The 57,046-nt window shown below is 58.5% G+C and carries 56 protein-coding genes (2 of these 56 cut by a window edge); 27 read left to right on the forward strand and 29 right to left on the reverse strand.

Annotation, left to right across the window (positions count from 1 at the left end):
• From K3169_RS17845 to moaA, 8 genes are all read left to right on the forward strand, one after another.
• Positions 1–355 carry the final stretch of an FAD/NAD(P)-binding oxidoreductase gene (locus K3169_RS17845; protein ID WP_263267289.1) on the forward strand. The gene continues 1,016 nt to the left of window position 1, outside the view, so the window shows 355 of its 1,371 coding nt (coding positions 1,017–1,371); its start codon lies beyond the left edge, outside the window; the stop codon is at positions 353–355.
• Positions 356–360: 5 nt separating this feature from the next.
• Positions 361–1,494 (forward strand): NAD(P)/FAD-dependent oxidoreductase, encoded by a 1,134-nt coding sequence (locus K3169_RS17850; protein ID WP_241154081.1) that lies wholly within the window; start codon positions 361–363, stop codon positions 1,492–1,494.
• 33 nt (positions 1,495–1,527) lie between these two features.
• On the forward strand, positions 1,528–2,580 hold the full coding sequence (locus K3169_RS17855) for an ABC transporter substrate-binding protein (protein ID WP_099268310.1): 1,053 nt from the start codon (positions 1,528–1,530) through the stop codon (positions 2,578–2,580).
• Between the two features lie 261 nt (positions 2,581–2,841).
• Complete coding sequence (locus K3169_RS17860) at positions 2,842–4,182, forward strand: cation:proton antiporter (RefSeq protein ID WP_263267290.1); 1,341 nt, start codon at positions 2,842–2,844, stop codon at positions 4,180–4,182.
• 176 nt (positions 4,183–4,358) lie between these two features.
• A complete protein-coding gene (locus tag K3169_RS17865) occupies positions 4,359–4,811 on the forward strand; it encodes a response regulator (protein WP_263267291.1) in 453 nt (150 codons plus the stop codon).
• A complete protein-coding gene (locus K3169_RS17870) occupies positions 4,795–5,817 on the forward strand; it encodes a sensor histidine kinase (protein WP_164706154.1) in 1,023 nt (340 codons plus the stop codon). Before K3169_RS17865 ends, K3169_RS17870 begins: the two co-directional genes overlap by 17 nt.
• A gap of 356 nt (positions 5,818–6,173) precedes the next feature.
• Positions 6,174–6,992 (forward strand): formate/nitrite transporter family protein, encoded by an 819-nt coding sequence (locus K3169_RS17875; RefSeq protein WP_122706313.1) that lies wholly within the window; start codon positions 6,174–6,176, stop codon positions 6,990–6,992.
• Positions 6,993–7,050: 58 nt separating this feature from the next.
• Complete coding sequence (moaA, locus tag K3169_RS17880; protein WP_263267292.1) at positions 7,051–8,049, forward strand: GTP 3',8-cyclase MoaA; 999 nt, start codon at positions 7,051–7,053, stop codon at positions 8,047–8,049.
• A gap of 150 nt (positions 8,050–8,199) precedes the next feature.
• Here the strand turns inward: moaA and K3169_RS17885 are convergent, their stop codons facing one another.
• From K3169_RS17885 to phnC, 14 genes are all read right to left on the reverse strand, one after another.
• The gene (locus tag K3169_RS17885) at positions 8,200–8,529 is read right to left on the reverse strand and encodes a thioredoxin family protein (RefSeq protein WP_263267293.1); all 330 of its coding nucleotides are present in this window, start codon (positions 8,527–8,529) and stop codon (positions 8,200–8,202) included.
• A gap of 99 nt (positions 8,530–8,628) precedes the next feature.
• Positions 8,629–9,378 (reverse strand): phosphonate metabolism protein PhnP, encoded by a 750-nt coding sequence (gene phnP, locus K3169_RS17890; protein WP_263267294.1) that lies wholly within the window; start codon positions 9,376–9,378, stop codon positions 8,629–8,631.
• The gene (gene phnN, locus K3169_RS17895) at positions 9,369–9,935 is read right to left on the reverse strand and encodes a phosphonate metabolism protein/1,5-bisphosphokinase (PRPP-forming) PhnN (protein ID WP_027901486.1); all 567 of its coding nucleotides are present in this window, start codon (positions 9,933–9,935) and stop codon (positions 9,369–9,371) included. The genes phnP and phnN overlap by 10 nt, the downstream gene beginning before the upstream one ends.
• Entirely contained in the window at positions 9,935–11,125 is a 1,191-nt protein-coding gene (locus K3169_RS17900) for an alpha-D-ribose 1-methylphosphonate 5-triphosphate diphosphatase (protein WP_263267295.1), read from the reverse strand. The genes phnN and K3169_RS17900 overlap by 1 nt, the downstream gene beginning before the upstream one ends.
• Positions 11,119–11,835, reverse strand: a complete 717-nt coding sequence (phnL, locus tag K3169_RS17905; protein ID WP_263267296.1) for a phosphonate C-P lyase system protein PhnL — start codon at positions 11,833–11,835, stop codon at positions 11,119–11,121. Before phnL ends, K3169_RS17900 begins: the two co-directional genes overlap by 7 nt.
• A gap of 22 nt (positions 11,836–11,857) precedes the next feature.
• Complete coding sequence (phnK, locus tag K3169_RS17910; protein WP_263267297.1) at positions 11,858–12,676, reverse strand: phosphonate C-P lyase system protein PhnK; 819 nt, start codon at positions 12,674–12,676, stop codon at positions 11,858–11,860.
• A complete protein-coding gene (locus tag K3169_RS17915) occupies positions 12,673–13,557 on the reverse strand; it encodes an alpha-D-ribose 1-methylphosphonate 5-phosphate C-P-lyase PhnJ (protein ID WP_263267298.1) in 885 nt (294 codons plus the stop codon). The genes phnK and K3169_RS17915 overlap by 4 nt, the downstream gene beginning before the upstream one ends.
• Positions 13,554–14,630 (reverse strand): carbon-phosphorus lyase complex subunit PhnI, encoded by a 1,077-nt coding sequence (locus K3169_RS17920; RefSeq protein ID WP_263267299.1) that lies wholly within the window; start codon positions 14,628–14,630, stop codon positions 13,554–13,556. The genes K3169_RS17915 and K3169_RS17920 overlap by 4 nt, the downstream gene beginning before the upstream one ends.
• Positions 14,630–15,238: a phosphonate C-P lyase system protein PhnH gene (gene phnH / locus K3169_RS17925; RefSeq protein ID WP_122396463.1), complete on the reverse strand. Its 609-nt coding sequence runs from the start codon at positions 15,236–15,238 to the stop codon at positions 14,630–14,632. The genes K3169_RS17920 and phnH overlap by 1 nt, the downstream gene beginning before the upstream one ends.
• Positions 15,238–15,693: a phosphonate C-P lyase system protein PhnG gene (phnG, locus tag K3169_RS17930; RefSeq protein WP_099268297.1), complete on the reverse strand. Its 456-nt coding sequence runs from the start codon at positions 15,691–15,693 to the stop codon at positions 15,238–15,240. Before phnG ends, phnH begins: the two co-directional genes overlap by 1 nt.
• A gap of 14 nt (positions 15,694–15,707) precedes the next feature.
• Complete coding sequence (phnF, locus tag K3169_RS17935) at positions 15,708–16,415, reverse strand: phosphonate metabolism transcriptional regulator PhnF (protein WP_122706324.1); 708 nt, start codon at positions 16,413–16,415, stop codon at positions 15,708–15,710.
• A 172-nt stretch (positions 16,416–16,587) separates the two neighbouring features.
• Positions 16,588–17,385 (reverse strand): phosphonate ABC transporter, permease protein PhnE, encoded by a 798-nt coding sequence (gene phnE / locus K3169_RS17940; RefSeq protein WP_099268296.1) that lies wholly within the window; start codon positions 17,383–17,385, stop codon positions 16,588–16,590.
• Positions 17,386–17,443: 58 nt separating this feature from the next.
• Positions 17,444–18,448, reverse strand: a complete 1,005-nt coding sequence (gene phnD, locus K3169_RS17945; RefSeq protein WP_027901496.1) for a phosphonate ABC transporter substrate-binding protein — start codon at positions 18,446–18,448, stop codon at positions 17,444–17,446.
• Between the two features lie 69 nt (positions 18,449–18,517).
• The gene (gene phnC, locus K3169_RS17950; RefSeq protein ID WP_231671246.1) at positions 18,518–19,351 is read right to left on the reverse strand and encodes a phosphonate ABC transporter ATP-binding protein; all 834 of its coding nucleotides are present in this window, start codon (positions 19,349–19,351) and stop codon (positions 18,518–18,520) included.
• A gap of 365 nt (positions 19,352–19,716) precedes the next feature.
• Here phnC and K3169_RS17955 point away from each other — a divergent pair, with 365 nt between their 5' ends.
• Positions 19,717–20,118 carry a DUF4124 domain-containing protein gene (locus K3169_RS17955; protein WP_122396467.1) on the forward strand — a complete coding sequence of 134 codons (402 nt, stop codon included), beginning with the start codon at positions 19,717–19,719 and terminating at the stop codon, positions 20,116–20,118.
• 33 nt (positions 20,119–20,151) lie between these two features.
• On the opposite strand, the gene K3169_RS17960 is transcribed toward K3169_RS17955, so the two are convergent.
• From K3169_RS17960 to K3169_RS17975, 4 genes are all read right to left on the reverse strand, one after another.
• Complete coding sequence (locus K3169_RS17960; RefSeq protein ID WP_263267300.1) at positions 20,152–21,156, reverse strand: alpha/beta fold hydrolase; 1,005 nt, start codon at positions 21,154–21,156, stop codon at positions 20,152–20,154.
• Between the two features lie 140 nt (positions 21,157–21,296).
• Positions 21,297–22,628, reverse strand: coding sequence for an OprD family porin (locus tag K3169_RS17965; protein WP_122396469.1), 1,332 nt, complete (start codon positions 22,626–22,628; stop codon positions 21,297–21,299).
• Between the two features lie 62 nt (positions 22,629–22,690).
• Complete coding sequence (locus tag K3169_RS17970; protein ID WP_263267301.1) at positions 22,691–24,226, reverse strand: MFS transporter; 1,536 nt, start codon at positions 24,224–24,226, stop codon at positions 22,691–22,693.
• Between the two features lie 9 nt (positions 24,227–24,235).
• On the reverse strand, positions 24,236–25,444 hold the full coding sequence (locus tag K3169_RS17975) for an aspartate transaminase (protein ID WP_263267302.1): 1,209 nt from the start codon (positions 25,442–25,444) through the stop codon (positions 24,236–24,238).
• Between the two features lie 1,111 nt (positions 25,445–26,555).
• Here K3169_RS17975 and nac point away from each other — a divergent pair.
• From nac to K3169_RS18035, 12 genes are all read left to right on the forward strand, one after another.
• Positions 26,556–27,470: a nitrogen assimilation transcriptional regulator NAC gene (nac, locus tag K3169_RS17980; RefSeq protein ID WP_099268290.1), complete on the forward strand. Its 915-nt coding sequence runs from the start codon at positions 26,556–26,558 to the stop codon at positions 27,468–27,470.
• 105 nt (positions 27,471–27,575) lie between these two features.
• Positions 27,576–28,025, forward strand: a complete 450-nt coding sequence (locus K3169_RS17985) for an acetyl-CoA carboxylase biotin carboxyl carrier protein (RefSeq protein WP_122397000.1) — start codon at positions 27,576–27,578, stop codon at positions 28,023–28,025.
• Positions 28,026–28,051: 26 nt separating this feature from the next.
• On the forward strand, positions 28,052–29,404 hold the full coding sequence (gene accC, locus K3169_RS17990) for an acetyl-CoA carboxylase biotin carboxylase subunit (RefSeq protein ID WP_231667264.1): 1,353 nt from the start codon (positions 28,052–28,054) through the stop codon (positions 29,402–29,404).
• A complete protein-coding gene (pxpB, locus tag K3169_RS17995; protein WP_231667263.1) occupies positions 29,401–30,072 on the forward strand; it encodes a 5-oxoprolinase subunit PxpB in 672 nt (223 codons plus the stop codon). Before accC ends, pxpB begins: the two co-directional genes overlap by 4 nt.
• Entirely contained in the window at positions 30,069–31,040 is a 972-nt protein-coding gene (locus K3169_RS18000) for a biotin-dependent carboxyltransferase family protein (protein ID WP_263267303.1), read from the forward strand. The genes pxpB and K3169_RS18000 overlap by 4 nt, the downstream gene beginning before the upstream one ends.
• Positions 31,041–31,050: 10 nt before the next feature.
• Positions 31,051–31,473, forward strand: coding sequence for an acetyl-CoA carboxylase biotin carboxyl carrier protein (locus K3169_RS18005; protein WP_231677410.1), 423 nt, complete (start codon positions 31,051–31,053; stop codon positions 31,471–31,473).
• Positions 31,470–32,237: a LamB/YcsF family protein gene (locus tag K3169_RS18010; RefSeq protein WP_231677409.1), complete on the forward strand. Its 768-nt coding sequence runs from the start codon at positions 31,470–31,472 to the stop codon at positions 32,235–32,237. Before K3169_RS18005 ends, K3169_RS18010 begins: the two co-directional genes overlap by 4 nt.
• A gap of 320 nt (positions 32,238–32,557) precedes the next feature.
• Positions 32,558–33,310, forward strand: a complete 753-nt coding sequence (locus K3169_RS18015) for an SDR family oxidoreductase (RefSeq protein WP_231677408.1) — start codon at positions 32,558–32,560, stop codon at positions 33,308–33,310.
• Between the two features lie 105 nt (positions 33,311–33,415).
• The gene (locus K3169_RS18020; RefSeq protein WP_049826736.1) at positions 33,416–34,114 is read left to right on the forward strand and encodes an amino acid ABC transporter permease; all 699 of its coding nucleotides are present in this window, start codon (positions 33,416–33,418) and stop codon (positions 34,112–34,114) included.
• A gap of 6 nt (positions 34,115–34,120) precedes the next feature.
• A complete protein-coding gene (locus tag K3169_RS18025; protein WP_099268282.1) occupies positions 34,121–34,864 on the forward strand; it encodes an amino acid ABC transporter permease in 744 nt (247 codons plus the stop codon).
• A gap of 22 nt (positions 34,865–34,886) precedes the next feature.
• Positions 34,887–35,615 carry an amino acid ABC transporter ATP-binding protein gene (locus K3169_RS18030; protein ID WP_027898359.1) on the forward strand — a complete coding sequence of 243 codons (729 nt, stop codon included), beginning with the start codon at positions 34,887–34,889 and terminating at the stop codon, positions 35,613–35,615.
• A gap of 58 nt (positions 35,616–35,673) precedes the next feature.
• A complete protein-coding gene (locus tag K3169_RS18035; RefSeq protein ID WP_027898358.1) occupies positions 35,674–36,507 on the forward strand; it encodes an ABC transporter substrate-binding protein in 834 nt (277 codons plus the stop codon).
• A 205-nt stretch (positions 36,508–36,712) separates the two neighbouring features.
• On the opposite strand, the gene K3169_RS18040 is transcribed toward K3169_RS18035, so the two are convergent.
• On the reverse strand, positions 36,713–38,524 hold the full coding sequence (locus tag K3169_RS18040) for an ABC transporter ATP-binding protein (protein ID WP_263267304.1): 1,812 nt from the start codon (positions 38,522–38,524) through the stop codon (positions 36,713–36,715).
• 229 nt (positions 38,525–38,753) lie between these two features.
• On the opposite strand from K3169_RS18040, the gene K3169_RS18045 reads away from it, so the two are divergent.
• Positions 38,754–39,188 (forward strand): DUF1810 domain-containing protein, encoded by a 435-nt coding sequence (locus K3169_RS18045; protein WP_255877799.1) that lies wholly within the window; start codon positions 38,754–38,756, stop codon positions 39,186–39,188.
• Positions 39,189–39,238: 50 nt separating this feature from the next.
• On the forward strand, positions 39,239–39,469 hold the full coding sequence (locus tag K3169_RS18050; RefSeq protein WP_231677404.1) for a DUF6555 family protein: 231 nt from the start codon (positions 39,239–39,241) through the stop codon (positions 39,467–39,469).
• Here K3169_RS18050 and K3169_RS18055 read toward each other — a convergent pair.
• From K3169_RS18055 to K3169_RS18085, 7 genes are all read right to left on the reverse strand, one after another.
• A complete protein-coding gene (locus tag K3169_RS18055) occupies positions 39,466–40,611 on the reverse strand; it encodes a DUF1615 domain-containing protein (RefSeq protein ID WP_411567006.1) in 1,146 nt (381 codons plus the stop codon). The genes K3169_RS18050 and K3169_RS18055 overlap by 4 nt on opposite strands.
• Before the next feature lie 117 nt (positions 40,612–40,728).
• On the reverse strand, positions 40,729–41,637 hold the full coding sequence (gene glsB, locus K3169_RS18060; protein WP_027899344.1) for a glutaminase B: 909 nt from the start codon (positions 41,635–41,637) through the stop codon (positions 40,729–40,731).
• A 227-nt stretch (positions 41,638–41,864) separates the two neighbouring features.
• A complete protein-coding gene (pnuC, locus tag K3169_RS18065; RefSeq protein WP_231667257.1) occupies positions 41,865–42,458 on the reverse strand; it encodes a nicotinamide riboside transporter PnuC in 594 nt (197 codons plus the stop codon).
• A 58-nt stretch (positions 42,459–42,516) separates the two neighbouring features.
• The gene (locus K3169_RS18070; RefSeq protein ID WP_027899346.1) at positions 42,517–43,353 is read right to left on the reverse strand and encodes a 5'-nucleotidase, lipoprotein e(P4) family; all 837 of its coding nucleotides are present in this window, start codon (positions 43,351–43,353) and stop codon (positions 42,517–42,519) included.
• A gap of 8 nt (positions 43,354–43,361) precedes the next feature.
• Positions 43,362–45,584, reverse strand: coding sequence for a TonB-dependent siderophore receptor (locus tag K3169_RS18075; protein ID WP_263267305.1), 2,223 nt, complete (start codon positions 45,582–45,584; stop codon positions 43,362–43,364).
• A 486-nt stretch (positions 45,585–46,070) separates the two neighbouring features.
• A complete protein-coding gene (locus K3169_RS18080) occupies positions 46,071–47,093 on the reverse strand; it encodes an aldo/keto reductase (protein ID WP_263267306.1) in 1,023 nt (340 codons plus the stop codon).
• Between the two features lie 224 nt (positions 47,094–47,317).
• Positions 47,318–48,262, reverse strand: coding sequence for an AraC family transcriptional regulator (locus K3169_RS18085; protein ID WP_263267307.1), 945 nt, complete (start codon positions 48,260–48,262; stop codon positions 47,318–47,320).
• A 289-nt stretch (positions 48,263–48,551) separates the two neighbouring features.
• Here K3169_RS18085 and K3169_RS18090 point away from each other — a divergent pair, with 289 nt between their 5' ends.
• Positions 48,552–49,871, forward strand: coding sequence for an ABC transporter substrate-binding protein (locus K3169_RS18090; protein WP_263267308.1), 1,320 nt, complete (start codon positions 48,552–48,554; stop codon positions 49,869–49,871).
• Positions 49,872–49,928: 57 nt separating this feature from the next.
• The gene (locus tag K3169_RS18095; RefSeq protein WP_122706360.1) at positions 49,929–50,702 is read left to right on the forward strand and encodes an L-iditol 2-dehydrogenase; all 774 of its coding nucleotides are present in this window, start codon (positions 49,929–49,931) and stop codon (positions 50,700–50,702) included.
• Between the two features lie 54 nt (positions 50,703–50,756).
• On the opposite strand, the gene K3169_RS18100 is transcribed toward K3169_RS18095, so the two are convergent.
• Positions 50,757–51,413 (reverse strand): transferase, encoded by a 657-nt coding sequence (locus tag K3169_RS18100; protein ID WP_263267309.1) that lies wholly within the window; start codon positions 51,411–51,413, stop codon positions 50,757–50,759.
• 318 nt (positions 51,414–51,731) lie between these two features.
• Here K3169_RS18100 and K3169_RS18105 point away from each other — a divergent pair, with 318 nt between their 5' ends.
• Both K3169_RS18105 and K3169_RS18110 read left to right on the forward strand, forming a co-directional pair.
• Positions 51,732–53,855: a TonB-dependent receptor family protein gene (locus K3169_RS18105; protein WP_263267310.1), complete on the forward strand. Its 2,124-nt coding sequence runs from the start codon at positions 51,732–51,734 to the stop codon at positions 53,853–53,855.
• A 90-nt stretch (positions 53,856–53,945) separates the two neighbouring features.
• Entirely contained in the window at positions 53,946–55,127 is a 1,182-nt protein-coding gene (locus K3169_RS18110) for an MFS transporter (RefSeq protein WP_263267311.1), read from the forward strand.
• A 417-nt stretch (positions 55,128–55,544) separates the two neighbouring features.
• Here K3169_RS18110 and K3169_RS18115 read toward each other — a convergent pair whose 3' ends face one another.
• Together K3169_RS18115 and K3169_RS18120 are read right to left on the reverse strand one after the other, a co-directional pair.
• On the reverse strand, positions 55,545–56,414 hold the full coding sequence (locus tag K3169_RS18115) for a helix-turn-helix domain-containing protein (RefSeq protein WP_263267312.1): 870 nt from the start codon (positions 56,412–56,414) through the stop codon (positions 55,545–55,547).
• 451 nt (positions 56,415–56,865) lie between these two features.
• Positions 56,866–57,046 carry the 3' portion of a LysR family transcriptional regulator gene (locus K3169_RS18120; protein ID WP_263267313.1) on the reverse strand. The gene runs 725 nt beyond the window's last position, so 181 of the gene's 906 nt are visible here — the last part of the coding sequence; the start codon falls outside the window, past its right edge; the stop codon is at positions 56,866–56,868.

Genomic DNA, 57,046 nt, shown 5'->3' on the forward strand with positions numbered 1-57,046 from the left:
CGAACAGCTGAAAAGCAGACTGGAGAGCATCCAGCGCTTTCGTCACGGACTGGAAACCGCTTTCCCCTTTCCCGTTGATTGGGCCGCGAAGGTTCCGGACGAAACCATTATCTGCCGCTGCGAGGAAGTCAGCGCCGGTGATATCCGTACCGTCGTCGACGAAGGCCATTGGGAAATCAATCGGGTCAAGGCCATGTGCCGGGTCGGCATGGGACGTTGCCAGGGCCGGATGTGCGGACTGGCAGCCACGGAAATCGTCGCCCACTGCAGCGGTCGTGACCTGCAAGGCATTGGTCGGCTGCGCGGCCAGGCACCGATCAAACCGTTGCCCTTTGGCGTGGAGGCGCAGTCATGAGCGCGGTGATTGAAAGCGATGCGCTGATCATTGGCGGTGGAATCGTCGGCGCCTCAGCCGCCCTGTTTCTGGCTATGAAAGGCAAGCGCGTGACCTTGCTTGAGCGCGACTTCTGCGGCTCTCATTCCAGCGGCGTCAACTACGGCGGCGTGCGCCGTCAGGGTCGGCCGTTGAGCCAACTACCCTTGTCGCAACGCGCCCACGACATTTGGAGCGGTTTGCGCGAACTGATTGGCATTGATGGCGAATATCAGCGCTCCGGGCACCTGAAACTGGCCCGTAGCGAAACAGACATGAACGCCTTGCGCGCTTACGCCGAAGCCAGTCGCGGCTTCGGACTGGAGCTGCAACTGCTGGATCGCGAGCAATTACGGGCGCGGTTTGCCTGGGCAGGCGATGTCGCGGTGGGCGCTTCCCTGTGCGCCGACGATGGCCACGCCAACCCCAGACTGGTGTCCCCGGCGTTCGCCCAGGCAGCCAGGCGGGCTGGCGCGCAGATTTTCGAACAGGCCAAGGTGGTTGAAGTCGGTCACGACGGCCAGGCATTTGTGGTCCACACGGCCAGCGGTCTTAATCTGCGCGCGCCTTGGTTGCTCAACTGCGCGGGAGCCTGGGCCAGCGATCTGGCTGCACAATTTGGCGAACCGGTGCCGATGGTGTCGGGGCATCCGGCCATGTTGGTCACTGAGCCGCTGCCGATGTTCATGGACGTCAGCACCGGCGTCGAGGGGGGTGGCATCTATGCCCGGCAGGTCGCCAGAGGCAACTGCGTGCTGGGCGGCGGACAGGGTTTTGCGCTGGACCCGGCCCGCGCCAGGCCTGGGCAAGCGGCTGTATTGGAGATACTGCGCAACGCGGTCGAGTTGTACCCGCCACTGGCAGGAGCCCAGGCAATTCGCACCTGGAGCGGCACCGAAGGTTATCTGCCGGATCGCGAGCCGGTGCTAGGCCCCAGCATTCTGCAGCCAGGCCTGCTACATGGCTTCGGCTTTGCAGGTTCTGGTTTCCAGATTGGACCCGCTGCAGGTGAGGCTCTCGCCGAATACGTATGCGCTGGCCAGTCAACGATTTCCCTGGACGCTTTTTCCGTCCGCCGTTTTCAACACACTGCCCAACCCTGTAAAACCGTTAGCCATTGATTTCATTACTTTGCACAGAGGAAGGTCGCTGCAATGAAGAACGTAAAACGTATCGCATTTACCGGCTTGTCGAGCCTGCCCTTGGCGGCATTGCTGGCCGCTTCCCCGGCCCACGCCGCAACGACCCTTTATCTGGGCATGAACGGCGGCACCATGGAACGCCTCTATGCCGATCAGGTGTTGCCTGCTTTCGAGAAAGCCAACAACGTCAAAGTGGTGATCGTCCCGGGCACCTCTTCGGACATCCTCGCCAAGGTTCAGGCCAGTAAAGACAACCCGCAGATGCACGTGATGTTCCTTGATGACGGCATCATGTACCGGGCGATCTCCATGGGCCTGTGCGACAAGTTGCAGCCGAGCCCTTCTCTGGCGGACCTGCCGGCAAAGGCGAAGATCAAGGATGAAGGTGCTGCCGTAAGCCTCGGCGTCACCGGGTTGGCCTACAACACGAAAATGTTCAAGGAGAACGGCTGGGCCGCGCCAACCTCGTGGATGGATCTGGCGGACAAGAAGTTCAAGGAAAAAGTGGTATTTCAGTCCATGGCCTCCTCCACATTCGGCCTGCATGGTTTCCTGATGTTCAACCGCATTCAGGGCGGCAGCGAAACTGACGTGGAGCCGGGCTTCAAGGCGTGGCCGAAAACCGTCGGCCCGAATGTCCTGGAGTACATCGCCAGCTCGGCGAAGATTTCCGAGATGGTGCAAACCGGCGAAGCCGCGCTCTTCCCGCTCACACCCACTCAAGTGACTGCACTGAAGATCAAGGGCGTACCCGTCGAATACGCGCCGCCGAAGGAAGGTGGTGTGGTGCTCAACGTCGCCGAGTGCGCTATCGCTAAAAACGACCAGCCGGAACTGGCGCAGAAGCTTGCGGCCTATCTGTTGACGCCAGAAGCTCAGGCACCAGCGCTGGAGTTTGGTGATCAGATCCCGTCAAACCCGAAAACCCCGACGACCGAGAAGACCAAAGCTCAGGTCGAGGCGATGAACAAGTATCTGGAAACGGCAGTGACCATTGATTGGGATCAGGTCAACCAGACGCGTCCAGAGTGGAATGCGCGCTGGAACAGGACAGTGGAGCGGTAGATAAACCTCGGTACCAGCCTTGGACTACCGATAAACCGTGTCATCGTTCTTCGCGGGCAAGCCTCGCTCCAACAGCGTTAAGCGATTTCTGTTGGAGCGAGGCTTGCCCGCGAAGGGGCTGAAAAAAGTCAGACACTTTGTGACTATAGAAGCCCACCCCCTTGATGCTCTGATACAAAATGTTTCAACTATCCCTAACCTGAACAGTCACAACCCTATCGCTCCGTATTGACGGGGCTCAGTTGTGAGAAAACAGGCCGGATGAGTTTCATTCTTTGCATGACCGTACTTGGCGCGTTGCTGATGATGCTCGCGCTGACTTCTTCTTATTTGCGCTGGCTGCCCGTCACGACGTCGGCTGTGTGTCTGGCATTCGGCTTTGCCATTGGCCCTGCCGGGTTGGGCATGCTGGACCTGGACTTCCGCGACGCGTCGAGCTGGCTGGAACGTCTGACCGAAGCCGCCGTGCTGTTCTCGTTGTTCAGCACCGGGATCAAACTGCGTCTGCCGCTGAACAGCAAGGCCTGGCACTCCGCTTACTGGCTGTCCGGGCCGGTGATGCTGGCGACCATTGCTGGAACCGCCCTGGCGGCCCACTACCTGTTCGGCCTGTCCTGGGGCGTTTCGATCTTGCTGGGAGCCATGCTCTCACCCACCGATCCGGTTCTCGCTTCGCTGGTACAGGTCAATAACGCTCAGGACTCCGACCGGCTGCGCTTTGGCTTGTCAGGTGAGGCGGGGCTGAACGACGGCACGGCCTTTCCATTCGTGATCTTCGCCCTGATGTTTCTGACTCACGCCAGCGGTGACACTGACTGGATCCAGCACTGGGCCATAAAAAACCTGCTGTGGGGTGTGCCTGTCGGGCTGTTGATCGGCTACGGCCTGGGTCGTGGGGTCGGGCACTTGATGATTTATCTGCGCATCAAAAACGCTGACAGTGACACCTCGCCTAACGATTTTCTGGCTCTGGCTCTCATCGCAATCGCTTACGTGGTCGCCGACGGTCTGGGCGCGTTTGGCTTTCTGTCAGTGTTCGCTGCAGGGCTTGGCTTGCGTCAGGCAGAAGCGCAGACAACCCGGTCCGAGGTGCCCGCCGAACATCTGGCACAACCGGTGATAGGTCACATGAGCGGCAGCATTGAACGCACTACGGTTGCCGAGAAAGGCGACCTCAGTGAATCGCAACTCGCTGCGGGCGTGATGATGGGCGACATGCTGGCGTTCTCAAGCCTGGTGGAGCGCTCAATGGAAGTGCTTCTGATCACCCTGCTCGGCGCATCGCTGGCGATCTACTGGGATTGGCGCGCTGTGGGCCTGGGCCTGGTGCTGTTCTGCTTCATCAGGCCCATTGCGGTATGGCTTCTGGTCAGCAAGCGATTGCTCAACAAACGTCAGAAAGCCCTGGTTGGCTGGTTTGGCATTCGCGGTATCGGCAGTCTGTTCTACCTGTGCTTTGCCTTGGGCCACGGGCTACCTGAGGATGTCGCCAGTATCAGCATCAGCCTTACGCTTTCAGTAGTGGCACTTAGTATTCTGCTCCACGGTGTCAGCATTCAACCGCTTTTGGAGCGTTATGAGCGGAGCATCCGAGAGGAATAACAGAGACTTACACTCGTTTGAATGTTTTTAAAACCATTTATGAACCATTCAGTCAAGGGGCAGCCCAATCTTGCAACGACGTGCATTTGCATGAGTAGACGCTTTTTGCCTCGCGACGTAACTGGCCACTCCCACGCCAACGTTTGCGTCTCCCGTTTGAAAGGCAGGAATAAAGAATGCGCATCCTTCTAATTGAAGATGATCCGGTCCTGGCGATGATTGCCGCCGCCACGCTAGGTGCAGAGCATGAAGTAATCGGCCCTGCATACGACGTGTCTCACGCGCTGAAACTCGCCCGTGAACAGAGGGCGGACATCGCTTTCGTCGATATCAATCTCGGTGGTCATGACGAGGGCATCGCGCTGGCCCGCAGTCTTATGGACGAGCATGGCGTCAGTTCGATGTTCATCAGCGGGCAAATCCTCACTGCCCGGGCCAACGCCGATGCAGCGTTGGGCTTGTTGCGCAAACCCTATGCGCCGCAAGACCTCAGCCTGTGCGCGAAAGTTGCTCAAGCGTTGCTGGATGGTCGGCCCCTCGCCACGCTCCCTGCTCATAACGCACTGGAGATATTCCAGCCTGCCCGGTCACGATTGCCAACGGTCAGCATCAATGAAATCCGAGCCTGAGGAGACGAGCCACCCGGCAGCACTCGGTGAACGGGAATTCCGGGAGCTGGCTGACCACGCACCGGTGATGATCTGGCGAGCCAGAAGCGACAAACACTGCGACTGGTTCAATAAGCCCTGGACAGACTTTACCGGCAAGAGCCAGCAGCAGCTTTGCGGCTATGGCTGGAAGGATGATATTCATCCCGAAGACCTGGGCGCTTGTGTCGATGCTTATGACAAGGCATTCGACGAGCGAGCACCTTTCAAAACACCCTACCGGGTCAGGCGTCATGACGGGCAATACCGCTGGATGCTGGACAGTGGTGCACCGTTTTACCGCGACGGAGAGTTCGCGGGTTATTTCGGCAGTTGCGTCGATATCACCGAACAACGGGAAATGGCGGAAAATCAGCAGGCGCTGCTTGCCGAGCTCAATCATCGGGTCAAGAACAACCTTCAGTTGATCATCAGCCTGTTGCAACTTTCCAGCCTGCGCGCCAAGGGTGACGAAGCAAAAAACCTGATGCAGTCGGCCATATCACGAGTGGTAGGGATTGGCGCCGTCCAGGAGCAGTTACACCGCAACAGCCAGAATCAGGTCGACCTCGCACAACTGCTGCCTGATCTGGCGCGGGGCGTTATCGACACCCAGTACAGCAGGCCTATCGCACTCAGTCTTCAAACCCGGCCGGTTTACGTTTCCCTGCAAATAGCGTCCAACATGGGTTTGATTCTCAACGAGCTACTGGACAACGCGATCAAGCACAGCAACGGCAGTGGTATCGACCTGCAAATAGAGCCAATGGATACGCAAACAGCGCGGATCTGCATCTGTGATCAAGGCCCCGGATTCAGCGATGAGGTGTTAACTTCCTTCTCCGCGTCAGGCACGCCCTTGGCCTTGAGCCTTGTGGATGCACTGTCCAAACGCTGCGGCGCGACCGTGCAACGCAGCAACAAACAACTCGATAAGGGTCATGGCGCACAGGTTGAGCTCATGTTGAAGCTTACTCCCCTCAACTGAGCCATGCCGCTAACCCCTTGTTGCACGGGGCCTGTAGACCAGTGATTGAGTCTATCGATCACCTCATCGGAACAAGCGATTGGACTGCGGCATTTCGACTCAGTAGCTTGCTTACTAATTCGGTGAACCAGCCCAGCTTGCCCGGACCGCCCGCGAGCGACCGCGTTGTACCGTGCGCCGCCCGCCGCTGAACATGCCGCGAACCACTCTTCTGAATCACAGGACTTCGCCAACGTGCCCAAGCGCATGTTGCGCAACCCGACAGGACGCCAGAACCCCAAATATTGACCGGTGACTGCCAGCAGTCGCGGGCCCCGCGCTCGCACCCTGAAAGTTGCCTTGCTTGAGCCATGATTATGTCCGTGAATACCCCGCAACAGATTGCCGAACTGACCGTCGAAGCAGGCGTGAAGAAAGCCCACCTGCCCATGCTCTCAGTCCTGATTCTGGGCTTTCTGGCCGGGGCATTCATTTCCCTCGGCTTCCTGCTGGATATCCACGTCAGCACCATGATTCCGGCGCAGTGGGCTTCATTCGGTAATTTGCTCGGGGCTGCTGTTTTCCCCATTGGCCTGATCCTGGTGATTCTTGCGGGCGGCGAGTTGCTCACCGGCAACATGATGAGCCTGCCGATGGCAATGTTCGCTGGGCGAATCAAGCTGTCGGCGGTGGCACGCAACTGGTTGCTGGTGACAGTGGCCAACTTGCTGGGAGCCCTGTTTGTCGCGTTTTTCTTTGGTCACCTGCTGGGCTTGACTGAAGGTCCGTTCCTGGCGAAGACCGTCGCCATCGCTACCGGCAAAGTCAACGCAGATTTCACCCAGGCATTCATTTCCGGGATCGGCTGCAACTGGCTGGTTTGTCTGGCTGTGTGGCTGTCCTACGCCAGCAAGGATGTTGCAGGCAAGATCCTCGGCATCTGGTTTCCAGTGATGGCCTTTGTGGCCATCGGTTTCCAGCACGTCGTGGCCAACATGTTTCTGATTCCTGCGGCAATATTCGCCGACGCCCTGAGTTGGACCCAGTTCGTGGACAACTTCGTCGCGGTATTTCTAGGTAACGCGGTGGGTGGCGCAGTATTTGTGGGTCTGGCTTACTATGTGTCCTATAGCGAAACGCTGACATCGGCCGATAACCCTGTAGCGTCACCGGCGGCCAGTTCGCAAAAAATATGAAACTTGCCACGCACAGTGCTGTTATATGGCTGTTGGATAAAGTATTGAGAAGGTGGAAATGTCAGATCGTATCCTGATGGACAGCTTTGCACGCAAGGTCGATTACCTGCGGATGTCAGTGACAGACCGTTGCGACTTCCGTTGCGTGTATTGCATGGCCGAGGAAATGACGTTTCTGCCGCGCCAACAGATTCTGTCGCTCGAAGAGATTTATCAGGTAGCTGAACAGTTTGTCGCCCTTGGCACACGCAAGATTCGACTGACCGGCGGGGAGCCGCTGGTTCGATCCGGAATTGTCGGGCTTTGTCAGCAGATTGCCGCCCTGCCCGGCTTGCGTGAGCTGTGCATGACCACCAATGGCTCGCAACTGGACAAACTTGCTCAGCCGCTGTTCGACGCCGGAGTTTCCCGACTCAACATCAGTCTGGACAGCCTTGACCCGGTGCGCTTCAAGGAAATGACCCGCACGGGTGACCTGAGCAAGGTCATCGCCGGGATCGATGCAGCCAACGCTGCGGGTTTCGTGCACACCAAGCTCAACTGCGTGGTGATGCAAGGTCGCAACGATCATGAGATCAATGATCTGGTGGCCTTCGCCATCGACCGCAAGCTGGATATTTCCTTCATCGAAGAGATGCCGCTGGGCATCATCAGCGATCACAGCCGCGCCGAGTCCTTCTACTCAAGTGATCGGGTACGCGAACGGATTGCCGAGCGCTATACGCTGATCAATTCCGCTGAATCCACTCAAGGTCCTTCACGCTACTGGCGCCTGGCGGAAGCACCGGACATTCGCGTCGGTTTCATCTCGCCCCACAGCCATAACTTCTGCGCGACCTGCAACCGGGTACGGTTGACCGTTGAGGGTCGGCTGCTCCTGTGTCTGGGCAATGAACACTCTGCGGACCTCAAAGCCGTGCTGCGTGCCAATCCGGGCCAACCGGAAAAGCTTGAGAAAGCGATCATCGACGCCATGCAGTTGAAACCGTGGAGCCACAACTTCAGCGTCAACGATGAAGTGCAGGTGGTGCGGTTCATGAATATGACGGGTGGGTAGAGAAGCCTGTTGAGCCGCGAGGTAGAGATTGCCCCTGTAGGAGCTCACGAGCAACGCGAGGCAGCGATAGCGGTTCTTCTGACACTCCGCCATCGCTGGCCTCGTAACCTCGGTGAGCTCCTACAGGTCCTCTATTAGCATTGTGTCCTGTCAGCCCTGGCCCACCATCACTTCAAACGCCTCTTCGATATCACTGACATTACCGGGCCGTACCAGACGACTCAGTTCAACACCATCGCGCATGAAAATCAGTGTTGGCCAAAGCTTGACCCTGAATGAGCGGCCCAGTGGTCGCCCACTGCCGTCTTCGATTTTCAGATGACGTACGTCGGGATAGTCCGCAAGTACCTTATTGACCAGCGGCTCGGCGGCCTTGCAGAAGCCGCACCAATCGGTGCCGAACTGGATCAGGGTCGCCCCCGCAAAGGCATCGACTTCGGCGCGACTCGGGGCCGCTGTAGAGTAAGGCTGAATGCTCATAGGTAAATCTCCGCACACTGCAAATGACCATCATGACGATGACCGCGTGATCAATCTGTCACGTTTGAACGGTCGTGTATGACGAAGTTCGACCGCAGATCAAACCTGCATACCGTCCCTGGCGATGACCACCTGTTCCGGCAACTCATCCTCGTGCTCCATCAACCACGCATCCAGCGTATGGCCGATATGGGTCAGTACGGCCTTGCCCGGTTGCAGTTGCTCGATGATCTCAAGCGCAAGATTCAGATCGTTGTGGTTGCGCGGGGCTTGCGGTTGCGGCGGCATTGAACAATCCAGGACCAGCACATCTAGCGGTTGACGTTGCAGATAATCGCGCGTTGCGTCAGGCAAACCTACTGTGTCGGTGAGATAAGCAACGCCCCTGCCCTCGCCTTGCAGCAGATAGCCCAGGGTGGGTTTGGAGTGCAGCAGCGGCAATGCGGTGACGGTCAGGCTGCCAAACTCACGGGTCTCGAAAGCGTCGAATGGCTGGCTGAAATCAAGAATACCCGGATGTTTGTACAGATCGGACAAGCCTTCCGGATCCTTCGGCCCGTGTATTGGAATGATCAGTCCCTGCCCCCAACGCAAATGCAGCAGGCCTTGGGCGTGATCAGCATGGTAATGGGTCTGCAGGATGCCGCTCAGCGTACGGGGTGGAAAACGCTCGGCAAGATCGGTCAGCCCGCTGTCGATCAGCCAGCGTTGATCGCCACACTCGATCAAGGCGCTGCACGGTAGCCGCCGCAAGCGATGATCGGCCATGGCTGCCAGACACGCCGGGCACTGACAGCCATACACCGGAACCTGACGAGCATCTGCGGTGCCCAGCAAAGTCAGGCGCATGCGTGCTCACGGGCGATGTGTTGCAACAAACGCTCGGTGGTCTGCTCCAGCGCTCCCGAGTTGTCGAGCAGGAATACTGCTGAATCGCTGTCCAGCAATTCCACAGTGAAACGGGAATTGCGTTGCAGCCTCGCTTCGATGTCAGCCACTGATTCCCTGCCTCGGGCCAGCAATCGCTGGCGCAAGGTGTCGTCATTGACCGTCAGCAAGATCGCCAGCAAATCAGGGTAGCGCTGACGGGCCTGAGACAGATGCGCGCGGGAGCCGTTGACCAGAACGTCCAGCCCAGCGGCCAGCCACTCATCGACCTGTTTCGGAATGCCGTAATGCAAGCCGTTGGCCTGCCAGCTCAAAGCGAATTCACCCTGCGCCTGCATGGCCATAAACTGCTCGACGGTCACCGCCTGCGCGGACTCACCGACGGCCTCCGCCGAACGCGTGATGACGCGCTGTACCACTCGGCAACCGCGCCGGGTCAGTTCATCGCGCGCGCTATCCAGCAGGCTGTCCTTGCCCGAACCGGACGGCCCGATGAGATAGATCAACCTGCCTGCCATCAATATACCCTCTTGCCTTGTCGCCAGACCTGCTGGATAACCGGCAGCGTACCTTGATTCCGGACATTATCCGCCCGGCTCTTATCACCACGGCTCTTATCAGCACGGACCTGAACCAGATCGGCTCGCAACCCGACCCGGATTTCCCCGCGATCATCCAGCCCGGCTGAAACGGCCGGAGCCCGACTGACCATCGCGACTGCCTGGGGCAGCGTGCAGTAATCGCCCTGCCCGGCCAGCGTGAACGCGGCCTGCAACAGGCTGGCCGGATAATAGTCGCTGGAGAGAATATCCAGTAGCCCTTCTTTTGCCAGATCGACGGCTGCCACGTTGCCGGAGTGAGATCCACCGCGTACCACATTGGGTGCACCCATCAATACGCTCATGCCCAGACGCCGACAACCCTGCGCAGCCTCCATGGTGGTGGGGAATTCAGCGATGCTCATGCCGTAACCTGCGGACTCCTCGACATGAGCCAGTGTCGCGTCGTCATGGCTGGCCACCGACAGCCCTCGCGCCAGGCAATCCTCGACGATAGCGCGACGAAAACGATCGCTGTACTCACGGGAATTGCCCACTTGCTCAACGATGAACTCGTCCATTTGCGCGGTCGTCAGTTGATATTTGCCCATGTAGTACTCGCGGTACTTGGACTCAAGCGCGAACTGGCGCTGACCCGGCGAGTGATCCATCACTGACACCAGTTGCACCAGTGGCTGCGCTACCAGATCGCGGAACACGCTCAAGGTGTCCGGGTGGCAGACTTCACAACGCAAGTGCAGGCGGTGCTCGGCACGGGTCAGGCCTGCCGCGTTAGCGTGGGCAATCGCTTCCAGCATCGCAGGCAGTTGCTGCATGCGCTTGCCCTTGGGGTTGACGTCACCGATAGACAGCGCGTCGAACACCGTGGTGATGCCCGATGCAATGATCTGCGCATCATGGCTGAGCACGGCCGACGCCGAAGGCCAGTCTACGCCGGGGCGTGGCGACAGGTGTTTTTCAAGGTTGTCGGTGTGCAGCTCGACAAGGCCAGGTAGAAGGAAATCGCCTTGCAGGTCCTGCGCCTGAGGCGCCTGGCTACGCCCGGTTTGCATCTCAGCGATCACGCCATCGCGCAATACCACGGTGCCGTTGAACACCTGATCGGCAGTTACCACTTGAGCATTGGTGAGAATCTGTTCGGTCAGCATTGCTGCAACTCCTTGGCGGTCAGGTCCACCGGGGTCATGTCCAGATAGCGATCGGCAACCGCTTCACGGGCAGTGCGGTCATGGAAGATGCCAATCAACGCGGCACCGGCATGTTTGGCTTCATTCATCAGCTCAAGCACCACCTGGCGATTGCTGTCATCCAGAGATGCGGTGGGCTCGTCCAGCAGAAGCACGGGCCAGGGCACCATGAAGCCGCGGGCAATATTGATGCGTTGTTGTTCACCACCGGAAAAAGTCCCCGGTGCCAGTTGCCACAGGCGTTGTGGAATGTTCAGGCGGGTCAGCAACTGTTCGGCGCGGGCTTTGGCGTCGGCTTTTGACCAGCCCCGTGACAGCGCAGGCTCCATGACCACATCCAGACTGGAAACCCTCGGGATCACCCGCAGAAACTGGCTGACGTAACCCAACGTCTGGCGCCTTACCGCCAGCACTTGTCGGGGCTCTGCGCCGACCAGCTCCAGCCATTCACCGTCATGCTGCACACGAATGCTGCCGCCAGCGGGCAAGTAGTTGGCGTATAGCGTACGCAGCAAGGTGCTTTTACCTGCGCCGGAGTCGCCATGCAGCACCAGGCATTCCCCTGCGCGCACCTTGAAGTTCATGCCGCGCAGCACGTTGAGCACAACACCGTTCTGCTGGTGCAACGTGAAAGTTTTCGAGAGGTCGCGGACCTCGATCAGCGTATTCATGAGACGTCCCCCAAAAGGCGATTCACGGCTGCAGCACCGAAGACACCAGCAACTGCGAATAAGGATGTTGCGGGTCATCGAGGATCTGGTCGGTCAGACCGGTTTCCACCACCCGCGAGCGACGCATCACGATCAAACGGTCGGCCAGCAGTCTGGCGACGGCCAGGTCATGGGTGACGATCACCACTGCCAGGTCCAGCTCACGCACCAAGGCACGCAGCAAATCCAGCAAGCGCGCCTGCACCGAGACGTCGAGGCCGCCGGTAGGCTCATCCATGAACACCAGTCGCGGACTGGAGACCAGATTGCGGGCTATCTGCAAGCGTTGCTGCATGCCGCCGGAGAACGTGCGCGGCAGGTCGTCGATGCGCAGCGGATCGATCTCCACCTGAGTCAGCCAGTCAATGCCGGCTTCCCGCAGCGCCTGATAATTGCGCACGCCCTGAGCCATCAAGCGCTCGCCGATATTGGCTCCGGCGGACACGCCCATGCGCAGACCATCACGCGGGCTTTGCTCGACGAAACCCCATTCGGTGCGCAGCAAGGTGCGGCGTTGGGCTTCGCTGGCGCTGTACAGATCAAGCATCTGCCCGTCCTTGCCGCGATAATCGATGCCACCCCGGTCTGGCGGGCAGCGGCCACTGAGTAGCGAGAGCAAAGTGGATTTGCCGGAACCGGATTCACCGACGATGCCCAGCACCTCCCCCGGATACAGCTCGAAATTGACGCCTTGGCAGCCTTTGTCCGGGCCATACAGTTTGGTCAGGTCACGAACCTTAAGCAGCGGCTGCGCGCTCTCGGGCAGTGACGTAATGTTGTGGCTGGCTTGCGCGCTGATCATTGGCTCGCCTCCTGTTGCTGGCTGACGCGCTGAGCGCAGTAATCCGTGTCGGAACAGACGAAGCTCTGAGTTCCTGAATCATCAAGAATCAGCTCATCGAGATAGGAATCGTCGCTGCCGCAAATGGCGCAGTTGTGTTCCCAGCGCTGGATCTCGAACGGGTGATCCTCGAAGTCCAGGCTCACCACTCGGGTAAACGGCGGCACGGCGTACAGGCGTTTTTCCCGCCCCGCCCCGAACAGCATCAACGCCGGGCTCATGTCGAGTTTTGGGTTGTCGAATTTGGGGATCGGCGACGGGTCCATTACGTAGCGTTCATCGACCATTACCGGGTAGGCGTAGCTGGTCGCGATGTGCCCGAACGTGGCGATGTCTTCGTAAAGTTTGACGTGCATGACCCCGTAGTCATTGAGGGCGTGCATGGTCCGGGTTTCGGTTTCCAGTGGCTCAATGAAGCGCAGCGGTTCGGGAATCGGCACTTGATAGACCAGAATCTGATCCGCACTCAGGGGCGTTTCCGGAATCCGGTGGCGGGTCTGGATGACGGTTGCTTCAGGCGTGCGCTCGGTAGTTTCAACACCGGCGGTGCGGGCAAAGAAGCGCCGGATCGAGACGGCATTGGTGGTATCGTCCGCGCCCTGATCGATGACCTTGAGCACGTCTTCAGCGCCCAGAATCGCTGCCGTCAGTTGCATGCCCCCCGTGCCCCAGCCATACGGCAGCGGCATTTCACGACCACCGAATGGCACCTGATAACCGGGAATGGCCACCGCCTTGAGCAACGCACGGCGGATCATGCGTTTGGTCTGCTCATCCAGATACGCGAAGTTGTAGGCCTCGTCGCGCTGGGGCTGGGGTTTTGCCTGCTGATAAGCATTCATGGCTTGGGCTCCTTCTGTGCAGGCGCACGCAGTTTACGGATCAGCCCCAGTTCGGACTGGAAGTCGACGTAGTGCGGCAATTTCAAGTGCGAAACGAAACCGGCAGCCTCGACGTTGTCGCAGTGGGCCAGAACAAACTCTTCCTGCTGCGCCGGAGACTGGATTTCTTCGTTGAACTCTTCAGCGCGTAAAGAGCGCTCTACCAGCGCCATGGCCATCGCCTTGCGCTCTGCGTGGCCGAACGCCAGACCGTAGCCCCGAGTGAATTGCGCCGGTTCAGTGGCCGAACCGACGAACTGGTTGATCATTTCGCACTCGGTCACTTCGATGGCGCCAATGGCAATCGGGAAACCCAGCTCTTCAGGTTCGATCCAGACATCGACTTCGCCAATCCGGATTTCCCCGGCGAACGGGTGATTGCGGCCATAACCGCGCTGGGTGGAGTAACTCAGGGCCAGCAAAAAACCTTCATCGCCACGGGCCAGAGCCTGCAAGCGCTGAGCACGATTGGCCGGGTACTCCAGCGGCTCGCGGGTGATGTCGGCCACGTCTTCGCGGCCGTCGGCTTCGTCCTTCATCAAGCCTTCTTTGGCCAATAACCCCAAGACACGCGGGCAAGGCTCAAGAACGGCGTTGTCCTGCACCTGCGGCCCCGGGTATTCGCCGTCTGCCAGCAAGGTAAAGTCCAGCAGGCGATGGGTGTAGTCGAACGTCGGGCCAAGCAATTGCCCGCCAGGCAGGTCCTTGAAGGTGGCCGACAAACGACGATTGAGCTGCATGTCCGACGTATTGATCGGCAAGCTGGCGCTGAAACGCGGCAGTGTCGTGCGGTAGGCACGCAGCAGGAAGATCGCTTCGATCATGTCCCCCGCCGCTTGTTTGATGGCCAGAGCAGCCAGTTGCTCGTCGTACAGCGAGCCTTCGGTCATCACGCGAGCCACGGCCAAAGGCAGTTGCTGACGGATCTGCTCGACGCTGAGCTCGGCAATGGATGTATCGCCCCGGCGTTTTTTGGCCAGCAGGCGGTGAGCATTATCGATGGCCTGTTCGCCACCCTTGACGGCGACGTACATCAGGCACGCTCCTGTGCAAGTTGTGTGACCCGGGTGCTGCGCGGCAGGCCGAGCAGATCGCTGTCGGCGACAAAGAACACGTCCAGCCCTCGGGGAAAATCGTTGTGCTGCTCGCGCTGGTTCCAGAACGTTTCGCTCAACGGCAAGGCCACTTTGTTTTCGCTTTCAATGCCCGGTCCCTGCCAGCTCATGGAGCTACCGCCGCCCAGACTGGGCAACTGGATCAACAAAGTGCAGGACTGATCCGGGTAACGGTCGTTACCCAGGTCGAAGCCGGACAGATCCTGTAGCTGGCTCTCGTCGAGCAAGGCGAATCGCGCATGGCGGCGCTCAGTGACAATCGGGCAACCGCAGTGAAAAGCCAGATTGGCGCGAATCGCCGGGGTATCGAAAGCCGGAGCCAGCCACAGAGCGGTGTCGATATCCAGCAAGGCGAGGCACAAGGCATGGGTGGCTGAATCAAGACCGGTAAGTGCGGGCGGTCGCTGGGCCGCCTGCAAGGTGTGGATGACACCGGGGCCTGCCAGCGCTTTGAGGGCCGCGCGAAAACTGCGCTGGGCGTCGAGTACCGGGTCGGCGAATGCCGGTTGCAACAGTGCTGCATTCATCAGTCTTCTCCTCTGACAAGGGTAAAGAATTCCACTTTGCTGGCGGCGGTTTCGGCATCCTTGTCAGCGCGGCGCTTGAGCTGGGCGCGGGCCATCGGCTCGATCAGTTCGCTGAGCCAGTGTTGTTGCTGCGGGCCTTGCAGGTGGGCATCGGCCAGTGCGGCCAATTCGGCGCGGGGTTTGTCGCGCCCGGCCAGATAGCTGTAACCGGTACGGCCATCAGCCAGGCGTACGACGCAACGGGTCACGCTCATTTCACCGACATTGAAGGCCGCGCCGGTGCCACCCATGCGGCCACGCACCAGCGTCATGCCGATTTCCGGGGCGCGAATCAGTTGGTATTCGGCGTCACGCAACGCCGATTCGTGACGGCTCAACTCGTCACCGACGGCGCGAGCGAGTACACCGATCCAGCGTTGACGTGCGGCAATAGCGGGGTCTGTAGCAGGGTTCATATGAGGCATCTCCATCAAACGATGAACTGATACTGGAAGCGGTCAGAGCGACTGGTGGAGCGTGACAACTCCACCGGATGGCCGCTGCCGTCGCGGGAAACAGTGAGAACGGTGAGCACTGGCAGATGACGCGGCATCATCAACAGATCCGCCTCTTCACGACTGGGCAGACGCGCCCCGACCAGACTCAGGGTTCGAGTCAGCGGCAAGTCGCGGTCAGCCAGGAACTGGCGCAGCGAGCCGCGTCGGTAACTGGCCAGCAACTCGCTGCGGGTGGCGCAGAAGCGATGGCGAATCAGGCTCACCGGATGGCCGTCGAGTTTGCGCAAGGTGTGCAGCTCGATCAGCGGCGCGTATTGATCCAGCTGCAAGTGTTCAGCGTCTTCAGCGCTGGCCGGGCACTCCTGACGCTGCAGCAGCGTGGCATCGACGCCAACGCCCTGCGCTGACAACGACTGGGTATAGGCACTGTCAGCCCGCATGGGATAGATCAAGGGACGCTGCAATACCTGCGTGCCTTTACCCTGCCGCCGCAACACACTGCCCTCACGCACCAACTCATCGATGGCACGGCGGATGGTGTGACGGTTGACTTCAAAACGTGCAGCGAGCTGAACTTCAGGAGGCAAGTAATCCCCCGACGTGTAACTGCCGAGCTCGGTGCGCAGAATGTTGGCGAGCTCCAGGTACAGCGGCTCGGCTTGTTGTCTAGACATGTCCATGGTTAAAAAACACCTTATTTCGTAAAACAGCGCGTAACCCTGTAGGACTGGCTTTAGCCGGGAGAGCGCCACCGGGGTCGACACACCTACTTGAAACCACCGACGCCCTCCCGGCTAAAGCCGGTCCTACGAGAGCAACATCCACAGCACAAAATCCGGTCCACCACGACATCTAAATAAACTGCTTGCGCAAACGCTGGGACACGATGTCGATGACACTGACCACCACGATGATCACCAGCAACACGGCGCAGGTCTGGGTGAACTGGAACGCGCGGATGTTTTCCCAGAGGATCACGCCAATCCCGCCCGCGCCGACCATGCCCACGACTGTTGCCGAGCGCACGTTGGACTCGAAGCGATACAGCGCGTAGGAAATCCACAGCGGCATGACCTGCGGGATCACCCCGTAAATCACTTCCTGCAAGGCGCTGGCACCGGTGGCACGCACACCTTCGACTGGACCTGGATCAATCGCTTCCACGGCTTCGGCGAACAACTTGGCCAGTACGCCTGTGGTACTGATCCAAAGCGCCAGAACACCAGCGAACGGACCCAGGCCGACCGCCACCACAAACAACATGGCGAAGACCATTTCATTGATGGAGCGAAAGGAGTCCATGACTCGACGCAGCGGTTGGTGAATCCACCAAGGGGTGATGTTTTCAGCGCAAAGGATGCCCAGCGGGACCGAGCAGACAATCGCCAGTACCGTGCCCCACAGAGCAATCTGCACAGTGACGATCATTTCCTTGAGGTACGAGCGCCACTCGTGGAAGTCAGGCGGGAAGAAATCGGCGGCGAAGGTCGCCATGTTTCCCGAGTCGCGGTACAGCGCCAACGGGTTCATCTCGGCGCCCTGCCAGGCCCAGGCCAGCATGGCCAGAAACAGGCCCCAGCCCAGGTACTGCGGCCAACTGCGTTTGCCGGCTGCCTGGGTGTAAGCCGCATGGGTAGTCGTGCTCGTCATTGTCGGATCTCGTTAAGCAGGAGGTGGGCGTGCCCGACAAGAGCACGCCCCGGATCAATCAACCCGCACTTGCAGTGTTTTTCTTCTCAAGCTCGGTCAGGCGTTCCTGCAACTTGCTCAAGCCCGCATCGATGTCCTTGAGGCGTTTGGCTTTCTCGTCGGCATTGAGGCTGGTGCTGGCGAGGGTTTCGGTGCGCTGCTTGAACAGATCAAGCTGACGGATCGGCAGCAGTTGGTCATCGCTGGACTTGAGGAACTTGCCCAGTTGCATGCCCTTGAGGACGGCTTTCTCTTCGTCGGTGTTGCCGTAATCGGCAAAGAACTCACGAATCTTGTTTTTATTCTCGTCCGACAGCGCTTTGCTCCAGACCATTGGGTCGGCCGGAATCAATGGCGACTTCCAGATCACTTTGAGCTTGGCAGCCATATCCGGCTGGGTGACTTCCAGGCGATCCCAGCTTTCAGTGTTGAAGGTCGCAACATCCAGCTGGCCCTTGGCAACGCTGAGAGCGTTCACTTCGTGGCTGGAATTCAAGGTGCGCTTGAAGGCCGTAGCGGCGTCGACGTTGTTCTTGGCGAACACGTAGTAACCCGGTACCAGATAACCTGAGGTGGAGTTTGGATCACCATTACCGAAGGTCAGGGTTTTGGCATTCTTGAGCATGTCTTCGACGGTGTTGATCGGGCTGTCCTTGCGGGCAATGATCACGCTCCAGTAGCCCGGCGCACCGTTGGCGGCCGAAGTCTGAGCGAAGATTTCACCGTTGGAGCGGTCCACCGCTTCCATGGCAGCCTTGTTGCCCAGCCAGGCCACGTCGACCTTGTTGAAACGCATGCCCTGGATCAAGCCTGCATAGTCCGAGGCGAAGGTGGCGTTGATTTTCAGCCCGGTCTTCTTGCCCATGTCATCCAGAAACGGCTGCCAGATGCTTTTCAGGTTCTGCGAAGACTCGGTAGACATGATGCCGAAGTTGATGACTTTCTCGTCGGCGTGGGCAGTGCCCAGCAGGCAACTGCCCAGCAACGCGGCAGACGCAACGACGCGACCGATACGGTTCAACATGGAAGCACTCCTCAGTTTGGGTTTGGCTGTTTGTTGTGTTCGGTTTTTTTTAAAGTAATGGGAGGCGGCTCAGTTGCGAGCCAGCACCAGACGAGGTGGGGCAACGATGCGTCGACCCTCTTCAGCAATCATCAGGCTGGTGTCCACGTCTGCGCCGTACAGATCATTGAGGAACTGGCTGCTGAGATTTTTCCCATCACCGTCGAAATGAATCCGTCCGCCTTTAAGCGCCACGGCGCGAGGGCAATAGCGCACGGCGTAATCCACCTGATGCAGGGTGACGACTACGGTCTTGCCGTCAGTGCGATTAATGTCGGCGAGGATTTCCATGACCTTGCGAGCGGACTCAGGGTCCAGCGAAGCGATAGGCTCGTCAGCGAGGATCACCTCGGCACGCTGGGTCAGCGCCCGAGCGATGGCGACCCGCTGTTGCTGACCACCCGACAAGGTCGAGGCACGCTGCGCGGCCAGGTCCACAAGACCGACGCGGTCCAGTGACTGCAAAGCGCGTTGTTTTTCTTCGGTATTGAACAACCCCAGATTGCCGCGCCAGCCGGGCATGCGCCCCAGGCAACCCAGCAGCACGTTATCGAGCACGCTGAGACGGTTGACCAGATTGAACTGCTGAAAGATGTAGCCGATATCGGAACGCAGCTTGCGTACCTTGCCGTTGAGGCGGCCAGCGGCCTGCACCTCTCGGCCCAGCACCTGCACGCTCCCGCCATTGCCACGATCACAGCACGCCAGCCCGGCAAGGTGACGCAACAGCGTGGATTTGCCGGAACCCGAAGCACCGATCAGGGCGACCATTTCTCCGGGTTGTATAGACAATGCCAGATCAACCAGCGCGGGCTTGCGCGCAAAAGTCTTGTTCAGACGCTCGACATGGATGGCTGGGTTCATGGGCTTCTCTGTCTGGTTGTTGTGAGTTGCAACTGACAGTAGGCCTGGGGTGTTTCAACGGGGTGAACTGGAAGTGACGGTTGAGTAACCGTTTTGTGAAAGGTTGAGGTGTCGCAAAAAGCTTCCGGCGCAAGCGTCAACAGCCGGAAACAATACTGCGCGGCTCGCGATCATCCGGACGACTAGCCTTCGGTGACCTGATGTCCAGTCGGTGCACTAACCGTTTACTTTATGCGTACGAGACAGGCATAGCGTTCGGAACCTGGTTTGAACCAGCTAAAGCCAGATGCCGTATCGCAAGCGCAAAAATATCTGGGGCTTGCGCAGCACAAATGGTAGCTTTGCGCCACCTAAGGAGATACTTAATGAAAGGATATTCACTGGCGCTAGCCATCGCCGCCCTGCTCGCCAGCGGGACTGCTCGCAGCGAGATATTCAAATGCACTTCGCCCCAGGGCCAGGTGAGCTTTGCTTCAGTCCCTTGCAGTGAAAACAACGCTGCGACGTCCGTACAAAGACAAGGCCCACCCAACATGCTGCGTCAGGGTGAGCCCGTGGATCACGCGCACAAGATCAATCTGAAGGCTACCGAGTTCCTGAGAGTCAGCGGCCGGACCAAGGTCACTGTCTATGAGACGGAGAGCTACAAGCAATATCAAAAAAACCGGCCGCCTCCGCCGACTGCGAAATCGCTGTGCGAAAGTCCGCGGTATGACAGCCAGTGTTTTGATCCTTCGGGCGGGCAGTCAGGGAAGAAAAGTAAATAAGTCCTTAGGACCGTCTGGTCGCGCTGCGACGGCTTACTTCCCACCCAACCCTGAAATCAACGCCTTGTTGAACCCAACCGGATCCTCCATCTGCGGTGCATGCCCCATCCCCGGGAACTCAACCAGTTTGGCGCCGGGGATCATATTCGCGACGTCCTTGCCCAGCACTTTGTAGTTACCCAGCTTAGCCTTGAGCTCCGGCGAAACGATGTCGCTGCCGATGGCGGTGGTGTCCGCATCGCCAATCATCAGCAAAGTCGGAACGGTGAGTTTCGGGAACTCGTAAAACACTGGCTGAGTGAAAATCATGTCGTAGATCAGCGCCGAGTTCCAAGCCACCACTTCCTTGCCCGGACCGTTGCTCAGACCGGCAAGCATGCCCACCCACTTGTCGTATTCAGGCTTCCAGCGGCCGGCGTAATAGGTGCTCTGCTCGTATTTGCGAATGCCTTCGGCGGTAACTTTCAGCTCCCGTGCATACCATTGATCCACGGTGCGATACGGCACACCCAGGGCTTTCCAGTCTTCCAGACCAATCGGATTGACCATGACCAGTTGTTGAGTCTGCTGCGGATACATCAGGGCATAACGGGTGGCGAGCATGCCGCCAGTGGAATGACCAATGATGGTCGCCTTGTCGACGCCCAGTTTGGCGAGTAGCGCATGGGTGTTGGTCGCCAGTTGCTGGAAGGTGTATTGGTACTGCTCGGGTTTGCTGGAAGTACAGAAGCCAATCTGGTCTGGCGCCACCACACGATAGCCCGCGCTGCTCAAGGCCTTAATGCTGTCTTCCCAGGTTGCGCCGCAAAAATTCTTGCCATGCATCAGCACCACGGTTTTACCGTTGGCCTTGCCTTGGGCGGCGACATCCATGTAACCCATTTCGAGCTTTTTACCCTGAGATTCGAATTCGAATTTGCTCAACGGATAAGGGTATTTAAAACCCTCAAGTTGCTTGCCATAGCTGGGTGTGTCGGCCACCGCCCCGACGGGTAATGCCAGAGCCAGCATGAAACCGGCAATATTTGCAGCACGCATGTGCAATCTCTCCTGAGCAAAAATATTCAGCCCAAGGTGATACACCGCGCCTAGTGTTGCGGGCAAGTGATGAAACATGAAGTAAGAGTTAAGTGCGGCTCCCCAGTCGGAGCAGACAGGGAGCCGCACTCAGATTTGAATCAGAGAATATCCAGCGGATAAGTCACGATTACCCGATGCTCATCGCTGTCACGCTGGGTAGTGACCTGAGTACGTAGCGAGGCATGCCGCAACTGGATGCCGAGCTTTTTAAGAGGCCCGGATTGCACCACATAGCCCAGCGTCAGGTTGCGCTCCCACTCCTTGCGATCACCGTCCGGCGTACGGATGTTGGAGCCGCTTTCGTACATGCCCAGGAACGTCAGCCCCGGAACGCCAACCTGAGCGAAGTCATAGCCGTAACGAACCTGCCAGGTACTTTCACCGGCACGCTGGAATTTGCCGATCATTGATTCGGTCATGAAGTACGCGCTGGAACCGTCACCCTGATTGAGCCAGACCGCATCGCTGTCGCCGCTGACTTGCTGGAAACCGGCAGACAGGCTATGACCGGCAATCATATAAGTGAACAGCGCACTGGAAAGACGGCTGTCAACTTTGCCTTTGGTGACGCCATCGCCGTAATAACCGAACGTGTAGAAAGCCGGATCATTGCCATTGGCGCCATCAGAGCTGTTGTCGAAGTAACGCAGGTCCGAACGCAATACGCCTGGCCCTACGGGCATGTCGTATTTCAAGCCGAGAAAGTGTTGTTTGTAAAAGTCTTTCAAGTTGCCGTAGTAATACTGAACGGTCAGGTCTTTAGTCGGTTTGTAATCCACACCGCCGTAATAGAACTTGTTAACGAACTCGCCGCTCACCGCGTTATTCGCGCCAGGTATCGACATCCCCATCTGGTTACTCGACCCACGACCTTTCACGTGTTCAAGTTGGCCGAGGGTAAAGGTGAAGTTATCCAGATCTTTGGATTGAACCTGACCGCCATTGAAAGTCTGTTGCAGCATGCGGTCGGTGGAGATCACCACTGGCAGCATCGGCACCAGTGTGCCGTAGCGGAACTCGGTTTTGGACACCAGCGCCTTGGCGGTCAGGCCAATGCTGCCGAACTCGTCTACCGCCCTGCCATCGCTGTCGGTGGGGAACACGTTACCGTTGAACGCCGTGCTGGTCGGGTTGTAATGGCGGCCTTTACCGGAATCCAGACGAATACCGAGCATGCCCAGCGCGTCTATACCGAAACCTACAGTGCCCGGGGTATAACCGGAACGGAAATCGAAAATGAAACCCTGGCCCCACTCCTGAGTGTAATTAGGATCCGCAGTACCACTGCGGTTGTCCGCGTTACTGAAGAAGTTACGCGCCAGAACACTGGCCTTGCTGTCTTCGACAAAACCGGCACTGAATGCCTGTTGGGCCATGACCATTCCACAAATACCAGCCACCACGCGGGGTGAGCGATAAATAAGCTCCATCGAGATATCCTTAGCTGTAAGTAAGTGTTGTAAGCAGTCAGGAGTGGGCAGTGAGTTTCTTATTATTTCGAAGCAGTAGATTGAGTAGCAGCTAGCAACTTGACGGGCGGCAGGCGAACTAAAACCAGTAATGCGATAACACCCAGCCCGGCACACATCAACAAACCAACACCCACCGAACGCGCCAACGCATCACGCGCCAGTTCCAGTAGTTGATGATTCCCACCAACGGCCGGGGTTGAATTGAGTAAAACCTGCGGGTCGATATAGCGAGCCAGTTCTCCTTCCTGGCCCGCCGCCAGAAACACTCGATTCAAATGGCTCACGTACAGCAGGTTGACCAGCACACCCATGGCAGCGGTGCCCAGCAAACCACCGACCAGTCGCAATGACTGGGTCAAGGCAGTGGCGATGCCGAGAAACTGCCGCTCAGCCAGGGTCTGGGTGAAGACGGTCAGGTTGAGCAAGATGAAACCCAACCCCACACCGGCCAGCAGAATCAACACCAGCAAGGTATTGAAAGAAGCCTGTCGCCCCGCCAGCGACAGCCCGACACAGGCCAGCAGCAAGGCGACGAACCCGGCCAGCGGCAGCAGATTGGGGTTACGCAGCCGGGTCACGATACGGCTGTTGACGATCGCGCCAAGCGTGATACTCAACGCCAGCGGCGTAATCAACAAACCAGCGTCCTTGGGCGAGTATCCGTAGCTGCCCTGCAGCAACAGCGGCAGGTAAAACAGCAAGGTAAACATGATCGCGCCGGCCAGCATCGACAGCAAAAAAAGAATGCGCAGGCTCGGCACTGCAAACATCGCCGGGGGCAGTAATGCGGATTTGCAGCGACGCTCCCAGAACCAGAGCGCTGCGACAGAGAGCAGGCAAATCAAACCCAATGCTGCGCTTAATGCCGTGCTGGAATGCCCCATCCACTCAGCCCCCAGTTGCAGGCTGCCCAATGCCAGGGCGATCAACAAAGCACCCAGCCAGTCCAGCCGAATCCCCGTCACCTGCACCGGCCGGTAATACGGCAGATAACGCCACGCAAAAAACAGTGCCAGGCAACCCAGCGGCAAATTGAGATAAAACACCGAACGCCAGCCATAAGCCTCGGTCAGGAAACCACCCAGCCCGGGACCAATAGCGTTGACCACGCTGAACAGCGCACTGAGCATCATCTGCCAGCGCAGTCGTTGCCGGGTATCCGGGAACAACTCCGGAATACAGGCGAACGCGGTTCCGATGAGCATGCCGCCGCCGACACCCTGCAACGCGCGGCCGATGACCAGCACCAGCATATCGTTGGCCAAGGCGCAGACCAGCGAAGCAAGGGTGAAGACGATGGTCGCGGCGATCACAAACGGCTTGCGACCGTAGTAATCGCCAAGCCTGCCGAACACCGGAATGGTGACAATCGAGGTCAGCAGATAACCCGTGGCGACCCAGGCGTAGAGCTCAAAACCTTGCAGCTCGGCGACAATACTGGGCAAGGCGTTGCCGATCACCGTCTGATCCAGAGCGGAGAGCATCAGCACCAGTGAGATCCCAAGCATCGCCAACAAGGCTTGCCGGAAACTCAGCGCGCTCACTTGGGTTGTCATGCTCGCGCCTCAGCCCAGTGCTGCAACAGCAGTGGCGATTCGCGAACAGCCCTCTTCCAGAGTTTCCAGCCCAGTGGCGATGGACATGCGGAAGAACGGTGCCAAACCGTATGCCGTACCAGCCACGACTGCCACGCCCTGACTTTCCAGCAGGTACATCACCACATCGGTATCGGTTTCCAGAACGTTGCCATCGGGTCTGGTTTTACCGAGCAATGCCCCACAGTTGACGTACAGGTAGAACGCTCCATTGGGTTTAAGGCAGCTCAGGCCGTCGATGGCGTTGATCCATTCCAGACAGCGGTCGCGACGTCGCTGGTAAACCACCACGCTCTCTTTTACAAAAGACTGATCACCGTTCAGCGCAGCCACCGCCGCCGCCTGACTGACAGAACTGGCATTGCTGGTCGACTGCGACTGCAACGTCGCCATGGCATTGATCAGGTCAGCCGGACCGGCCGCGTAGCCGATACGCCACCCCGTCATGGCGTACGTCTTCGAAACGCCATTGATCACCAGCACGCGATCACGCAGCGCCGGTTCAACGGTCAGGATGTGAGCGTTGGGTGCATCGTCGAAACGAATGTGCTCGTAGATGTCATCGGTCATCACCAACACGTCGGGGAAATCCAGCAACACGTCGGCCAAGGCCCGCAGCTCTTCAGCGCTGTAACTGGCGCCGGTCGGGTTACTGGGTGAGTTGATCAGCAGCCAGCGAGTGCGCTCGGTAATTGCGGCACGTAATTGCTCTGCGGTGAGCTTGAAACCGTTTTCTTCCGGGCAGGCCAGCGTCACCGGCTCGCCTTCGCAGGCCAGCACCATGTCCGGGTAAGACACCCAGTAAGGTGCAGGAATCAGCACTTCATCCCCTGCCCCGAGCGTCGCAGCGAACGCATTGAAGATCGCGCTCTTGGCACCACTGGTGACAACCACTTGCGACGCCGGGTAATCCAGGCTGTTTTCACGGGCCAGTTTGGCGGCGATGGCTTGGCGCAGCTCAAGGGTGCCCGCGTTGAGGGTGTAGCGGGTTTCGCCATTTTCGATGGCGGTGCTGGCGGCTTCGCGAATGTGTTTTGGGGTATCGAAGTCGGGCTCGCCGACGACCAGGTTAATGATCGATTTGCCCTGGCGACGCAGTTCGTTGGCACGGTCGGCAGCGGCGCTGCTCGGCGAAGGTTTGATGCGTTGCACGCGGGCGGCGATGCGGGAGGCGTTCAAGGTGGTGATCCTCGGAGGTGACATTCGAGGCTCTACGTTACGAGGCTGCATCCTTTAGCAGATAAGACAGTTTCGTTCTGGGTTAATAGGAAGTGCTTATGACCGGGCATGGATCACCTATGCACCAAAATGGAACAAGCCATACTTTACTGTACGTTGGGCAGGCACAATTGGCCGTGACGCGTCTGGTCATAGCAAAGGCTTATAGTTTTGGGGTAGACCTTTGGGAATAGGTATTCACATAACTTCTGTATTTGTTGTATCGGTGTACATATCCGTTACTTGGGTCACGGCCTCAATCGGTTACGCTTTTACAGCGCCTCACTTTTGATGGAGCGCAAAAGTAAGCAAAACGCTCTTGCCCCACCACTGGGTCCCTCGCTGGCGCTCGGCATACCCGTAATCCGACCTTGCTGCGTGGGGCCGCCGCCACCGGCCATCCATGGCCTGAGGCGGCTAAACCGGCATCCCTGCCGGTTCACCCCACACAGCAAGGTCGAATTCCGGCCGGCGTGGTTTAACGGGGCGCTTAAGATCAAAATCAAAAGCAGATCAAAAGCAAAGCCTGGATACGCGGTTTCATGTGTGCGGTGCTTGCCCGCGATTCAGGCGCCGCGGTACGTCAGATATACCGCGGCGCCTGAATCGCGGGCAAGCCACGCTCCCACAAAGTCAGTGTTGGTCGGAGCTGAGGTAGCAAGTTCACACAACCAGGTCGGCTGTCAGGCCGCCGCGCTTTTGATTTTGATCTCAAGCGCCCCGTTAAATCACGCTGGCCGAACGCAGATCCTGAAGCGTGGGCAACCCGGCAGGACGCCGGGTTAGCCGCATTGGGCCATGGATGGCCCGTTGCGGCGGCCCACGCTTCAGGATCTGCGGGCGGGTACACCGAGCACCAGCGAGGTGCCGAGTGGTGGGGCAAGAGCGTTTTGCTTACTTTTGGGCTCCTTTCAAAAGTGAGGCGCTGTAAAAGCGCAACCAATACCAGCCGCTACCCCAATAACGGATATGTACACAAATACAGAAGTTATGTAGATACCTGTGCCTTCTCCACCGGTGGCCTAGCTTTTGCTAACACCCAACAGATGTCAGCCAACCATGAGCCCTCCTCTTGAATCTCCGTCGCCTGAAGTACTTCGTAAAGATCGTCGACATCGGCAGCCTGACCCAAGCCGCCGACGTCCTGCATATCGCCCAGCCAGCCCTCAGCCAACAGCTCGCCACGCTCGAGGCGGAACTGCATCAACAACTATTAATCCGCACCAAACGCGGTGTGACGCCGACCGAGGCTGGCAAGGTCTTGTACGGCCATGCACAACACATCCTGCGCCAGTGCGAACAGGCGATCAGCGACGTCAACGACACCGGTCACGCACTGTCCGGCCAAGTGTCAGTGGGCCTTGCGCCAGGCACCGCTGCGTCTACTTTATCGCTACCTCTGCTACGACGGGTTCGCGAGCGCTATCCGGGCATTCTCCTGTACCTCAATGAAAACTTCGGCACCACCCTCAGCGAACTGATCATGAATGGCCGCATGGACATGGCCGTGCTGTATGGCGGGCGCGAAGTGCATGGCCTGAGCTTCGTGCCACTGTTACGGGAGAACCTGTATCTGGTCAGTGCTGAAGAGCACCTGGACGGACGTGATGAAATTGGCCTGGCCGAGCTGGCCCCCATGGAAATGCTCCTGCCCCGGCCCTACAACATCATGCGCAAGCTGGTAGACGAGGCATTTGTCAGCATTGGCCAGAGCGCAAACGTGGTCGCCGAAGTGGAATCGTCGGCGACCCTGACCTCGGCGGTGGCTGAACGCTTTGGTTCGACCATCCTTCCCGAATCAGCCGCCAAGGTGCTGGTCGCCGCCACCGGGGCACGCATGTTGCGCATCGTCGAGCCAGATATTCAGGCGCCGCTAGCCTTGTGTCTGTCAGGTCATTTGCCCTTGTCGGTACCGGCTCAGGCGGTCAAGGCGATCCTGCTGGAGCTGGTCGCAGAGATGCGTGCTCAAACCGTCTCAGCGTCATAAGCGTGCCTTATCACCCCACAGCCAAACCGTCTTGGCGGTCCTTCGCAGCCCTCGTTAGATTGAACTTCATTCAATACGGCAAGCTGCAAAGGTAAAGGCAAGGGTATGGATCAAGAACGCATCAAGGCACTGATCGAGTTGCTGGCCGAGTCCGACCTGATCGAACTGAGCCTCACGGAAGGCGATAGCACGTTGCGCCTGTTCAAGGATGCCACCGGTTGCAACACCGTGCAGGGCACACCTGCAAACACAGCGCCCACCCAGGCAGCGCCAAAAGCAGCCGTCCAGGTCACCCGCCCTGCTTCGGAGAAAAACAAAACCGGTGGTGAGGTAAAAGCCAGCCTGTACGGCGTGCTGCACCTGACCCCCGCAGCCGGTGAAGCGCCTTTCGTGAAAGTCGGCGACAACGTCGAAGCAGGGCAAACCCTGGCGATTCTTGAAGCGATGAAGATGTTCCACCCGCTCAAAGCGCCTCACGCCGGCATTGTCGACGAGATCCTGGCCAGCGGCGGCACCGAGGTTGAATCCGGCCAGCCGTTGTTTCGCCTGGTTTGACCCCCCGTATTTTTTAGGTGCCCACAATGTTCAATAAAGTGCTGATCGCCAACCGTGGCGAAATTGCCCTGCGTATCCAGCGCGCCTGTCGGGGCCTGGGTCTGAAAACCGTAGTCGTGTACTCCGAGGCTGACCGCCACGCGCAATATGTCACCCAAGCGGACGAAGCCTTGTGTATTGGTCCCGCTGCACCGACCCACAGTTACCTGAACCAGTCAGCTCTGCTGTTTGCCGCGCAGGTCAGCGGCGCTCAGGCGATACACCCTGGCTACGGTTTTTTGTCCGAGAACCCCGACTTTGCAGAGCGCATTGAAGCAGCAGGTCTGACGTTTATCGGCCCCAGCGCTGAATGCATCCGCACCATGGGTGACAAGGTCGCCGCCAAGCGGGCCATGCGCGAAGCCGGTGTGCCTTGCGTGCCGGGGCCTGATTCGAGCATGTCCAGCGACCCGCAGGCGATTCTCGCCGTGGCCCGTGAAATCGGTTATCCGGTGATCGTCAAAGCCGCTGGCGGCGGCGGTGGCCGTGGTATGCGCGTTGTCCAGCAAGAAGCGGAATTACTCGACGCTATTGCCCTGACCCGGGAAGAAGCCCGTCTGGCCTTCGGCAACCCTGAACTGTACATCGAAAAGTTTCTCGGCCATCCGCGGCACGTGGAAATCCAGGTGCTGTGCGATGCCTACGGCAATGCCGTGTGGCTGGGCAGTCGCGACTGTTCGTTGCAACGTCGCCACCAGAAGGTCCTCGAAGAAGCCCCCGCTCCAGGCATCGATCCACAACTGATCGCACATGTGGGCGAACGCTGTGTGAAGGCCTGTCAGCAGATGGGTTATCGCGGCGTGGGCACCTTTGAGTTTCTCTACGAAGACGGCCAGTTCTTCTTCATTGAAATGAATACACGTTTGCAGGTCGAGCATCCGGTGACCGAGATGACCACTGGAATCGATATCGTTCAGCAGCAAATACGCATGGCCCGTGGGGAACGTCTGGAATTACGTCAGGCGGATATCGTCACCAGCGGTCACTCGCTGGAGTGCCGGATCAACGCCGAGGACCCGCTCAGCTTCATGCCGACGCCGGGGCAGATCACCCGCTGGGAAGTGCCCGGTGGCTTTGGTGTGCGCGTTGACTCCCACGTCACCACGGGCTATCGCGTACCGCCCTACTACGACTCGATGGTCGCCAAGGTCATCAGCCACGGCGCGACCCGTGAAGAAGCGCTGGCACGCATGCGTCTGGCGCTCAGCGAGCTGTACGTCGAAGGCATCTCCACCAACATCCCCTTGCACCGGGAAATCCTCGACGACCCCGCGTTCTGCGCCGGTGGCGTTGACATTCATCATCTTGAGCACTGGTTAAAGCAACGGAGCCCGCAATGAGCATCGCTCTCCCGGACACACGTCCGACCATCAGCTTGCTGGGTACCACTGCCCTGCTCTTCGAAGCGCCCGGCAGTCTTGATCTGGCCCCGCAACAACGGATCTGGGCCATGGCGCGGATGACTGAGCAATGGCCGGAAATCCGTGAATCGGTGCCGGGCATGAACAACCTGATGCTGACTTTCAACGTCCCGCCGCGCCACCTGAGCGCCTTGACCGAGCGTCTTCTGCAGGCTTGGGAAGCCAGCGAGCCGCTACCACTTGAGGGCCGGATCATCGAGTTGCCAGTGGTGTATGGCGGCGAGTTCGGTCCGCACATGGACGACGTAATCGCACACACCGGGCTGGACATTGAAACCATCGCGCACCTGCACAGCGAACCTCTGTACCCGGTGTATGCCCTGGGCAGCCACCCGGGCTACTGCTATCTGGGCGGCATGGATCCGCGAATTGCCACGCCACGGCGCAAAGTGCCGGTGCTGAGCATTGGCGCAGGCGCGGTGTCCATCGGCGGCGTGCAGACCGGAGTTTCTGCCTCCGCTGGCCCGAGCGGCTGGAACACCATTGGCCGCACCGAAATGGTGTTTTTCGACCCCGCTCAATCCCCTCCGGCGCTGTTACAGCCGGGGGATCTGTTGCGTTTTCGCATCGAGAGGATCATTCGATGATCGAGATTTTATCCGCCACGGCCCTGGCCACGGTTCAGGACCTGGGCCGCATTGGCAGTCTGGGCTATGGCGTGGGTACTTCAGGCGCCATGGACACACTGGCGGTAGCGACCGGCAATATTCTGCTGGGCAACGCCGAAGACGCAGCCGCCATCGAGATACCGGTGTTCCCTTTCGAAGTACGCCTGCTTGAAGACTGCGCCTTTGCCGTCACAGGTGCTGCCAGCGCGGCCGATCTGGACGGTGTCGGATTCCCGCCAAACTGGGTAATGCAGGGCTTGAAGGGTCAGACGCTGACGATCAATCAGCCGGTTGCTGGCTGCCGCGCTTACCTCTGTCTGGCCGGTGGCGTTGACGTACCGGTGGTGCTGGGTTCGCGCAGCACTCAGTTGCGTGGCGAATTCGGTGGTTTTCAAGGCCGGGCCTTGCAGCAAGGTGATCGACTGGCTGCCGCTGCGCCGGGACTTCTCGCCCGCGCAGTAGATTTTGGTGTACTGAGCCCGACTCATGCGCTGCCGCTCAGCGTTGACGGAGTTGTCGCCATGCGCGTTCTGCCCGCTGCGGAATATCAGGCATTCAAGGCTGATTCCCGCGCATCGTTCTGGAGCGATGACTGGAAGATCACCTCACAGAGTAACCGTTACGGTTTCCGCCTGGAAGGCACGCCGATCCTGCCCGAGCAGGCCATGGAAGTCCGCTCCCACGGCATCGTGCCTGGCGTGATTCAAGTGCCTCACGGCGGCCAGCCGATCATTCAGATGCGTGATGCCCAGCCCAGCGGCGGTTATCCGAAGTTTGGCACCGTGATTGAGGCGGATCTGTGGCGCCTGGGTCAGGCAGCGATTGGCAGCCGGATTCGCTTCATCGAATGCAGCTACGACCAGGCGCTGGATGCTCTTGAGGAAAATCAGGCTTATCTGGCTGATGTGCGACGTCTTGTGGCCCTGCAGAATCTGGCCCGGCGCTGAGGAGCGATGCATGAACATTGAACAGATTCGCCAGTTGGTCGCTGACCTGACCGCAGCCGGTTTGTCCGGTGCAGAAATCGATAAACCAGGTTTCAAGTTGAGTTTGAAGCGTGGTGTTTCAGCTGAGTACTCCAGTTCGACCGAGGCCTCGGAAAACCAGCCTGAGCCGGACGCGCTGCAGGTCAAGGCCAGCGGCGTAGGCAGGTTACTGCTGGCCCACCCGGACGACAGCATCGTGCTCGCGCCTGTCGGCAGTGACATTCAGCCCGGTCAACTGATTGCAATTCTGGCCGTTGGTACTTTGCTGCTGCCCGTGCGCAGTCAGCATGCCGGGCAGGTTTGCAGCGTACTTGTCGCCAATGACACGACCGTCAGTTACGGCCAGCCGTTAATCAGCCTCTTACCTTTCGACGCCGACGCGGTGCAACCATGAAGATTGATTTGAATGCCGATATGGGCGAAGGCTTCGGTGCCTGGCGCATGGGTGAAGACGAAGCGCTGATGGAGATCATTTCCTCGGCCAACGTTGCCTGTGGCTTCCATGCTGGCGACCCGCTGATCATGAACAACACGGCGCTGCTGGCCAAAGCCAGAGGCATCGATCTGGGGGCCCACGTCGGCTTCCCGGACCTGGCAGGTTTTGGCCGTCGGCAGATGAATATCGAGATCAAAGAGCTGTGCACCTATGTGACGTATCAACTCGGCTCGCTGGCCGCCATTGCCAGAGTCGCCGGGCATCACATGACTCACATGAGCTTTCATGGCGCGCTGGGCAACATGGTCGCTGCCGACGCCGACCTGGCGGCGCAGTTGATTCGCACCGTGGCGGCGTTTGATCCCGAGATCATCGTCAGCTCGTCCAGCAGCCGCGCCATTGAAACGGCTGCAAGCCAGACCAACCTGCGAGTTGCGACGACCTTTCTGGCGGATCGCGCCTATGACGACGACTGCCTCCTGGTGCCGCGCAAAATTGTCAATTCGGTGATCAAGGACCCTGCCGCCGTGTTGCAACGGGTTCGCCAATTACTCGAATACGGCACCGTGACGAGCATCAGCGGCAAGGTGATCAAGGTCAGCGCCTGTTCAATATTGCTGCATGGCGACACCCCTGGCGCAGTCGAACTGGCGAGAACCGTGCGTACTGAAATCGAATCCGCGGGTGGGCAGATCGTGCCGATCAGCCGGTTGATGGCGTAGGTGCGAGGTAAACAGTGCTCCTCCTGTGGGAGCTGGGCTTGCCCGCGATAAGTGCGCCGCAGATATCAGGTCAATCGCGTCCAGCCTTATCGCGGGCAAGCCCAGCTCCCACAAAGGCTGCATTCCAAACACAAGGATTGCATTGCAACTCAAGCCGTTCCAGGCGCACCAGACGTCATAAGAGACGCTTATAGCCACACAGCCATTCCGTCTTGGTCGTCAGGGTTGGTGCTGGATAGAGTCGATACATCAGCAACACCAGACCGTATTTAACGTTCACCGGACAGACCGGTGAACCAATGGATTCAGAGGTACACGCAATGCCATTTTCCGATTACAAAACCGCGCTGGTCACCGGCGCTTCTTCCGGGATCGGTGCCGCCGTGGTCGAGCGCCTGTGTCAGGAAGGCATTGAAGTCCACGCCATTGCCCGCAGCGCCGACAAGCTCGCTGAACTGGCGGCACGCACCGGTTGCATCGCCCACGCGATCGACGTGACCGATCTGCCGGCCCTGACCGCGCTGTTCGAACAACACAGCTTCGACATCCTGGTCAACAACGCAGGTGTGGATCGTCCGGGCTCAATCCTTGCTGCGGACGCTGAAGGCATCGACTTCCTGATCGACGTCAACCTGCGCGCAGTGCTGCATCTGGCCCGTCTGGCGCTGCCCGGCATGGTCGAGCGTGACAGCGGCCATATCATCAACATCAGTTCCATCGCCGCGGCCTACAACTTCGGCGGCAACTCCACGTATCACGCGACCAAAGCAGCCGTGAGCATGCTCTCGCGCCAGCTGCGTATTGACGCATTCGGCAAGCGTGTCCGGGTCACCGAAGTCTGTCCGGGCCGGGTTGCCACTGACATCTTTGCCCACGTGCATGGCGACTCAGAAGAAACCTACAAACGCTTCGTCGAAGGTTTCGAATTGCCGGTGGCCGCGGACATCGCCAATGCCATCGCCTTCGCGATCGCGGCCCCGGTTGCAGTAAACATCGGCCATATGGAAATCACCCCGACGCTGCAAGTCCCCGGCGGTCTGTCCACGGCCCGCCCGCAGGACTATCAGGGTTGAGTTCAGCCCAGGCGACCAGAACGGACTGATCCGTCAATGCGCTCTTTTGGCCAGGCCAGCGCCTGGCATTTTTTCTGCCCCTACCAATGCCGATAGGGATTGACCATGAATGACTTCGATCTAGCCCCGATCCTCACCGGCGAATATGCCGAGCTGATCGTCAAGGGCATCGAAATGACGTTGCAACTGGCGCTGTTCGCCTGGTGCCTGGCAATGCTGCTCGCGCTGGTTCTGGTGACGGTGCGCCTGACCGGCAACAAATACGCCAATGGTCTGGTGGCGGCCTATGTTTCCTACCACCGCAACGTGCCGACGCTGGTGCAATTGATGCTCTGGTATTTCGGTATTCCAACCTTGCTGTCGACCTCCACTCAGATCTGGCTCGCGGGTTACAACACTGAGTATCTGTTTTCGGTCATCGCGCTGGGCCTCTGTCAGGCCGCCTACTTCAGCGAAGACATTCGCAGCGGCCTGCGCGCCATCCCATCCGGACAAACCGAAGCGTCACGGGCGCTGGGCATGGGCTACGTGCGTTCGATGCGTTACGTGATCCTGCCGCAGGGGGTGCGCAACTGCCTGCCTTCATTGATCAACCACACCGTGCTGCTGTTCAAGAACACCAGCCTGGCCATGGCCATTGGCGTGATGGAGTTGACCTACGCCACTCGCGAAGTCGAGAACTACACGTTCCGCACCTTTGAATCCTTTCTGGTCGCCTCGGTGGTGTACCTGGCCTTTTCGCTGCTGCTGATGGGCTTGGGTGCCCTGCTGGCCAAGCGATTCAACAAAGCCCTGGCGAGGTAAGCGAGCATGTTCGATATCTTCACGATCCTTCAACAGAACTGGACGCTGTTCCTTATTGGTCAATACCCGCACGGGCCACTGGGCGGTCTGGCGGCGACGTTGATTCTGGCGATTCTGGCGCTAGTTTTCGCCTTCCCGCTAGGCCTGTTGCTGGCCATGGCGCGGATTTCCCCATGGGCCCCGCTGCGCTGGTTTTCGACCGTCTGGGTCTATGTACTGCGCGGCATCCCTCTGCTGATGGTGATTTTCTGGACCTACTTCCTGGTGCCGCTGCTGATCGGCCACAACATCACCGGTTTCACCACCATGCTGTGCACATTGGTGATCTACCAGAGCGCCTATCTGAGCGAAATCATTCGCGGCAGCATTCAGGCGTTACCAGCCGGCCAATACGAAGCGTCCCGGGCACTGGGCATGGGCTATATGCGCACTACCCTTTGGGTGATCTTGCCTCAGGCACTTTACAACGCCCTGCCCAGCCTGCTCAGCCAGTTCATTTCGATTATCAAGGAAACCTCGCTGGGCTACGTGATCAACGTGCAGGAAATCACCTTTGCCGCCAATCAGGTAAACAACCAGTTGCTGACCAAGCCATTCCAGGTGTTTTTCATCCTTGCTGTCATCTACTACCTGCTGTGTTTCGCCCTGACCCATCTGGCCGACTGGCTGGAGCGGCGCATTGCCCGCAAGCGTCTGGGCACCGTCACCGCTGCCGCCGTCGACAGCCCTTTGCTGACCCCCATTAATTGAAGAGGGCTGACTCATGCGTCCAATGATCATGTTTTCCAACGTCAACAAGTGGTACGGCGAGTACCAGGCGCTGACCAACCTCACCGCACAAGTGAACACCGGTGAAGTGGTCGTGCTGTGCGGGCCTTCGGGCTCGGGCAAATCAACCCTGATCCGTACAGTCAACCGCCTGGAAGACATCCAGAAAGGCCAGATCCTGTTCGACGGCCAGGACGTGAACGGCACCGACGCCAACGTCAATCGCCTGCGCAGCCGGGTGGGCTTCGTGTTTCAGAGCTTTAACCTGTTCCCGCATCTGTCGGTGCTGGACAACATCATCCTGTCGCCGACCAAGACCCTCGGGCTCAAGGGGTCGGCTGCCAGGGAACGCGCCATGCAGTTGCTGGACCGTGTGGGCCTGGCGCATAAGGCTGGCGCTTATCCGGCGCAACTGTCCGGTGGTCAGCAACAGCGAGTGGCGATTGCTCGCGCACTTGCCATGGAACCACCGGTGATGCTCTTCGACGAGCCCACCAGCGCCCTCGACCCGGAAATGGTCGGCGAAGTGCTGAGCGTCATGAAAGGCCTGGCCAAAGACGGCATGACCATGATGTGCGTGACCCACGAGATGAATTTCGCTCGAGAAGTGGCTGACACCATCTGGTTCATGGACGCCGGGCAAATCCTGGAAAAAAGCGACCCTGAGAGCTTTTTCAGCCAACCCCAACACCCTCGCGCCCAGCGTTTCATCGCTGACCTGCGGGCGCACTGATATTTAAAAACTGCCGCTGGACCTGCTCTTAACTCATCCTGAATTTCTGGAGTTTCCCATGCGTATCAAGCATTTGTTCGCCGCTGTAGCTTTGAGTCCCTTGGCAGTCACTGTCGCCCACGCCGACCAACTGAGCGACATCATGGCCAAGCAGTCGTTGAGCTGCGGCGTGTATGCCGATGTCCCGCCATTCTCCGCGCCAGACCCGAAAACCCGTGAACTGGTAGGCATGGACGTGGATCTTTGTACCGCGCTGGCAAAAAAGCTGGGCGTCAAGCTGGAGCTCAAGCCGATGTCGGTTGAAGCACGGATTCCCGAAGTAAAAATGGGCCGCGTTGACGTCCTGTTCGCCAACCTCGCGTACACCAAAACCCGCGCCGACCAGATCCAGTTCAGCGATCCGTACTACATTGCCAAGGAAACCCTGGTGGTTCACGCGGCCAATGCCGACAAGGACAAGGCGTTCTTCAAGGGCAAGCGCATCAGCTCGACCAAGGGCTCGACTTCTGAACAGTCGATCCGCATCGCCGAGGCCATTCCAGTGACCTTCCAGGACACAGGTTCGGCCTACATGGCGTTGCAGCAGAACAAGGTTCTGGGCCTGGTCACCAACACCATGACTGCCATCAAACTGGTCAATCAGGCCAAGGCGTCCGGCATTGAACTGGCCATTGCCAAAGAGCCCATGGCCCTTGAGCCGATCGGTGCCGGTATGCGCAAGGATGAGCCCGCCTTCCTCGCCAAGGTCAATGAATCACTGAAAGCCATGGACGACGCCGGTGAAATCGACGCCATCTGGGAACGCTGGATCGGCCCGAACACCGAATACAAAATGGTCCGCGAAGACAAAGTGCAGAGCCTGAGCGCACTGAAGTTTGATCCGTTGCCGTAGTTGGATGGATCTAACCTGCAGGATTTCGCAGGACCTGTAGGACCTGTAGGACCTGTAGGACCTGTAGGACCGGCTTTAGCCGGGAGGGCATTATTTCCAACGAAGAAAACTCGGTGAATGTCCCGACGCCCTCCCGGCTAAAGCCGGTCCTACGGGATTGCAGGCAGCATGAAATCTCCCACAAGGATAGAAGACTGTCAGTCTCTTACCGATACCCCCGCGCCTGCAAATCAAACAGCTCGGCATAGCGGCCGCCCGCCGCCACCAGGCTGGCGTGATCGCCCCGCTCCAGTACCCTGCCCTGATCCAGCACCACGATATGATCGGCGTTGCGCACACTGGAGAACCGGTGCGAAATCAACAGTGTCATGCGCCCCTTGGCGTAATCGCGGAAATGATCAAATACCGCCGCTTCCGCCCCGGCATCCAGTGCAGCGGTCGGCTCGTCGAGAATCAGAATGTCTGCGTTACGGCGCATGTAAGCCCGGGACAAGGCGATCTTCTGCCACTGTCCCCCTGACAGCTCCTGCCCGCCTGCAAACCACCGACCCAGTTGCGTGGCATAGCCTTTGTCCAGGCGCTCGATGAACTCCGCTGCCATGCCCTGACTGGCTGCATCGCGCCAACGATTCTCTTCGCCAAACGCATCGATATCGCCAACTCCGAGGTTTTCTCCGACCACAAACTGGTAGCGAATGTAATCCTGGAAAATAACCCCGATGCGCCGTCGCAGTGCATCTTCGTTCCAGTCATTAAGATCGCTGCCGTCGAGCAGGATGCGCCCCTGATTGGGCCGATAAAGGCGGGTCAGCAATTTGATCAACGTCGTCTTGCCAGAGCCGTTCTCGCCGACCAGTGCCACGCTGCGACCCGGCGCCAAATGCAGGTCGATGTTCTCCAGCGTTACGTGGCTGGAGCCGGGATAACTGAAGCTCACGCGTTCAAAACGCAGACCATCGCCTGGCAGCACACCCTCGGTGATATGGCCGGTTTCCACCGGCACCGGTTGCCCGAGGTATTCGTACAGATCGGCGAGGTACAAACCGTCCTCGTACAGTCCGCTGATTGCGCTAAGGCTGCTGCTGACGGCGCTTTGTCCCTGCTTGAACAGCACCAGGTACATGGTCATCTGCCCCAGGGTGATCTTCCCGTGCACCGCGTCGATCACGATCCAGGCATAGGCCAGATAAAACGCGCTGGTGCCCAACAGTCCCAGCAGAAAGCCCCAGCCATCGCGGCGCAGGGTGAGCTTACGGTCTTCGGCATACAACCGCTGGAAGGTGTCGCGATAACGCTGCATCAGCAAGGGACCGAAGCCAAACAGCTTGACCTCCTTGATGTAGGTTTCGTGGGAAAGCAGCGTCTCGATGTAATTCTGCTGACGGCTTTCAGGAGCGCGACGAGTGAACAGCCGAAATGCATCGCCCGAAAAATGCGCCTCGGCAAAGAACACCGGCAAGGCACCGACCACCAGAATCAACAGGGCCCACGGCGAAAAATGCACCAGCAAAATGCCGAAGCTGACCAGCGAAATCAGGTTCTGGATCAAGCCCAGGGATTTGGTCACCAGCGCTAAAGGCCGGGTGGAAGCCTCGCGACGGACCCGCACCAGCTTGTCGTAAAACTCGGAGTCTTCGAACTGGATCAGCGACAGGGTCTGGGCTTTCTCAAGAATCAGCGTGTTGACCTTCTGCCCCAGTTGCACCCGCAACAGCGATTGCTGCACGGACAACGCGCGCTGCGTCCCAGCCAGCAACGCCAGCACCCCTGCCTCCATCAACACATAACGCAGCGCCGGCCACAATGGCGCATCGCCCGCCGCGGCATGCAACTGCATGGCAGCCACTACGGCATCGACTATGCGCTGGCCCAGCCAGGCCGCCAGAGCAGGTAGTACACCCGCCATCAAGGTGGCGACGATCAAGCCTAGCGACAAACCTCGGGACGTGGTCCAGACCAGTCCCATGGCACGGCGCGCCTGATCGAGAAAAGCGGTGAAACGACTGACAACGGGCATGCTTGGGGGGACTCTGAATGGCTGGGTTGATAAACGTTTGTGGAAATCCTGTGGGAGCGAATTCATTCGCGAAGGCGGTATTTCAACCACAAATTTTCATTGGTTTTACGACCCCTTCGCGAATGAATTCGCTCCCACGGATATGCGATATACCGTGAAATATGCGAACGCAGCACGACACCTACGCTCCAAGGCTAAGCTCACATCATAAGCCCCGAGGACGTGCACCATGGAAGACACCTACAACCTGCAGCGTTTCGTCGATGCGCAAGACCCGGTATTCGAGCAGGTGCTCAAAGAGCTCAGCGCCGGCCGCAAACAAAGCCACTGGATGTGGTTCGTGTTCCCGCAAATTGCCGGACTGGGTCATAGCGAAATGGCCCGTCGGTATGCCATAACCTGCCTGGATGAAGCCCAGGCCTATCTCGCGCATCCACTCCTCGGAGCACGTCTGGAGCAATGCGCGAAAATCATCGAACCACAATTGCAACGGACGGCACGGCAGATATTCGGCTCCCCCGATGATCTGAAGCTCCACTCAAGCATGACTCTTTTCGCTATCGCTGGACCTCAACGCAAAGTGTTTCAAGGCGTACTCGACACCTTCTTTGATGGCACGCACGATGCCAACACTCAGGGAAAAATCAGCAATCGCAGTGATTGAACTATCAGAACGCCACTAGTGTCATAGCGCTATCACCCATGGAGCGCTTTATGGCAGTTAGCCGACACTTCGAGATCCGCTACAGGATCCACGGGCAAGTAAAACTGTTCGTACAAATTGATTCGCAAATGACTGACTCCGATGCCTGGTATTACGCCTGCCTGCACGCAGGTATCGGCGTACTGCACAATCAGTCTCCGCCCCCCGAAGAGATTATCCTGCTCAGGCATCATGCGGAACGCTCGGGATTGACCGACGTCAGTTGGCAGGAACAAACCTAACGTCCTGCCCGCTGCACGCATCGCTCGCGCCGATCATCAACCCGCTCGGCGAACCACGCGGTGGTCAGGTCGCGGGTGATCTTCGGACTCTGCAGCGTGATACCCGGCAGGATCGCCCTTGGCAACGGTTTGCCTGCGGCCTGCTCGGCGAGTTCGAAGACCCGCTCGTACACTTCAGTCTTCTGGAAATCCAGCGTATCGCCCTGCTTGAGCTGGCTGAAAATCGCCGAATTGCTCATATCCAGACGCTTGCCCAGCGAGCGAATCGCCAACTCGGTGGCGCCGGGTGACGTGGAGTCGTAGCGAATCAAGTCACCGTCCAGCGCCAGCTTGATGCCCGTTGCGCGGCTGACGGCACTCTGGAACGCCGCATTGCGACTGGCGTACCAACCGGCATTGAAATCGGCGAAGCGATAAAGCGACTGCGGATAATCAGCCGGGTAGCCGAGCAAATGGGCGATCCCGAAATACATGCCGCCACGTCGGCTGAATACTTCGCGGCGAATCGTGCCGTCAACCGGGTATGGATAACCCTTGGCCTGTTTCTCGGCGAAGGCGATGCTTACCTGCATAGGCCCGCCCGTATGTACCGGGTTCAGGCTGCCAAACAGCGTCTGCCCCAAAGGCACCATGCCAATAAAATCATCAAAGATCGCGCTGAGGTCCTTCTCGGTGCGTGCAGCCTCCAGTCGCGCGGCATAGGTTTTGCCGTCAGGCGAGCGGATTTTCAACGCACGGTTAATCAGCATCTGCGGAATGTGCAATCGGGCGGCGCGGCGATCTATTTCGCCCCGAGCGATTCTCGCCATCCCCGGTACGGCCGGATCAACTTGATAGGTGGATTCCTGTTCTGTAACTGCCAATACAGAACACAGGTTTTCCGCGCTGGGTTCCAGTTCCTGCGCGGCAAAGGCCGTCTGAATATCCGCAGCCCAGCCTTCCCGGTCCGGCGTTTTGGCGGGCATCAGACGCACAATCTGCGCACGGACTTGACCCGGCGTCAGTTCCGGAGCCTGCTGAGTGCGTTGAGTGCCGCAAGCAGCCAGCAACAACCCGCCGAACGCGATCAGTAAGGGTTTGAGCACAGTAGAAATGTCGAGCGAATACCCGAAAACCGGCAGCGATGATCGATTCAAAAGCATGCATCCCCTGGCACTGCTGAAAATTGGAATCAGCCCCATGGCCGCTGATTCGAATTCAATAGACCTGCGTAACAGCATGAATGCTCGGAGATTTCCTGAACAGCGATAAATCCGCGGTCAGAACACCGACCATTCGATGCGCGAACTGAGCTTTTCCAACGCGGCCATGCCCGCGAGAGAGTTGCCTGCCGCATTGAGCTCGGGGGACCAGACGCACACCGTGAAACGTCCAGGCACTACGGCCACGATGCCTCCACCTACCCCGCTCTTGCCCGGCAAACCCACCCGGTAGGCAAAGTTGCCTGCCTCGTCATAAAGCCCGCTGGTGGCCATGATTGAGTTGAGTTGCTTGGTCTGTCGAGCACTGAGAATTTGCTCACCGCTGTGCACGCAATAGCCTTGATTGGCGAGGAAGCCAAAGGCGCGGGCCAGATCGACGCAGCTCATGCTCAAGGCGCAGTGATGGAAGTAGCTGCGCAGGACCGCTTCAACTTCGCCGTGGAAGTTATCGAAGGACTTCATCAGGTAGGCCGCAGCTGCGTTTCGTGAACGGTGCTGATATTCGGACTCGGCGACTTTGGAGTCGGAAATGATCTCGGGGTTACCGCACAGACGACGCACGAAGTCACGCATCGACAACGCGGGTGCCGCGAAGCGTGACTGGTTGATATCACAGATAACCAACGCCCCGGCGTTGATGAAGGGATTGCGTGGCCGACCGCGTTCGAACTCCAGTTGCACCAGCGAATTGAACGGCTGACCGGAGGGCTCATGGCCCAACCGCTGCCAGATTTCCTCGCCGGAGTGGCCGATGGCCTGAACCAGGCTGAAGACCTTGGAAATACTCTGGATAGAAAAGCGCGTCTCGGCATCGCCCGCACAATACAGCTCACCATCGTTGCCATATACGGCAATGCCCAATTGATTCGCAGGCACGTCGCCCAGCGCCGGAATGTAGTCGGCGACCTTGCCCGTTCCGATCAAGGGACGTACTTCATCGAGTATCTCGTTCAGCAACTTCTGCATGGATGCGCTCATTGTTTTTGGGACCGCATGCTAGACGATCAATCGGCGAAGCGCATCACACAGGTCACCTGTTGACTTGCAGGTTACGAGGCCAGCGATGGCGATCTGTCTGATACACCGCTATCGCGGCCTCGCGGTGCTCGTGCGCTCCTACAGGCTTGGGTCAGCTCAGAAATGCAAATGGCTGGGGGACTACAGGATGCAGTTCAATCCGGGGGATTCCTGGCTCAAGCCCCAGTACTCAATTCCCCACGCAGGGATTCCTGACTCAGTAGATCACGCCGCCAGGCGCGGTAGCCGTAGAACGCAAGTACCACAAACCCCGCATACAATCCGGCAGTCAGATCCAGATCGCGGTGCAGGTACATGCCGACATAGACGCAGTCGAGAACGATCCATAGCCACCAGCTCGCGACGTATTTGCGTGCTGCCCAAACGCTGGCGACTAGGCTGAAAGCTGTCAGCGATGCGTCCAGCCACGGAACGACGGCGTCGGTAAAGTGGGCCATCAGACTGCCGAGAAGCACGGCTGCCATCGCACCGACGATCAGGTTCAACACCGCCGTTTGCAGCGGCAGGCGCGCCACATGCACCTTGCCATTGTCCAGCCCGCCCTGACTCCAGCACCACCAGCCGTAGCCTTGAAGGAAGGCAAAAATCACCTGCAGCAGCATGTCCGAATAAAGCTTTGCGTCGTAGAAAATCCACGCATACAACAACACCGCCACCACACTCACCGGCCAGCACCAACGAATGCGCCGGGCGGTGAGCCACACACCGATGATGTTGATGAGCACCGCGATTATTTCCAGTGTTGACATGGTTTGCCCCTCGGCTTGCTGGCAAAAAGCACCAGCCTGGAAAGCATTAGCGTTGTTGTTATTGCTGGAGATCCAGCGCCTGTTGTTTAAGCTCGCGTTTGCGCGTCATCGGCAGATCTTCCTGATCACCGTAAGGTGCGCTGTACCATTTGCCATAAGTCGGATTAGGCAGCAGGAACCAGCGCTGTCCCAACCAGGCCAGATAAGGCGCGGCAGCCTTGCGTTGTGCAGCCAGGTTATTGCTGTCGGCCTGGATGAAATCACCAAATGAATCCCCTACCAGCATCAATACCCGTGCATGGCTGGCGACCCATTGGCGGCGGCAGGTCTTGCCATAGCCGTCCTTTTCACAGCCACCAGTGGGCGTCGCCGCCGCCAGAACCTGCTGCGCATCGTCCACCGGAAAACCACGCAGGCGCAGGTTCTTCACGGTGGCCGCCACTTGTGAATGCTCCCGATTGGTCAGGTAATACACCTTGACGCCACGCTGAGCGGCGGCCTGCAGGAAACCCACCGCCCCCGGCAAATCCTGAGCTTTGGCCTCGTCCACCCAGACATTCCAGCGATCATAGGAATAAACCTGATCGTTGCGAATATCCCGCGCGTTAAGCGGAATGTTATCCAGCAGGGTTTCGTCGATATCAACGATCACCGCTGGCGGCAACCCGGTCAGGTTACGCGGTGCTTGCGGCAAGGCATCCCAGGTCGGATCGGCCAGTGCGACATCGAGTTGCCGCGTGGCGCTGTCGAACACCTGCCGGTAAATCAACTCGTGCTCGATGGACGTCTGCGTCCACAGCACGGCATCCAGTTGATCATTGGCGGGTGGCCGTTGCTGGCACCCGGCGAGTGCAGCGCACAGTACCAACGCGCCACTGATAAAGAACTTGCCCATGCTTGACCTCAGAAATTCACAGTGGCCGACACTCGCGCAGTACGCGGTGCGCCGGGGAACAGATAGCCGTCGCCCGCAGACTCGCCCACATCACGCCAGTAACGCTTATCGAACAGGTTGTCGACAGTCAGGCGCAGCACCGTGTCATAGCCCTCGACCTTGGTGCTGTAACGGCCGCCCATATCAAACACCGCATAGTCGTCGACCTTCACGCTGCCTTGTCGGTTGGCGTACTTGCTGCCGCTGTACTGCACTCCGCCCAACAAGGCAAGCCCATTAAAACCGGGAATACTGTAATCACCGTGCAGGGCGGCACGCAGTTTGGGTACGTTGAGCGCCTGATGATCGTCGTAGGCGTCGGTGCCGCTGCCAGTGACACGTGCCCGAATCGCGGCGACGCTGGCCGATACTTGCAGATTCGAAGTCACTCGACCATTGGCAGACAGTTCAAGCCCGGTATTTTTTTGCTTGCCTTGCTGCACGTAGGTCAAGGTCCCGTCGTCGTTGGGACGGTTGTACTGGTAGTCCTGAGAGATCTGGAACAGCGCGGCGGTCAGGCTCAAACGCTGCCAGTCGTGCTTGACCCCCAACTCGATCTGCCGGGATGTCGTCGGTGGCAGAATCTCATCGGCGTTGGTGCTGAACCAGGACGCCTCGCCGCCCAACGACAAGCCTTTGCTGTAGCTGATGTACAGCGCAGTGTCCGGACGCGGTTTGTAAATCAGTGCCGCCTGAGGCAGAAACTCCGCCCGTTGGGTATGCCGGGTGGTGGCGCCTGCCTCGTCATAGGTTTTTTCGTCAAGACGAACTTGCCGCCCGCCCAGCACGGTTTGCCACTGCTCGTTGAAGCTGATCCGGTCGGTGGCGAACAGGCCGTACTGACGGCTGTCGAGGTGACGGTAAGTGTGGCCCGCCTCCCCCGAAAATGGCTCGAAAGTATCCGGAGTGGTGCCGATTACCCCGCTGCCAATGAACTCGTTGAGTGCATCACGACGGTCCACCACACGGCGGAATGCTGTAGTTCCGAACGTGAGTTCATGCTTGAGAAATCCGCTGTCGAACTGCCCGCTGATTGCGGCCTGGGCTTCGTCATTGCGACGCGTATCATCAGGGCTGCGGTAGTCCGAGATATCGTACTCACCTTCCGGGCTGAAATAGTTCGCGACGTTCACGCCTGCGCAACTGGCCGAGCCATAACAGCCCCAGGCGAAGGTGCTGTAGTCATCGATCACTACACGACTGCGGGAAGCGCTGAAACTGGCTTTCCATGAATCGTTGAAGCGGTACTCATAAAGCCCGTCAAGGTTCAGCGACTGGATACCCACCGGGTTGGACCAACTCTGGTAGCCCAGCAGATCACGGGGATCAGGTTTATGCGGAACTCTGGTGCCGCCCAGCAACTGGTAACCCGGCACGGAACGCTGTTCGCGGTTCTGGTACTCGGCATTCAGTTGCAAAAGACTGTCTGGGCTGATGTTCCAGTCCACCGCCAGCGAGGCGAAATCACGTTTGCCGTCGGCGTGATCCACGTAAGAACGAATGTCCTCATGCGCCAGGTTGGTACGAATACCGAACTGCCGCTCGCTGCCGAACCAGCCACCCAGATCCGTAGCCAGGTAACGCTCACCCTGCTCATTGGTCGAGACAGTGACGGAACGTACATCTTCCGGACGCTTGCTCACGTAATTGACCACACCACCGGGCTCTGACACACCACTTTGCAAACCCGCAAGGCCCTTGAGCAATTCAACCTGCTGCTTGTTTTCCAGCGCGACGTTCTGCTCGCCGGTGATCGTCCGGCCGTTTATTTTGTAGCTGCTGGCAGAATTAAGGGCAAAACCGCGGACCACGAAATTTTCGTAGTAACCGACTGGCGCATAACTCTCGCCTACCGAAGCGTCGTTACGCAGCACTTCACTGAGCAGCCTGGCCTGCTGATTCTTGAGTCGTTGCTCGGTGATTACGGCAATCGACGCCGGTGTGTCCAGCAAAGGCGCTGGGCCAAAACCGCCCACCGTGGCCTCAATGGCCTGATAGCCAGCGTCTTGCTCGCCGTTGACCGTGATCGCGTCCAGCAGCACGCCGCTATTTGCGGCTGTACCCTCTTCTGCCCACGCCGCCCCCGCCAGCCAACCATTGCCCACGCCACAGGCCATCAACACACCAATTCTCAACAGATTTGGCGAAAACCTCGGCGCGGGTGACTCAGACATTCGATAAGACATAACCATGAAAGCTCCTTTGTGGGCGCTGTATACCGACGCTTTATGCCGGACGCAAGCGCGAGGCCTGCAAACAGTGCGTTACAACTGGATTTTTCAAGGAGAGAAGACGTCAGGCAGGGGGAATGCGATCGGTAGGAGCCTGGCTTCATGCAGGTGACATGTAAACACAATTTCCGTGGGTGCTGCCCCGGTGTCCATGGCGCCGCGCTGTATCGTGGCAAACATAGGACCTGTAGGAGCTGCCGAAGGCTGCGAAGCATTCATCCTGACACACCGCGATCGCAGCCTTCGGCAGCTCCTACAGAAAACGCATTTCAATCCACTAGATTACATGTTGCTTTATTAGAGCGAATTCATTCGCGAAGGGCCGGTACATTCCCAACTTGGGTATTGTCCCGAATGAAAGCGGTCCCCCGGGTCCAACATAAGCCTGAAATCATGACCAACCTGTATGCGGTGCTTGCCCGCAATACAGGCGCTGGAAAGCTATCGTCAAACCCGCGATTGACGCCCAATAAACGGATGACTTGGATCGTTATAGCCCGGGGTCGAAGAATGCCCGGTAACCACCAGTTCATTCACGAAAGCCTCGTCTTCGGCCGTGAACCCGTAGTTCAGCGCGGGCACGTAGTCATTCCACTGTTCTTCGGTACGCGGGCCTGCAATGGCCGACGTCACCAGCTTGTTGTTGAGCACCCAGGCCAACGCGAATTGACCGGACGTAATACCCCGTGCTGCGGCGTGGTCCTTGACTCGCTGAGCCAGATCCAGCGATTCGGCACGCCATTCGGTCTGTTGCAGACGCGGGTCGTTGCGTCCAGCCCGGGTACCTTCGGCCGGTGGCTGGCCCGGATCGTACTTGGCGGTCAATACCCCACGGGCCAGCGGGCTGTAAGACACCACGCCAATTCCGTAGTACTCGGCAGCAGGCAAGTGTTCAACTTCAATCTGACGGTTAGCCAGGTTGTACAGCGGCTGAGTGGCAGCAGGACGCTCGATGCCCATCAGATCTGCAGTACGGCTGAACTCTGCGAGTTTCCAGCCACGGTGGTTCGACAAACCATAAGATCGGATCTTGCCCGCCCGGATCAGATCCGACAGCGCACGCAGGGTTTCTTCCACCGGCACGCTGTCGTCCTCGCGATGCAGATAAAGCAAGTCGATGTAATCGGTGTTCAAACGCTTGAGGCTGGATTCCACAGACTGAATGATGCTGGGCCGCGATGCGCCACGATCATTGGGTGCCCGGCCACCGGGATTAGGGTTACCAAACTTGGTAGCCAGAACCCAGTGCGAACGACGCTCCGCGATCAATCGGCCGACTACTTCCTCGGATACTCCGCCGTTGTAGTTATTGGCGGTGTCGATGAAATTGATGCCCTGTTCAAAGGCCTTGTCGACAATCCGCTTTGCGACCGCATCATCGGTCTGCTCACCAAACATCATGGTGCCCAAGGTAAGTGGCGAGACCCTGACACCATTACGGCCAAGGTTGCGGTATTCGATAGCGCTCATGGGTGCTCCAGAAATGGGTTGATGACTTCGGCGTTGAGTTGGCTCGCCCTGCAAGATACTCCTGAAACAAATGCATGGGGATGCCAATCGCAGCCTTCGGCAGCTCCTACAGATTCAATGTTCGCCGCGAGACAGCGCGGTGTCGGGGGCGCACAGCGAGCTCATACAGAAAATGTATTTCCAGTTCAAAGGGTTAGATTTTGCGAGGAGAACTTCAGTCAACATCAAGCTCTTGCAGCCACTGACGGCTGAGCCTTGTGCAGATTGAACAGCGTCACAGCAGGATCGCGGCGGTATTCACTTGGCGTGAGCTGCATCTCATAACGGAAATGCCGGTTGAAGTTGGACAGGTTGCTGTAACCCACTTCGAAGCAGACATCGGCCACTGACATTGGCGTCTGCACCAGCAATCGGCAGGCCCGTTGAATTCTCAGTTTGCGCATCAGGTCGATGAAGCCATGGCCCGTAACGCGTTTGAAAAAGCGTGAAAAACCCGGCTCGCTCATGTGCAAGCGATCAGCAATGACTGAAACCCGGATATCGCCCGTCAGCTCGGCCTGCAAGTATTCAAAGGCTTTGTGAATACGCTCGGCACTTTTTGCATCAAGGGTAGGCGCATAACACGCGCTGGCCAGAAGTTTCGTGTGAGTCGGCGGCGCATTGAGCAGCACGCCCAGCAACTGCAGAAACAACACCAGGCGCTGTAATCCCTGCTCAGGTCCAATGGCTTCGAGTAACCGGGCGGCTTCGATGGCCGTCCCGCCAGTGAACTCAATGCCCCGTCTGGCCCGCTCGAACAGGGACTGTAAATGGCCAAGTTCGGGCAACAACTGGCGCAGTTTCAACAATGATCCACCGTCGAATTGCAGGACCACATCCCGCCCTTGCAAATATTCGTGCGGTGCCAGGTCCCCCATCCAGTCATGAGGCAAATCCGGACCGATCAGAGCAACGTGCCCGGCACTGAATGCGCCGATATAGTCACCCGCCACCAGTTTGCCGCTGCCACGACGGATGAGATGGATTTCAAACTCAGGATGGTGATTCCAGCGTGCCAGTGAGTAAGGATAATCGTGTTCATACCAGCGAAAGCTCTGCTCAGGCTGCGGCAGAATAATCTCCAGTTCAGCCGGTGAGTGCTCAAAAAGACTCGTGAGACTTTCAGCCATGATCCGCTCCTTTTTATTGTCATTGTGAGCTTGGTGATAACACGCACCATACGCCCGTCACGATCCCCTGCTCCACCTCAAACTGACCGGCGACTGATACTTTTTTAACCCTGAGATGATTCGACTGTCGCGGTTAAAAAAGTATCAACACGCCGTCCCCATTGCGTTTGCCGGGAATTCTGGCAACTGCTGTAATCGGCCCGTAGCCTCCTGCTGATCCGGATGTGATCAGTGAGGGCATAAAACAACAATAAGAATTCCGCGCCACAGGCGTGGAGTGGAGAGCATCATGCAAATGATCCCGAAAGCGCTCCTTCTGTCCGCTGGTCTGGCGTTTATCGCGTCCAGTCAGGCCGCCGAAACCATCACCATCACCATCGCCACCGTCAATAACAGCGACATGATCCGCATGCAGCGGCTGTCGAAAGTCTTTGAGGAGCAGCACCCCGACCTCAAACTCAATTGGGTGGTGCTGGAAGAAAACGTCCTGCGCCAACGGCTGACCACGGACATTGCCACTCAGGGTGGCCAGTTTGATGTATTGACCATCGGCACTTATGAAACGCCGCTTTGGGGCGCCAAAAACTGGCTCGAACCCATGAAGGACTTACCATCTGACTACGATCTGGAAGATATCTTTCCCTCGGTGCGCCAAGGCCTATCAGTTGATAACACGCTTTACGCCCTGCCCTTTTATGGCGAAAGCACAGTGACTTATTACCGCACTGATCTGTTCAGGCAGGCCGGCTTGAGCATGCCGGAACATCCGACCTGGACCCAGCTCGGCGAATTTGCAGCAAAACTTCATCACCCTGATAAAGAACAGTACGGCATGTGCCTGCGCGGTAAATCCGGCTGGGGCGAAAACATGGCACTGCTGACTACCATGGCCAATAGCTTCGGCGCGCGCTGGTTCGATGAGCAATGGCAACCTGAACTGACAGGGCCCGAGTGGACAGCGGCCGCCAACTATTACGTCAATACGCTCAAGAACTACGGACCGCCCGGTGTTTCAAGCAACGGTTTCAATGAAACGCTGGCCTTGTTTAACAGCGGCAAATGCGCGATCTGGGTAGATGCGAGCGTCGCGGGGTCCTTCACAACCGATAAAGAACAAAGTCGGGTGGTAGACAGCGTGGGCTTTGCCCCGGCTCCGGTTGAAGTTACTGACAAGGGTTCTTCGTGGCTGTATGCGTGGTCGCTGGCGATCCCCGCTACCTCCAGACATAAAGACGCGGCCAAAGCCTTTATTACCTGGGCGACCTCCAAAGAATACATTCAACTGGTCGCGCAGAAGGATGGCATCACCAACGTACCGCCAGGTACTCGCGCCTCCACCTACAGTGAGGCTTATCTGCAAGCCGCACCGTTCGCCAAAGTCACGCTGCAAATGATGCAGAACGCTGACCCCGCCCACCCGTCGGCAAAGCCAGTGCCTTACGTGGGCATTCAATACGTGACCATTCCAGAGTTCCAGGCCATTGGCACATCAGTGGGCAAGCTTTTCGCCGCTGCACTCACCGGACAGACCTCCGTTGCACAAGCGCTGGATGCCGCACAAAAAGTCACCATCAGGGAAATGAAACGCGCGGGCTATCCGAAAAAATAACTCACGCTATAGCTCTCGAAATGACCTGAACTTTGTACTTTTGAAGGATGGATTGACATGAAACGACTTGAAGGTAAAAGCGCCCTGATCACGGGGTCTGCAAGAGGCATCGGCCGGGCATTCGCCGAGGCCTATATTCGCGAAGGAGCAACGGTCGCCATCGCCGACATCGACCTTGAACGGGCACGCGCGACTGCTGAAGAATTAGGCAAGCAGGCCTACGCAGTAAAGATCGACGTCACTGCGCAAGCTTCCATTGATAACGCCATTGCCGAAGTGGTCGGAAAAACCGGAAAGCTGGATATCCTGATCAACAATGCGGCACTGTTCGACCTGGCCCCGATCACTGACATAACCCGTGAAAGCTACGACCGCCTGTTCGCCATCAACGTGGCAGGCACGCTGTTCACCTTGCAGGCAGCAGCCCGACAAATGATCAGTCAGGGAACCGGCGGCAAGATCATCAACATGGCGAGCCAGGCAGGACGACGCGGTGAAGCGCTGGTCGGTGTCTATTGCGCGACCAAGGCGGCGGTAATAAGCCTCACACAATCGGCGGGGCTGAACCTCATCAAACACCGAATCAACGTCAACGCCATTGCCCCCGGCGTCGTCGACGGTGAGCATTGGGACGGTGTCGACGCACTGTTCGCCAAACATGAGAATCGCCCGCTGGGAGAAAAGAAAAAACTCGTTGGCCAGGAGGTTCCTTATGGCCGCATGGGCACCGCCGATGACCTGACCGGCATGGCGATATTCCTTGCCTCGCAGGAAAGCGACTACATCGTGGCCCAGACCTATAACGTCGATGGGGGTAACTGGATGAGTTGACTGGCACCTGCCCGTGTGACGGCGCCACGGATGAGCGACGCACGTAGGAAGATATCAACGTGCGTAAACCACCTGATCGCGATCGACGGACTCAGGTGAACCTGGGTGTTGGTCAACCAGCCCCAGCCTCGGCACAATACTGCCTCGCTGCAGCAAGGCCCCCGGCGCCACCACAGCATTGGCACCAATCCTCGTACCATCCCCCACCAGCGCGCCAAATTTTGCGACGCCGGTTTCAATGATCCTATCGCCGTGGAGAATCCGGATATCGGCCCCGGCAAATTCGTTGCGATAGTTGGCGATAACCGCGCCGGCTTCGATGTTCACGTCCTGACCCAATAATGAGTCGCCCACAAAATTGAAGTGGGCCAGCTTGCTGCGGTCGAGCATGAAGCTGCTCTTCAATTCGCAGCTGGGACCGACAATACAATCGCTGCCAAGGAACACGCCGCCACGTAAATAGGCACCTGCGGCGATAAAACAGTCAGGCCCGATCACGATCGCCCCTTTGAGTACGGCGCCGTCTTCGACCTGCGCCGTTTTATGGATAGCGATATCGCCCTGACGCTGATAATCGGGCCCAAGCTTAGCCAGGATGGTGCGTACAAAATTTTCGCACTGCTGCGTGATCTGCCAGGGTGAGCGGGCTTGCGCATCAAGACCTAGCGCCTCCCAGTGCGAGATGAATTCTGAAATCGATATCCCGTGCATTCAGACTTCCTTTGAAAAGTGAGTAGAACGTTGCCGATTGCGGGCAGCAGGTTCACTGAATGGTTGCACATGTTTGATCATCGGGAAGACAGCATTTTTGCCATGTTGGAGCGAGGCTTGCCCGCGAATCGCCCTACTCGGTGAATCAGATACGACGAGTTGGGGTCCTTCGCGGGCAAGCCTCGCTCCAACAGAGTGCTTTGCGTCTGCACCCGCGAAAAGCATTACCCGGCAAAAAAACAAAATTGCCGTGTGCTTCTTTCGTTCTTTCATACGTCGCAAGCTTCATTGCCTGTTTTCTATGTCTGGAGCCCCCCAATGCTTTCGCCGAAATCCCTGCCCACTGCGCTGTTGGGCCTGGCCCTTGTCTGTCCGGCGCTGGCCGAGGCGCAGGAAGTGGAGCTGGGCCAGGTGCTGATCCGTGACCAGGAGCGAGGCAGCGAGGACCAGTCAGTCGAAGACGCGAAGGAACAACTGGCCAAGGTGCCCGGCGGAACCAACGTGATCGACCTGCGTCAGCCGTTACAGGGCCGCGTAGCGAGCAATCAAGATGTACTGGCGTATCAGCCCGGGGTCTATGCCCAGTCTGCGGGCAACGAAGGGGTAAAAATCTCCATACGCGGCTCGGGTATCAACCGCGCGCCGGGTGCCCACGCCTCCGGCCTGTACGCAATGCTCGACGGCCTTCCACTCACTGGCCCTGGCGGCACGCCCTATGAGCTACTTGAGCCGCTGTGGCTCGACCATGTAGAGGTGCTGCGCGGCGCCAATGGTTTTGACCGGGGTGCTCTGGCATTGGGCGGTGCCATCAACTACGTCAGCCACACTGGCTACGATGCGCCGCTGTTGCAGGTGCGCTACGTAACCGGTAGCCACGGATACAAACAGCGGCAGATCAGCTCCGGGCAAGTGCTGGGCGACTTCGACTACTACGTGGCGATGACCGATGCGCGCTCCGATGGCTATCAGGACCACACGTCCAGCGAGAGCCAAGGGGTCATCGCCAACTTCGGGTATCGCTTCAATCCGAATCTGGAAACCCGGTTCTATTTCCGCCATCGCGAGACCGATAACGAGCTTGCCGGGCGGGTCACCAAGAACTCTATCGAACACGACCCACGTGCTGCAAATCCTACTTATGAATCGCGGGACTATAATCGCGACCAGCCGGGCAGCACGTTTATCGGCAACAAAACCACCTGGTACATCGACGACGATTCAAGCATCGAGACCGGCCTCGTCTACCACGATTACCCCATGGACCTGCGCGAGGGGCCGAACCGTCTGCGGGTCGCCTACACGGATGTCAGTGGCACTTTCGACTACAAGCGCCGTGACACCCTGTGGGGTCTGGAAAGCAACAGCACGCTGGGTTTGCGCGTGACCAAGCACTTGCCCAACTCCGGCGCCAGCGAGTTCGTGCGTATCCCGACCGGCAACACCGCCGGGTATGCCCGAGGCACCCGCATTCGTAACTTCACCTATCAAGGCTCGGACACTGTTCTGCACGTCGGCAATGATCTGGAGATTGCCGACGACCTGTGGCTGACCACGGGCCTCGCAGCGATCTACACCCGCCGTGAGAGTGCCGTGACCTACCCTGACGGCGGTGGCAAAACCAGCATGGGCGACTGGGACTACGCGCCACGACTGGGCATGCGCTATCAGTTGACGCCTGACATGCAGGTGTTCGCCAATCTCAGCCGCTCGGTGGAAGGCCCGCATCCGTGGTCACTGATCTACAGCGCTGACCAGCGATTCCCGGCGGGCAGCGGCGTCGCCACCGGTGCGCAGCGCAACCCGGTCAAGCTACGCAACCAGACCGCTACCACCCTGGAGTTGGGCGGACGGGGCGACAGCACTCTCGGCGAATGGAGCCTGGCGTGGTACTACTCGCAAGTCCGTCACGAACTGCTTTCTGTGCTGCCGGACGCCAACGCAACTACACCTTACGAGCTTAACGCCAGCCCTACGGTTCATCAGGGTGTGGAAGCCAGCCTGCAGAGCAAACTGTGGTCCCATGAAGGAGGCGAACTGAGCCTGCGTCAGGCTTATACCTTCAGTGATTTCCACTACCGCGACGATGATCGCTTCGGCGATAAGCGGCTGCCCGGTCTGCCAATGCATTACTACCAGGGCGAGCTGCGCTACGACTGGCCGCAAGGTTTCTTCGCCGCTTTCAACACCCAGCTGGTGTCCAAAGCCGCCGTGGATTATGCCAACAGCTACTACGCCGACCCTTACGCACTGTTCGGCGCAACGGTGGGTTACAACGCCCCGAAGAACGACTGGCAGACCTGGGTCGACATGCGCAACCTGACCAACAAACATTACGCCGCCACTGTCACGCCGGGCTACGACGACCGAGGGCTGGACGCGGCGCGCTCAACGCCCGGCGAAGGTCTGGGGGTTTATGTCGGGGTGTCGTGGAGTTTGCGCTGAAGGCCTGAACGGCTGTCATTGAGCGGTTTGAAGCTGCTAGGATTCGGCCCTGCTGTTGGCGTACTCACCGCTTGACGCTAAGGACTTTGATTGAATACCGCTGCACTGCCCCGCCGCCCCGGCAACGGAAAAATAGCCCTGCTCGGGCTGCTGCAAATACTGTCCTGGGGCGGATCGTTCTACCTGCTCGGCGTATTGGCCGATCCTATCGCTGCCGACACAGGCTGGCCACATCAGTGGGTCCTGGGCGGTGCATCCATCGGTTTGCTGGTCGCCAGTCTGTTGTCGCCATTGTGTGGACGACTGATCTCCCGCATCGGCGGACGCAGAGTGCTGGCCGCCCATGGTCTGATTCTCGCCGCGGGCCTGTGGATGATGGCGCTGGCACCCTCGTTACCGGTCTTTCTGCTGGCCTGGGTCATCATCGGCATCGCCATGGCCAGCGGACTTTACGATGCGCTGTTCACGTCACTGGGTTCCACCTATGGGCTGGAAGCACGACCGATCATTGTCGGCATCACCCTGATTTCAGGGTTCTGCACCACCGTGATCTGGCCGCTGCTGGCGGTGATGGATCACCTCATGGGCTGGCGAATGACCTGCGGGGTGTTCGGCACCGTTGTTTTGTTTGTGCTCTATCCGCTATACCGTTATGCGCTGGACGCCCATGTGCCGGTTGCAGCATCCGGACATGCCAGCCAAGGCAGCGGCACGCCGCTCGCCTCCTCCATCTATTGGTCTATGACAGCGCTGTTCGCGATTGCCGCAGCGTTGATGACCTGTCTTTCCATTGTGATCCTGACCATCCTGCAAGCCCGCGGGCATAGCCTGGCATCCGCCATTGCACTGGCAGCGATGATCGGCCCGGCTCAGGTGCTGTGTCGGGTCATCGACCTGATGTTCAAACGCAAAGCGCCGATGTTCACGGCGTTGTTATCCAGCGGTTTTACGGCTTTGGGATTGCTGCTGGTGGACTTCGCACCGAGCCTGGTGGCCTGGGGACTGGTGTGTTACGGCGCAGGTAACGGCCTGCGCGCCATCGTCAAAAGCACCTTGCCTTTGGTGGTGGTGCATCAAAGCGATTACGCGGTGGTGTCCGGCAAAATGGCACGCCCGGCATTGCTGGCCCAGGCCGTAGCGCCCATCGCCTGCGGTTATGTGATCTCGCAACTGGGCAGCGAAGCGATGATCCATGTGCTGACAGCCATGGCATTGATTGCCTTCGGGTTGTGCCTGTGGCTTGCCCGATTGGTGGCGCGGCGTAAGGCGTGATAGAGCTGATCTACGGAATTGCAGACTATCTCCCTTTTGGGGACTCTATGTTCACCTGCAATCCGTAGGACCGGCTTTAGCCGGGAGAGCGTTATGTCTGCCTAAGAAAATTTAGCGAACAGCCCGACGTCCTCCCGGCTAAAGCCGGTCCTACGGAATGGGGTGGTCTATGTGAGAGGGTTTATGTTGGCCTGCAAGCGTCGATCCCGGTGGGAGCGAATTCATTCGCGAATGCGTCTTGTCAGGCTACAGAAGTGTTGAATCTGCCGGCCCTTTCCCGAATGAATTCGGTCCCACAGGTTTTGCATAAGCTTGAGATGCTACCACCTGTGGGATTTTGAACCTGATAACTGTGGGCTGCTGGACGACAGCCTCCTCTTTATCATGGCCATCGAGTGAGCAGCTCAGGCAAGTTCTTCAACCCAAAACAATCACTGCACCACGCTGAGCTCCTCGCCATGCACTGGGCGTCACTCCCACCAACCGCGTGAACACCCGGGTCAGGTGCGGTTGATCAGAAAAACCGCACGCCTGAGCAATGTTGACCAAGGAAAGTCCGGGCCGGGCCATCAACAACTCTTTAGCCTTCTCGACACGCATCTGCAGCAACCAGGTGTGCGGCGCAACACCCGTGGCCTGTTTGAACGCGCGGGAGAAATGACTGCGACTCAGCGAACACTCCTGAGCAATCCGCTCCACAGAAAGATCGCTGCCCAGATTGCTGGCAATCATCTCCTTGGCCAGACGTTCCTGAAGCGGCGTCAGCGTGGTCGTGAACTTCCCGGAAGTAGAAGCGATACGGCCATATTGAGTGACCGAGTGCGCGCACATCGCTAACAAAATGTGATCAATGAACAACTGATTGGCGGCTGCCGGGTTGCGTAACGCGGGCAGCATCGCCTGCGCCAGGTGATACAGCACTGGGTCCTGAGCGCCCTGTTCGTAGCGAAATCCACTGATGATCCGCCCGCCATTCTCACGCTGGTATTCGTCGAAGGTTTGCCGAGGGATATTGAACCGCAGGTTGTCATAGGAAGCCCGATGCTGGCAGCGCAGCTCATCCCCCATGAATGGCAAGGAAACACTGCCCTGACGATAGCCACCGGCATAACTCAGACGTCGGCCACGCCATAACCGATGCTCGGCAAAATCTTCGAGCTGGACGATGATCGAAAAGGCATCGAAGCAGGGAATATCAATGATCTTCTCAGGATCCGGACGCGCATCCACCACCCGAGTGGCGGAGAACTTTTCAGTATGCAAATGGGCGATGGCAGGGGCGCTCAAGTTGATTCCTTCGGCTCGGGGCGGGAAACACGTTCACCCTACTCTATCGGCAAAACCAGACATCTGCGACCGGGCTCTGATCGGACAATATGTGGCTTACTGAATAAATGTTTTTCTCTGGAGCTCACGAGCACCGCGAAGCAGCGATGGCGGCCTGCCTGATACACCGCCATCGCGACCTCGCGGTGCTCGTGCGCGCTCATCAAACACAAAATAACTATTTGAATTCACCTACTTTTTTGTAGGAGTGAGCTTGCTCGCGATAGCGTTTGGTCAGGCGATAATTTCTCAACATTTCGACCGCCATCGCGAGCAAGCTCACTCCTACAGGATCCAGTGTTTGCCGCGAGACGGCGCGGTGTCACGCACACCGGGCCACTCCTACAGATCAACATCAACCGGTTGCAGGTCGTGAGTTGATCGCGACAGCGCCGAATAATAGCGGGCTCGTTCAGTCGGGCGATACCAATGATGGGCACTGGACCAGATGCTCCTTGAGAAACCCGATCAGCGCCTGCACCGGACGCGAGCCCTGACGGTGTTGCGGGTAGACCGCCGACAACGCCAGTGATGGCGTGCGGAACTCATTGAGAACACGGACCAGACGCCCGTCTTCCAAAGCCGCGCCGACA

It is taken from the genome of Pseudomonas phytophila, assembly GCF_025643095.1.
Classification (GTDB): Bacteria; Pseudomonadota; Gammaproteobacteria; order Pseudomonadales; family Pseudomonadaceae; genus Aquipseudomonas; species Aquipseudomonas quasicaspiana.

What these genes read in the sequence shown, in the direction of transcription:
- K3169_RS18045 (WP_255877799.1), top strand. Translation starts at nt 38,754, where the DNA reads ATGGAAGACACCTACAACCTGCAGCGTTTCGTCGATGCGCAAGACCCG.
- phnN (WP_027901486.1), bottom strand. Translation starts at nt 9,935, where the DNA reads ATGGCAGGCAGGTTGATCTATCTCATCGGGCCGTCCGGTTCGGGCAAG.
- phnH (WP_122396463.1), bottom strand. Translation starts at nt 15,238, where the DNA reads ATGAATGCAGCACTGTTGCAACCGGCATTCGCCGACCCGGTACTCGAC.
- pnuC (WP_231667257.1), bottom strand. Translation starts at nt 42,458, where the DNA reads ATGTCAACACTGGAAATAATCGCGGTGCTCATCAACATCATCGGTGTG.
- K3169_RS18085 (WP_263267307.1), bottom strand. Translation starts at nt 48,262, where the DNA reads ATGGCTGAAAGTCTCACGAGTCTTTTTGAGCACTCACCGGCTGAACTG.
- glsB (WP_027899344.1), bottom strand. Translation starts at nt 41,637, where the DNA reads ATGCAGAAGTTGCTGAACGAGATACTCGATGAAGTACGTCCCTTGATC.
- phnP (WP_263267294.1), bottom strand. Translation starts at nt 9,378, where the DNA reads ATGCGCCTGACTTTGCTGGGCACCGCAGATGCTCGTCAGGTTCCGGTG.
- K3169_RS17960 (WP_263267300.1), bottom strand. Translation starts at nt 21,156, where the DNA reads ATGCGTGCTGCAAATATTGCCGGTTTCATGCTGGCTCTGGCATTACCC.
- phnC (WP_231671246.1), bottom strand. Translation starts at nt 19,351, where the DNA reads ATGAACCCAGCCATCCATGTCGAGCGTCTGAACAAGACTTTTGCGCGC.
- K3169_RS17885 (WP_263267293.1), bottom strand. Translation starts at nt 8,529, where the DNA reads ATGAGCATTCAGCCTTACTCTACAGCGGCCCCGAGTCGCGCCGAAGTC.
- K3169_RS17965 (WP_122396469.1), bottom strand. Translation starts at nt 22,628, where the DNA reads ATGGAGCTTATTTATCGCTCACCCCGCGTGGTGGCTGGTATTTGTGGA.
- K3169_RS18000 (WP_263267303.1), top strand. Translation starts at nt 30,069, where the DNA reads ATGATCGAGATTTTATCCGCCACGGCCCTGGCCACGGTTCAGGACCTG.
- phnE (WP_099268296.1), bottom strand. Translation starts at nt 17,385, where the DNA reads ATGACGAGCACGACTACCCATGCGGCTTACACCCAGGCAGCCGGCAAA.
- phnL (WP_263267296.1), bottom strand. Translation starts at nt 11,835, where the DNA reads ATGAATACGCTGATCGAGGTCCGCGACCTCTCGAAAACTTTCACGTTG.
- K3169_RS18100 (WP_263267309.1), bottom strand. Translation starts at nt 51,413, where the DNA reads ATGCACGGGATATCGATTTCAGAATTCATCTCGCACTGGGAGGCGCTA.
- K3169_RS18020 (WP_049826736.1), top strand. Translation starts at nt 33,416, where the DNA reads ATGAATGACTTCGATCTAGCCCCGATCCTCACCGGCGAATATGCCGAG.
- phnK (WP_263267297.1), bottom strand. Translation starts at nt 12,676, where the DNA reads ATGATCAGCGCGCAAGCCAGCCACAACATTACGTCACTGCCCGAGAGC.
- K3169_RS17855 (WP_099268310.1), top strand. Translation starts at nt 1,528, where the DNA reads ATGAAGAACGTAAAACGTATCGCATTTACCGGCTTGTCGAGCCTGCCC.
- K3169_RS17915 (WP_263267298.1), bottom strand. Translation starts at nt 13,557, where the DNA reads ATGAATGCTTATCAGCAGGCAAAACCCCAGCCCCAGCGCGACGAGGCC.
- K3169_RS17865 (WP_263267291.1), top strand. Translation starts at nt 4,359, where the DNA reads ATGCGCATCCTTCTAATTGAAGATGATCCGGTCCTGGCGATGATTGCC.
- K3169_RS18040 (WP_263267304.1), bottom strand. Translation starts at nt 38,524, where the DNA reads ATGCCCGTTGTCAGTCGTTTCACCGCTTTTCTCGATCAGGCGCGCCGT.
- phnG (WP_099268297.1), bottom strand. Translation starts at nt 15,693, where the DNA reads ATGAACCCTGCTACAGACCCCGCTATTGCCGCACGTCAACGCTGGATC.
- K3169_RS17900 (WP_263267295.1), bottom strand. Translation starts at nt 11,125, where the DNA reads ATGCTGACCGAACAGATTCTCACCAATGCTCAAGTGGTAACTGCCGAT.
- K3169_RS18035 (WP_027898358.1), top strand. Translation starts at nt 35,674, where the DNA reads ATGCGTATCAAGCATTTGTTCGCCGCTGTAGCTTTGAGTCCCTTGGCA.
- K3169_RS18080 (WP_263267306.1), bottom strand. Translation starts at nt 47,093, where the DNA reads ATGAGCGCTATCGAATACCGCAACCTTGGCCGTAATGGTGTCAGGGTC.
- K3169_RS18030 (WP_027898359.1), top strand. Translation starts at nt 34,887, where the DNA reads ATGATCATGTTTTCCAACGTCAACAAGTGGTACGGCGAGTACCAGGCG.
- K3169_RS17920 (WP_263267299.1), bottom strand. Translation starts at nt 14,630, where the DNA reads ATGTACGTCGCCGTCAAGGGTGGCGAACAGGCCATCGATAATGCTCAC.
- K3169_RS17970 (WP_263267301.1), bottom strand. Translation starts at nt 24,226, where the DNA reads ATGACAACCCAAGTGAGCGCGCTGAGTTTCCGGCAAGCCTTGTTGGCG.
- K3169_RS18025 (WP_099268282.1), top strand. Translation starts at nt 34,121, where the DNA reads ATGTTCGATATCTTCACGATCCTTCAACAGAACTGGACGCTGTTCCTT.
- K3169_RS18050 (WP_231677404.1), top strand. Translation starts at nt 39,239, where the DNA reads ATGGCAGTTAGCCGACACTTCGAGATCCGCTACAGGATCCACGGGCAA.
- K3169_RS17955 (WP_122396467.1), top strand. Translation starts at nt 19,717, where the DNA reads ATGAAAGGATATTCACTGGCGCTAGCCATCGCCGCCCTGCTCGCCAGC.
- K3169_RS18070 (WP_027899346.1), bottom strand. Translation starts at nt 43,353, where the DNA reads ATGGGCAAGTTCTTTATCAGTGGCGCGTTGGTACTGTGCGCTGCACTC.
- K3169_RS17860 (WP_263267290.1), top strand. Translation starts at nt 2,842, where the DNA reads ATGAGTTTCATTCTTTGCATGACCGTACTTGGCGCGTTGCTGATGATG.
- K3169_RS17985 (WP_122397000.1), top strand. Translation starts at nt 27,576, where the DNA reads ATGGATCAAGAACGCATCAAGGCACTGATCGAGTTGCTGGCCGAGTCC.
- K3169_RS18010 (WP_231677409.1), top strand. Translation starts at nt 31,470, where the DNA reads ATGAAGATTGATTTGAATGCCGATATGGGCGAAGGCTTCGGTGCCTGG.
- K3169_RS18095 (WP_122706360.1), top strand. Translation starts at nt 49,929, where the DNA reads ATGAAACGACTTGAAGGTAAAAGCGCCCTGATCACGGGGTCTGCAAGA.
- K3169_RS17870 (WP_164706154.1), top strand. Translation starts at nt 4,795, where the DNA reads ATGAAATCCGAGCCTGAGGAGACGAGCCACCCGGCAGCACTCGGTGAA.
- moaA (WP_263267292.1), top strand. Translation starts at nt 7,051, where the DNA reads ATGTCAGATCGTATCCTGATGGACAGCTTTGCACGCAAGGTCGATTAC.
- K3169_RS18005 (WP_231677410.1), top strand. Translation starts at nt 31,051, where the DNA reads ATGAACATTGAACAGATTCGCCAGTTGGTCGCTGACCTGACCGCAGCC.
- K3169_RS18055 (WP_411567006.1), bottom strand. Translation starts at nt 40,611, where the DNA reads ATGCTTTTGAATCGATCATCGCTGCCGGTTTTCGGGTATTCGCTCGAC.
- K3169_RS18090 (WP_263267308.1), top strand. Translation starts at nt 48,552, where the DNA reads ATGCAAATGATCCCGAAAGCGCTCCTTCTGTCCGCTGGTCTGGCGTTT.
- K3169_RS18015 (WP_231677408.1), top strand. Translation starts at nt 32,558, where the DNA reads ATGCCATTTTCCGATTACAAAACCGCGCTGGTCACCGGCGCTTCTTCC.
- phnD (WP_027901496.1), bottom strand. Translation starts at nt 18,448, where the DNA reads ATGTTGAACCGTATCGGTCGCGTCGTTGCGTCTGCCGCGTTGCTGGGC.
- pxpB (WP_231667263.1), top strand. Translation starts at nt 29,401, where the DNA reads ATGAGCATCGCTCTCCCGGACACACGTCCGACCATCAGCTTGCTGGGT.
- K3169_RS17875 (WP_122706313.1), top strand. Translation starts at nt 6,174, where the DNA reads ATGTCCGTGAATACCCCGCAACAGATTGCCGAACTGACCGTCGAAGCA.
- phnF (WP_122706324.1), bottom strand. Translation starts at nt 16,415, where the DNA reads ATGGACATGTCTAGACAACAAGCCGAGCCGCTGTACCTGGAGCTCGCC.
- K3169_RS18075 (WP_263267305.1), bottom strand. Translation starts at nt 45,584, where the DNA reads ATGGTTATGTCTTATCGAATGTCTGAGTCACCCGCGCCGAGGTTTTCG.
- accC (WP_231667264.1), top strand. Translation starts at nt 28,052, where the DNA reads ATGTTCAATAAAGTGCTGATCGCCAACCGTGGCGAAATTGCCCTGCGT.
- K3169_RS18105 (WP_263267310.1), top strand. Translation starts at nt 51,732, where the DNA reads ATGCTTTCGCCGAAATCCCTGCCCACTGCGCTGTTGGGCCTGGCCCTT.